The following is a 44519-nucleotide window of genomic DNA, read 5'->3' on the forward strand; positions in this document are numbered from 1 at the left end:
GCAGGACGGGCAGCCGCAAGTCCGTCTACCGCGGCCTGGCCGCGGTTGTCGCGGCCGGCGTAGTGGCGGGCGTCTTGCTGATCGCCCAGCCGTTCTCGCTGCAGTCGGATCAGCAAAAGGCGGCCCTGCAGCAGGAGTCGGCGGCCGGTTCCGCGACGGATGAGGCCCCGTCCAGCATGCTGCGCAAAAGCGTAATGAACGACAAAGCCGTGCCGGAAATGGCCGACGACGGCGCAAGCGCCTCCAGCGAACAGAGCCAAAGTTCGAACTCGGTCGAGGGCTCGGCGGACGATAGCAACGCGTCCGTCAGCGGCACGAATATGCACGGATCCGCCGGCGGCGGCGAGTCCGGTACTTCGGACGGTTCAGCCGGCGCCGTGCCGACGGCCAAGATCAAGACGCAGACGCCTGACGCGAATCAGGACGTCGCGCCGCCCGTTGCGAGCGGAGACGACGTGCCGATCGGAGACGAACAGCTAGGCCTTGCACCCTCGCCTTCGGCTTCGGCTGCCGCGTCGGCAGACGTAATGGACAAGTCGGATAAAATTACGCGCAATGCGGAAGGCGCAGCATCCGACGCGCCTCCCGCTACGGAAGCGCCCTCGCTTGCCGCCGTGCCGAACGTCACCTTTTCGGCAGCGGAACAGTCCCTGCCTTCATGGGCATCGCCCGAGGGCAAGCTGACGGCGGTTGCGTATCAGGGCGGCCTGCGGATCGTCAAGACCGACGGTTCCGGGACGATTTTCGAGAGCGACAAGCGCGACGGCACGGTGTCCGACGTCTCCTGGGGGCAGGACGGACAGGATTTGTATTATACCTGGACGGACGCCTCCGGCAAGGCGACGGACCTGTGGTGGAACGCCAAAGAAAATCGCGAGCAGGCGCGCTGAACGGTCGTCACCAATCGAGCCGCTGCCGCGTATAGTGGGATTATAAAAGCCGCCGCGCCCCCTGGAGGCGCAGTCACGATCGTTCGCGCAGGCACCATGGGCTTGCACGTCGAACGTTGACATAGATTCCAAGGACAAAGAGATCGCGCCTGCCGTTAACGGGTGCGGTCTCTTTGCTGTATAATGGGTGCGAGGTGGTCGGAATGGAATCGAGACAAGCTTTTAAGGAAATTCGGGACGGACAGATTCGTCCCGTGTACATATGCTACGGCACGGAGAGCTACCGCATGAACGAGTTCGCGGAGCGGCTCGCAGCCGCAGTCGCCGAGCCCGAGCATCGCGACATGGCGATCGTGCGCTTCGATACGGCGGAGCATTCGCTCGACGTCATTTTGGAAGAGGCGGAAACGATGCCGTTTCTCGTGCCGAGCAAGCTGGTGCTGGTGCGGGACAGCGTCGTATTCGGCTCGGCCAAGGAGTCCGCGAAGACGGAGCATCGGCCCGAGCGGCTGCTCTCGTATATGCGCCAGCCGTTCGAGACGACGGTGCTCGTCTTTTTCGTGCCGCACGACAAGCTCGACGAGCGCAAGAAGACGTCGAAGTCGGCCAAGCAGGAAGGCATCGCCGTTAATTTTGCGCCGCTCGGTCCGGACGAGCTGCTCCAGTGGATCTCGGGCCGCGCGGCCAAGCAGGGCCGTACGATGGATCGTGCCGCAGCGGAGGAGCTGATTCGCCGCGCGGGCACGGAGATGGGCGCGCTGTCCGCAGAGACGGACAAGCTGTGTCTGCATGCGGGCGGAGGCGGCACGGTGACGGCAGCCGCCGTCGCCGAGCTCGTGCCGGCCGGCGTCGAGCAGAGCGTGTTCAAGCTGACGGAGGAGATCGCGTCGCTGCGGACCGACAAAGCGATCGCGTTGTATCATGATCTGCTCAGGCGCCGCGAGGAGCCGATCAAGCTGACCGCGCTGCTCGTCAGGCAGTTCCGCAGCATGCTGTACGTGAAGGAGCTGGGCAAGCAAGGCTATTCGCCCCAGCAGATGGCGGGCCAGCTTGGCATGCACCCCTACGGGGTCAAGGTAACGGCGGATCAGGCCAAGGCGTTCACCATCGAGCGGCTGACCGCGCTCCTCGGCGGCCTCGCCGAGCTTGACTACGAGATGAAGACAGGTCGCGTGGATAAGACGCTCGGTCTGGAGCTTTGGCTGCTGCGGACAGGCTCCGGAGCGGGGATGAAGGTATAGCTCGCCCGCAAAATAAAAAGCGAACGCGCCGCGCCGACGACTTCGGCACGGCGCATCGCTTCATCCGGCGATCGCCTCGCGCAGCGCCTCCGTAAGCAGCGGCACGACTTCGAACAGATCGCCGACGATGCCGTAGTCCGCGACGCCAAAGATCGGCGCTTCCGGATCTTTGTTGATCGCTACGATGATGCGCGAGCCGCTCATGCCGGCCAGATGCTGGATCGCGCCGCTGATCCCGCAGGCGATGTAGATCTCGGGCGTGACGACTTTGCCCGTCTGGCCGATTTGCAGGCCGTAGTCGCAATAGCCGGCATCGCAGGCGCCGCGCGACGCCCCGACGGCGCCGCCCAGCAGCTCCGCCAGCTCTTCGAGCGGCCGGAAGCCTTCCGCGCTTTTTACGCCGCGCCCGCCCGCGACGACGATGGCCGCCTCCGTCAGATCGATCCTGCCCGCGGTTTTGCGGACGATATCCCTGACGACGGTGCGCAGATCCGCCGCGGGCGCCGCCGTCCGCTTAACGATAGTTGCGGCTTCGCCGCCCAATCGCGGCTCGGCCGCAGGCATATTGTTGGGCCGGATCGTCACCACCTGCGGATAAGCGGCAAACGTCCTGCGCTCGATCGCCTTCCCTGCATATATGGGACGCACGAACCGCGTCTCGTCGACGTCCCGTTCGATCGCGGTCACGTCCGAGATTTGACCCGCGGACAATTTGGCCGCAAGCGCAGGCGCCAGGTCGCGCCCCAGCGCCGTATGCCCGAGGAACAGGCCGTCCGGCCGCAGCGAGTCGAGCAGCGGAACGAGCGCCCGGACGTACGCTTCCGGATTATAGTGCCGCAGCGCCTCGCCCTCGATCGCATGCACCTGCGCGAGCGGGTAGACGGTCAGCTCCTCAGCCAGACCGTCCAAGCTTTCGCCCAGCAGTGCGGCATGGACGGCGTCTCCTGCGTCCGCGACGGCCGCAGCCGCCCGGAGCGCTTCCAGCGTCACGCGGCGAAGCTTGCCGTCCCGGTGCTCCGCCACGATCAAATACGTTTTGCTCATCCCGTTTTTCCTCCTTCATGGCGATGGCGGATCGAAAAGCGTCATCTCGTTTGGAGCCCGGCGCGCAGCAAACCGGCGAGCGCTTCCGCCTGTACCCGCGGGTCCCCCTGCAGCAGCTGCCCGGCTTGCCGACCTTGCGGCAGCGACAACGAGACGCGGGCGGTTCTCGCCGCATCGTGCCATCCCGCCATGCCCAGATCGTCCGCTGTCAGCGACTTGAAGGGCTTTTTTTTCGCCTTCATGATGCCGGGCAGCGACGGATAACGCGGCTCGTTTAACCCTTGCTGCGCCGTGAACAACGCCGGCAAGCGGACTTCGATCCGCTCGACGTCCCCCTCGGCATCCCGCTCGACGCTTGCCGTCCCGCCGTTCACCGTCAGCTTCGTGACCGAAGTGACGTACGGCAGACCGAGCGCGCACGCGACGCGGACGGCGACCTGGCCGCCGCCGGTGTCGACGGAGAAGCTGCCGCCGAGCACGAGATCGCAGCGTAGCTGCCGCAAGGCGGCGGCGATCGCCTCGGCGCATGCGAATTCGTCCTGCGGGATGCCGGCATCGTCGATCCAGATCGCCTCGTCCGCCCCCATCGCAAGCGCCGTGCGCAGCGCTTCGGCGACTCTGGCCGGACCGAGCGAGAGCGCCGTCACCTGCCCGCCATGGGTCTCTTTGAGCCGGATCGCCTCCTCGACTGCATATTCGTCGTATGGATTAATGACGAATTTCACGCCTTCCTCGACTACCAGACCGCCCTGCAAGACAATTTTTTCCTCGGTATCGAACGTTTGCTTCAGCAGTACCGCGATATGCATCGGACATGCTCCTCTCGAAAAGGGATGACCCTACTGATTGTCTAAAGCCCATTGCGCATCACCCGCTCAGGCCCTCAGCGCGCGCAGAAAAAAATCGACCGTGCCGTCGACCTGCGCCGCCAGCGAATACTTGCGATCCGACAGCAGCCAGGACGACACCGCCTCGTCCATCGCGCCGAAGATCAGCTGGCGCGTCAGCTTCACGTCGAGCTCCGGCCTGAACGCACCGGACGCAATGCCTTGGACGAGCACGCTCTCAATGAGGAGCAGGTAAGGCTTCAGTGTCTTGCCGATCTCTTTGCGCAGCTCGATCGCGCTCTGCCGCAGCTCGATCTGCGTGACATGCGCGAGCAGGGGGTGTCGCTCGAGCTCGGCGAAGTGAAGCTCGCACAAGATGCGCAGCGCCTCCTCGGCCGTCTTCGACGCGCGTACGGATGCTTCGAACTTGCCGATCAGTCCGCCGAGCCGTTCCCGGAACAACGAAACGAGGATATCCTCCTTGTTTTTGAAATATAAATAGATCGTACCGTCAGCGACCCCGGCTTCCTTCGCGATCCGCGAGATTTGCGATCCGCGATACCCGTGCTCGGCGAATACCTTCACGGCCGCGTCCAAAATCCCTTCAAACTTATGCAGCCTGCCGACCGTCATGCGCCCGCCTCCCGAACAAGTGCGTCTAAAAATGAAATGAATACTCATTCATTTCTAGATCTATATTTAAGAGCCGGCGAAAAATGAACCGGGATCTTCGCCGCCGCCCGACACTGGCGGGTACGCATGCAGGGAGCTACTCGGAAGGAGGAAGGAGGGAGGAGGCTTATGCTGCTGTCCTGGCTGCACTATACGCTGTTTCTGCTCGTCACGGGTTATGCCATTACTTTGTTCTGCCAGGCGGTCTCTCGCCGCTACGCCTACGTCGAGCTGGGAAAGCCTTCAGGCAAGCGGCCGGACTGGCGCGGCCGAATCCGCGAGGCGCTGTTGCAGGCGCTCGGACACTCGAAGCTGCTGAAGGATCGCCGAAGCGGGATCATGCATCTGGTCGTCTTTTACGGCTTCCTCGTGCTTCAATTCGGCGCGCTCGACCTGATCTACGCCGGGCTGTCGGGCGGCGAGCCGCTTCCGATCCCGGGTCGCCGCGTCTTCGGATTGACGCAGGAGATCGCCGCGCTGTTCGTCCTGATCGCAGCCGGATATGCGGCATACCGCCGATACGGCGAGAAGCTGGCGCGCCTCAAGCGTGGCGGGAAGCCCGCGATCGTGCTGCTCCTCATCGGCGCCCTGATGCTGACCGTGCTGCTGTCACTCGGCTTCCACCGCGCCTGGGAGGGACTCGGCGTTTCTGCGTACGCGCCGGCATCCTCGCTGATCGCCGAAGCCGCGTCCGGCCTGACGCCTGCCGCTGCCAAGGCCTCGTTTTACGTCTGCTGGTGGGCGCATCTCGTCGTTTTGCTGACGTTTCTCGTTTATGTGCCGCAGTCGAAGCATTTTCATCTGATTACCGCGCCGATCAATCTGTTCCTCGGCCGGGCCGAGCCCGTCGGCAAGCTGAGCAAGCTCGATCTCGAGGACGAGACGGCCGAGTCGTTCGGCGTCGGGCGGATCGAAGATTTTCGCAGCGGGCAAATGCTCGATTTTTACGCGTGCGTGGAGTGCGGCAGGTGTACGAACGTGTGTCCGGCCTCCGGCACCGGCAAGGCGCTGTCGCCGATGCATCTCATCACGAAGCTGCGGGATCATCTTACCGAAAAGGGAGCCGCGATCACGAGCAAGTCGCCGTGGGTGCCCGCTTTTGCGTTTTCTCATGTAAGCGCTCACAGCATGTCCGGGGCACCGGCGTCGGACTTTGGTCCGAATCCCCGTTGGAAGGAAAACGCAGCCGGCGGCGCGGTCACCGATATTCGGCCGACGCTGGACTGGCAGCGGGAAAGTTGGACCGCCGAAATGAATCGCATGCCGGAGGAGGTGTCGCTCATCGGCAACGTCATAAGCGAGTCGGAAATTTGGGCGTGCACGACCTGCCGCAACTGCGAGGATCAATGTCCCGTCGGCAACGAGCATGTCGACAAGATCGTCGACCTGAGGCGTTATCTCGTCCTGACGGAAGGCAGCGTGCCGCAGGAGGCGCAGCGCGCGATGCAAAACATCGAGCGCCAGGGCAATCCGTGGGGCATCAGCAGAAACGACCGGGCCGGATGGACCGGAGAGATCGGCGGCATCGCGGTGCCGACGGTCAAGGACAATCCGGGCTTCGACATCCTGTTTTTTGTCGGCTCGATGGGCTCGTACGACAGCCGCAGCCGCAAAATATCGCGCGCCTTCGTTCGGCTGCTGCACGAGGCGGGCGTTAACTTCGCGATTCTCGGCAACGAGGAAAAAAATTCGGGCGATACTCCGCGGCGGATGGGAAACGAGCTGCTGTTCCAGCAGCTGTGCGCGGACAACATCGACACCTTCCGCAAATATGGCGTTCGCCGGATCGTTACCGCCTGTCCGCACACGTTTAACACGCTGAAAAACGAATACCCCGAATTCGGCCTGGAAGGGGTGGAGGTGCTGCATCATACGCAGCTGCTCGACCGGCTGCTGCAGGAAGGGAGGCTTGCGCCTTCACATCCGGTCAAGGAACGCGTCGTCTATCACGACTCCTGCTATCTCGGCCGCTACAACGGCGTGTACGACCAGCCGCGGCATATTTTGCGCGCGATCGAAGGACTTGAGCTGCTGGAAATGGACCGTACGCGCGAAAACGCGATGTGCTGCGGGGCGGGCGGCGGCTTGATGTGGATGGAGGAAACGGCGGGCAAACGGGTTAATGTCGCGCGGACGGAGCAGGCGCTGAGGACGCAGCCGTCGATGATCGGGAGCGCGTGCCCGTACTGCTTGACGATGCTCGAGGACGGCACGAAGCAAAAGGAAGCGGAAGACCGGGTCAAGGCGAGGGACGTGGCGGAAATTTTGGAGCTGGCGGTATTCGGCGCGCCTTAAAGCTCAATGCTTGAACCCGGATAAGGAGGAATTGCCGCATGGCACTGAAGATCGGAAAAGCGGCGGTCGTCGGCTCGGGCGTCATGGGGGCGAGCATCGCCGCGCATCTGGCAAACGCAGGCATTCCGAGCTTGCTCCTCGACATCGTTCCCGATTCGCTCTCGCCGGAAGAGGAAGCCAGGGGGCTCACGCTCGCCGATCCCGCGGTTCGCAACCGGCTGGCGGCCGGCGCGCTCGCGAGGCTGCCTTCCGTTCATCCGGCGCCCTTTTACGACGACACTTTCGCAGGCTTGATCGAACCCGGCAATCTCGACGACGACCTGCATCGCATTCGGGATGTCGACTGGGTGATCGAGGTCGTCGTCGAAAAGCTGTCCGTGAAGCGCGACGTGCTCCAGCGAATCGAGCGTCATTGGCGACCGGGCGTCGTCGTCAGCTCCAACACGTCGGGCATCTCGATCCGGGAGATGGCCGAAGGGCGAAGCGAGGCGTTCAAAACGCATTTTCTCGGCACGCACTTCTTTAATCCGCCCCGTTACATGAAGCTGCTCGAACTCGTCCCCGGCGACCGCACCGACCCGGCGATCGTGAGCGGGATGGCCGCATTCGCCGAACGCGTCCTGGGCAAAGGCGTCGTCGTCGCCAAGGATACGCCCAACTTCGTCGCCAACCGGATCGGCACCTACGGACTGCTCGCGACGCTGCAGGCGATGGAGGCCGGCGGCTTTACGGTTGAGGAGGTGGATGCCGTCACCGGGCCGGCGATCGGCCGTCCGAAAAGCGCGACGCTGCACACGCTCGACCTGGTCGGCATCGACACGTTCCTTCACGTGGCAAACAATGTGTTCGAGAAGACGGACGATCCGGCGGAAAAGGCGGCGTTCGCGCCGCCGAAGCTGTTGCTGGAGCTGGCGGAGCGAGGCTGGATCGGCGAAAAGGCGGGCGCCGGTTTTTACAAAAAAGCGAAAGGCGCGGCGGGCAGCGAAATTTTGTCGCTCGATCCGTCCACGATGACGTACGTTCAAGCCGTCAAACCGCGCGGGGCTTCATTGGAGGCGGCTGCGGCCGCGAAAGGAGCGAAGGAAAAGACGAAGGCGCTGCTCGGCGGGAAGGACCGGTACGCGGCGCTGGCATGGCAAATTTTGAAGCAAACGCTCGTCTACTCGGCGGAAAAGGTCGGCGAGATCGCGGACACGGTAGACGACGTCGACAAAGCGATGCGGTGGGGCTTCAACTGGGAGCTCGGGCCGTTCGAGCTGTGGGACGCGATCGGGCTTGTCAAGACCGCGGCGCGGATGGAAGCGGAGGGCACGGCCTTGCCGGCCTGGGTGAAGGAATGGATCGCGGCGGGACACAAGTCGTTTTATCGCCGGGTGGAAGGCCGTAGCGCCTATGCGTACCGGGGCGCCTATCGCGAGCTCGAGGAGCGGCCGGAGGCGATCTCGCTGCGCGCGCTCAAGGAGCGGGGACGGGTCGTGCGGTCGAACGCCGGCGCGAGCCTGATCGACGTCGGCGACGGCGTGGCGGCGCTCGAATTCCATTCGCGAAGCAATGCGATCGGCGGCGACATTCTGACGATGATCGGGGAGAGCGTCGAGGAGGTGCGGCGCAACTATGACGCGCTCGTCATCGCGAACGAAGGTCGCAACTTCTGCGTCGGCGCCAACCTGATGCTGCTTCTGATGGAGGCGCAGGACGAGGAATGGGATGAAGTGGACGCGATCATCCGCCTGTTCCAGGACACGATGACGAAGCTGAAGCGGTTCGAAAAGCCGGTCGTGGCGGCCCCGCACCGGATGGCGCTCGGCGGCGGCGTGGAGGTGTGCCTGCCTGCGGACGAGATCGCGATGCTGGCCGAGACATACTTCGGCCTCGTCGAAGCCGGCGGCGGCCTGATCCCGGCGGGCGGCGGCTGCAAGGAGCTCACGCTGCGGATCAGCCAGGCGAATGCGGATCCGGAGATCGACCTGCAGCCGCACGTCAACCGGCTATTCCTCAACATCGGCACGGCCAAGGTGTCGACGAGCGCGCACGACGCGAGAAAGCTCGGCTACCTTAGGCCGGGGGACCGGATCGTGATGAGCCAGGAGCGATTGATCTACGAAGCGAAAAAAAGCGCGCTACGGCTCGCCCAGGCAGGTATTCCTGCGCCTGTGCCGGAGCGAATCCGCGTCGTCGGCGCGGAGGGGAAGGCGGTCATGAAGCTCGGGGCGCGCGGCATGCATACGAGCGGGTACATCAGCGATCACGACCTGCTCATCGCCGGCAAGCTCGCGCATGTGCTGGCAGGCGGCGACGTGCCGGCCGGCACTTACGTGACCGAGCAATACATGCTGGATCTGGAACGCGAGGCGTTCCTCAGCCTGTGCGGCGAGCCGAAAACGCAGCAGCGAATGCAGCATATGCTCGCCAAGGGCAAGGCGCTGCGCAACTAACGAGGAGCGAAGGGGGCCGAATGTCCCATGAGAGAGGCAGTCATCGTGTCGGCCGCACGCACGCCCGTCGGCCGCGCCAAAAAGGGAAGCTTCGTCCATACGCGCGCCGAAGACCTGGGCCGGACCGTGCTGGAGGCGGTCATCGCGCGGGCGCCCGGCGTCGCAAAGAGCGACGTCGAGGACATCATCGTCGGCTGCGCGATGCCGGAGGGCGAGCAGGGGCTTAACTTTGCGCGCATCATGTCACTGTACGCGGGGTTTCCGTCCGCCGTGCCCGCGATCACGGTCAACCGGTTTTGCGCGTCCGGGCTGCAAGCGATTGCCTACGCGGTCGAACGCATCGCGACAGGCGGCGCCGACGTCATCGTCGCGGGCGGCGTCGAGAGCATGAGCCATGTGCCGATGGCCGGGTTCAAGCCTTCGCGGCATCCGGCGATCGCCGTCGAACGCCCGGACATTTCCATCGCGATGGGCCATAGGGCGGAGAACGGCGGCGAGCGCTTCGGCAACTCCCGCGAGGACCAGGGCCGGTTCGCCGCGGACAGCCACCGCAAGGCCGCGCAAGCGCAGGCATGCGGCGCCTTTCGGGAGGAGACGGTGCCCGTGGCGACGTCGGTCCGCGGCTTCGGCGCGGACGGCAGGCCTTGGGAGCGCCGGCTCGTGCTCGAGGCGGACGAAGGCGTCCGTCCGGACACGACGCCGGAGGCGCTCGCGAAGCTGAAGCCGGCCTTCAAGGCGGGCGGCACGGTCACGGCGGGCAACGCCTCCCAGATGAGCGACGGCGCCGCCGCTTTGCTCGTCATGAGCCGCGAGCGCGCGGAGGCGTTCGGGCTCGCGCCGCTCGCCGCGTTCAAGTCGTTCGCCCTGGCCGGCGTCGATCCGGACGTCATGGGCGTCGGCCCCGTCGAAGCGATTCCGAAGGCGGTGCGAATGGCCGGCTGGTCGATGGCCGACGTCGATCTGTTCGAGATCAACGAGGCGTTCGCCTCGCAATGCCTGCACATCGTTCGCGCGCTGGCGCTAGACGAAGGCAAGGTGAACGTGAACGGCGGCGCGATCGCGCTAGGCCATCCGCTCGGCTGCACGGGAGCGAAGCTGGCCGCGAGCCTGATCTACGAGCTGCGCCGCCGCGGAGGCGGGCGCGGGATCGTGTCGATGTGCATCGGCGGCGGCATGGGCGCGGCGGGCGCGTTCGAGGTGTATCCCGCATAGCGCGGAGCCGGACCGCGACGATTGACGTCATCTAAGCGTTCAAAGGAGGTTCCTCGCAAATGAGCGGAAATTCGTTCGTAACAACGGCGGGCGGCGGCTTCGTCGTCGCGGACGCCGACTACGCGTCGGTCGCGACGCCCGAGGACTTGACCGAGGAGCAGCGCATGATCGCCGAGACGACGGAGGCGTTCGTCGAACGCGACGTGCTGCCGCACGACGAGCGGCTGGAGAAGCTCGACTACGAGCTGACCGTCAAGCTTATGCGCCAGGCCGGGGAGCTCGGCCTGCTCGGCGCGGACGTCCCCGAGGCTTATGGGGGTCTCGGCCTCGACAAGATCAGTTCGGCGCTCATCAGCGAGCGGCTGTCCCGCGCGGCTTCCTTCGCCCTGTCGATCGGCGCGCATGTCGGCATCGGCACGCTGCCGATCGTGTACTTCGGCTCGCAGGCGCAGAAGCAAAAGTACTTGCCCGATCTCGCGCGCGGGCGGCTCCTCGCGGCGTATTGCCTGACCGAGCCGTCGTCGGGCTCGGACGCGCTTGGGGCCAGGACGACGGCCCGGCTGTCCGAGGACGGCAGCCATTTCGTGCTCAGCGGCACGAAGCAGTTCATTACGAACGCGGGCTTCGCGGACATCTTCATCGTGTATGCGAAGGTCGACGGCCAGCATTTCAGCACTTTTATCGTAGAGAGAACGATGGCGGGGGTGAGCGTCGGACCTGAGGAGAAAAAAATGGGCATCAAAGGGAGCTCGACGCGTCCGCTCGTGCTCGAAGACGTGAAGGTGCCGGCCGAAAACTTGCTGTGGGACGTCGGCAAAGGCCACCTGATCGCCTTCAACATATTGAATATCGGCCGCTTCAAGCTTGCCGTCGGCTGTCTGGGCGGCGCCAAAGAGGCGATCGCATTAAGCGCGAAATACGCCAACGAGCGCATCCAGTTCGGCAAGCCGATCTCCGCTTTTCCGCTTGTGGGGAAGAAGCTGGCCGAGATGAACGTGCGCGCCTACGTGCTCGAGAGCGTCATCTACCGTACCGCCGGGCTCATCGACGCAGGTTTGGCCGGTATCGATCTCGCCTCGCCGGATGCCGGCGTCGAGTCGGCCAGGGCGATCGCGGAGTACGCGATCGAATGCTCGATCAACAAGGTGTTCGGCTCGGAGACGCTGGATTTCGTCGCAGACGAGGGCGTTCAAATTCACGGCGGCTACGGCTACATCCAGGAATACAAAATCGAGCGGATTTACCGCGATTCCCGCATCAACCGCATTTTTGAAGGCACGAACGAGATCAATCGGCTGCTCATCCCGGGCACGCTCGTGAAGCGGGCGCTTAAGGGTCAGCTGCCGCTGTTGCAGACGGCGCAGGCGCTTCAAGGCGAACTGCTCCAGCTCGTGCCGGGACGTACGTTCGAGGGGACGCTGGAAGAAGAGACGCACTTGACGGCGATGGCCAAAAAAATATTTCTGATGGCGGGCGCGGCCGCCGTTCAGCGTTACGGTCCTAGGCTTGAGGAGGAGCAAGAAGCGCTCGCGGCGCTGGCCGACATACTGATTCAGCTGTACGCGATGGAGAGCGCGCTCCTCCGGGCCAAAAAGCTGCTCGCTCGCCAGGGCGATGAACGCGCTGCGCTCGCCGTCGCCATGACACGCGCATTCGCGCACGACGCATTCGGGCAGATCGAAGCGCTCGCCAAAGAGACGCTGTCGGCCGTGGATAGCGGCGACTCGCTGCGGACGCAGCTGTCGGCGCTCAAAAAGCTGACCCGCCGAAGCCCGGTCGATACGATCGCGCTGAAGCGGCAGATCGCGGCGGCCGTCATCCGGGAGGAAGGCTACGTCTGCTAGGACCGCGATAGACTCCGTTCCGTGAGGTGATGGGTTTGCCGCAAGCGCCTTGGTATGCACACTATCCTGGCGAAGTGCCCCGGACCTGCCCGTACCCGAAGCACAATCTGGCCGAATTCCTCGTCGCGTCCGCCGAACGTTATCCCGATCGGACCGCGCTCAGCTTCCTGGGCAAAAAAATAACCTATGCACAGCTGCTGGACTCGGCGTACCGGTTCGCAGGCGTCTTGGGGAAGCTTGACGTCGGACGCGGCGAGCGGGTCGCGATTATGCTCCCCAATTGTCCGCAGCTCGTCGCCGCTTATTTTGGCACGCTGCTCGCCGGAGGCGTCGTCGTCATGACGAACCCGCTGTACGTGCAGCGGGAAATCGCGCACCAGCTCAAGGACTCGGGCGCCGTAGCCGTTTTGACGCTCGATCTGCTGTTCCGGAGAGTGAAGGAATCGGCGCAAGAGCTGCCCGATTTGCACATCATCGTGACTTCCATCAAAGACGGGCTTCCTTTTCCGAAAAGCTGGCTGTACCCGATCAAGGCGAGACGGGATGGGCTTGACCGGAAGGTGTCCTACGGACCGCGCATTCACCGGTACGCCAGGCTTCTGCGCGATACGCCGCCGCTGCCGATCCATGCGGAGGTGGACGCCGAGCGCGAGCTCGCGCTCCTGCAATATACCGGGGGCACGACCGGCATCGCCAAAGGCGTCATGCTTACGCACGCCAATCTTGTCGCCAACACGATTCAAACGAGCCTGTGGTTTTACAAAAGCGAGCCAGGGCGGGAACGTTATTTGGCGGCGCTTCCCTTTTTCCACGTCTTCGGCCTTACCGTGCTCATGAATCAGGCGATCATGCTCGGCGGAGAGCTGATCCTCGTGCCGAGATTTGAGGCGGGCGACATCCTGCGGATTATCGACAAGCAGAAGCCGACCGTATTTCCCGGCGCCCCGACGATGTATATCGCGCTCATCAACCATCCGAAGGTTCGGGATTACGACCTGTCCTCGATCAACGTCTGCATCAGCGGCGCCGCCCCGCTGCCTCACGAGGTGCAGGAGCGGTTCGAGGCGATCACCGGCGGCAGGCTTATCGAAGGCTACGGGCTGACGGAAGCTTCGCCGGTCACCCATGCGAACAACATCTGGGAATACCGCAAAAAAGGGTCGATCGGCCTGCCCTTTACGGATACGCTTGCGAAAATCGTGGACCCCGAAACCGGGGAGGACTTGCCGATCGGGTCGACGGGCGAGCTTGCAATCAAAGGGCCGCAGGTTATGAAGGGCTACTGGAACCGGCCGGAGGAGACGGCGCGGGCGCTGCGGGACGGCTGGCTGCGCACAGGCGACATGGCGCGCATGGACGAGGACGGCTTTTTTTACATCATGGACCGGATGAAGGATATGATCATCGCGGGCGGCTACAATATATTTCCCCGGGAGATCGAGGAGGTGCTGTTCGGGCATCCGGCGATCGAGGAGGTCGCCGCGCTCGGCGTGCCCGATCCGTATCGCGGGGAGACGGTGAAGGTGTACGCGGTGCTGAAGCCCGGGGCGGAGCTGACCGAAGCGGACCTTAAAGCCTGGTGCAAGGAGCGCCTCGCCGCCTATAAGGTTCCGCGCATTTACGAATTCAGGAGCAGCCTGCCGAAAACGATGGCGGGCAAGGTGCTGCGGCGCAAGCTGCTCGAAGAGGAGTCGGCCGGACGCGATCAAGGCGACGGTTGATGGCAACGGGCGCCGCTTGCTCGGCTGGTCCGAGAGGAGGGACCGTCATGGAAGGACAGAACCCGGCATCCGGGTCCGATGCGGAGTTGGCGGAGCGGGCCCGCAGCACGTTCTGGGGATACCTGGGCTGCGAGCTCATCCGGCGGGACGTGCGCGAGACCGTCGTGGAGCTGGATGTCGAGGAGAGGCATATGAATTTGATCGGCATGATGCACGGCGGCGTGCATACGGCGCTGCTCGACTCGGCGATGGGGCTGGCCGCGATGGCGGCGCGTCCGGACGAGGATATCGTGACGTCCAGCCTGAACATTCATTTTACGGCGCCGGCGCGAGCGGGCAGAGTGCGGGCGACCGCGACCGTCGTGCATATGTCGGGCCGTATGGTTACCGCAGAGGGGAGGCTGTATACGGCGGACGGCAAGCTGTCGTCGATGGCGACCGCGTCTTTCCGCGTGCTCGAGCGGAAAAGCTAATCGGCGTCGGACGCGGGCAGCGAGTAAAGTCAAAAAAGCCGTACCCTCTCGGGTACGGCTTTTAAACGCCATTATAGATTCAGGCACCGTCTTACGCTTGCGCGGACAGCGCGTTCAACTTCTTGGCGAGGCGGGACTTCTTGCGGGAAGCCGCGTTCTTGTGGATGAGGCCCTTGGTTACTGCCTTGTCCAGCTTCTTCTGTGCCACTTGAAGCGCGTTCTTCGCTGCTTCGACGTCCGTGCCCACTACGGCGACGTCCGCTTGCTTGACGGCGGTACGAAGAGCGGACTTCTGGGAAGCGTTGCGCAGGCGGCGCTTCTCGTTCGTCTTGGTGCGCTTGATCGCGGATTTGATGTTCGGCATTGATTTCACCTCCTGCAAAAACTGCAAGTATTTCTCCACACAACTTGTAACATTCTATCATGCAAGGGGGCAAAACGCAAGACAATCGCGAAGCCGGCACGGTTGCGCTCAAGAAGCGCCGCGGTACGCTCGGCACGCGGCTGGATCGCGTTGCCCCGTCCAGCAGTCGGAGAGGAGCGAACATGCGTTGAGCGAGCTTGATCTAAGCATGTACGAAGTCAGAACGGACCTGGCGCTTGAGGCCAAGGAGAGGGCGGAATCGCTGTCGGGCGGTACGATTCCCGGCGTTTGGACCGAGACAGAGCGCGAGGGCGGTATCACCGTCACGCGGATGCAGATTCAGACGGAGCAGGGCGCGCAGGCGATCGGCAAAATGCAGGGTAATTACGTCACGTTGGAGGTACCTGAGCTTCGGCGCGGCGACACCGAGCTTCAGAATCGCGTAGCGACGACTTTTGCGAGAGAATTCGAGGCATTTCTCGCCCGCATCGGCGTCGGACCAAAAACGTCCATCATGGTCGTCGGTCTCGGCAACGGCAAGGTGACCCCGGACGCGCTCGGACCGATCGTCGTCGACAATCTGATGGTGACCCGCCAGTTTTTTGAGCTGATGCCCGACCAGGTCGGCGAAGGCTACCGTTCGGTCAGCGCGATCGCGCCGGGCGTGCTCGGCACGACGGGCATCGAGTCGAGCGATATCGTGCTCGGCGCCGTGCAGCAGGCGAAGCCGGAGCTGGTTATCGCGATCGACGCCTTGGCGGCGAGGTCGCTCGAGCGCGTGAACACAACGATCCAGATTGCGGATACGGGCATCCATCCGGGCTCCGGCATCGGCAACAAGCGCAAAGGACTGACGCGCGCGACGCTGGGCGTGCCGGTGCTCGCAATCGGCGTGCCGACCGTACTGTACGCGTCGACGATCGTCAACGACGCGATGGACATGGTGCTGACGCATATGAAGCAGCATACGCCCGACACCGATCCGCTGTTCGGCGTGTTCGGTACGATGGCGGGACAGGAGCGGCTGCAGCTGGTCAAAGAGGTGCTGCAGCCGATCGGCCACGATCTGCTGGTCACGCCCAAGGAGATCGACGACTTCATCGAGGACCTCGGCAACATCGTCGCGAGCGGCCTCAACGCGGCGATGCACCAGGCGATCGACACGGACAACGTGGCCGCCTACACGCACTGATCCGAGCGCAGATGCCGGCAGACCGGTAGAGCCGCCTTTTCGTACAGCGCGCAGCTGGCGGGAGGCGGCTTTGTTTTGCGCGCGTCATGGGACAACGAGCACCCGCAGCACCATCCCGCCAAACAATTCCCACCTAGGAACAACGAGCAACCGCCCGCACCTCACCCCCGCCAAAAAGTCCCACCTGGGAACAACTGGCACGTGTCCGCATCCTGCCGCGCCACACAAGTCTTACCTAAGAACAACGAGCAGCCATCCGCATTCCACCGCACCAAACAAGTCTCACCTGGGAACAATGAGCACCCACCCGCATCCCACTTCACAAAACAAGTCCCACATAGGAACAACGCGCGCCGTCGGTCATTCGACCGTCCCGTATTCACCGTTCCGCACCCGCCCGCCCCAATTTCCGGCTATGGCTGAAGGAGTTTTCCCGCATCTCTCCCGCATCTTCCCTTCTTTCCTCGCATTCGCTTACTTCGTTAGGATTTGTTATGTATAATGAGTATCGCAAACGATAACCGGACCTAACGCGCCGCCGGATCAAGGTGCGTTGTTCTGCGAGGAGAGTCTCATGAGAAAAGGGAACCGGCGGCTCGACCGCCCGCGGAGATGGTGGCCCGAACGAATGGAGAGCAAGCTCATAATCGTGTTCCTGTTCCTGATCATCCTGCCGATCGGGGTGCTCACCTACGTCGCCGCGCAGCGCTATTCGAATTCGATCGAGCGCAATACGGTCACGTTCGTCTCCCAGCTGTCCGATCAAATGATGGGGAAGATGGACGATTATATTGAAGACATGAAAAAAATATCGATCATCCCGTCGTATCAGGCGGATATTATGGAAGGCCTGAAAATGTCGAACCGTTTCTACGACGGGCAGCCGGGCGGCGATGCCGAAGACAGCGGCGTGCTGACCGAGCAGGAGCGGACGCGGCTGGCCATCGATCGCAAGATCGGCAGCAGCATTTATTTTATCAACAACATTAAGCGAAGCACGAACGTGGTATATTTGTTCGACATCTACGGCCACCCGTACTTCGCCATTAAAAATACGGCCATCCGCTCCGACCTGCAAGATGTGCTGCCCAAATGGACGCAGCTTGCCGAAGACGCCCACGGCACACCGGTGCTCGTCAGCACCCAGGACGTCGCGGGCAGGGCGACGAGCAGCCGCTACGTGTTCACGGTCGTGCGCCATATCATCGATCCGCGAACGTTCGAATCGATCGGGATGATCGCGATCGATGCGAACATCGGTGTCATCGACAACATTATCAAGGATCTGGACAAGTCCACGCACGGGAAGACGCTTGTCGTCGACGAGAGCGGCAGCGTCGTTTACGACAGCGACAAGTCGCTGATCGGACAAAATTTGAAAAACAGCGAACTGATGCCGGGCGCGTTGACACAGCAGGGCAGCTTCCATACGAAGGTGGAGGGCAAGGCCGTGCTGGCGATTTTCAAGGAATCGTCGGTCACCGGCTGGAAGGTGCTGATCACGATCCCCGAGGACGAGCTGATGGCCGACGCTTTAAAAACCCGCACTTATACGATCGCCGCGGCGCTCGCCATTATGGCGTTCGCCCTGTTGATCTCGCTTGTGCTGGTGTTCGCGATCACCCGGCCGCTTCGCGGACTCGTTCGCATGATGAAGGAGGTGCAGACGGGCAATCTCGACGTCGCGTTCCCCGTCGTCAGCCGCGATGAGGCGGGACTCGTCGGCAGCGCGTTCAACCGGATGATCGACCGGATCAAGACGCTGATCCAGGACATCTATGCGGTCGAGGAGCGGAAGAAGGAAGCCGAGCTGCAGTCGCTGCAGCACCAGATCAATCCGCACTTCATTTATAATACGCTCGAATCGATCCGCATGACGGCCGTGCTGAGCGACAACAAGGAAGTGGCGACGATGTCCCAGCTCCTCGGCAAGCTGCTGCGGTACAGCATCCATGGCGGGCTCGAGAGCGTGCCGATCGCCAAGGAATGGGAGCATCTCGGCATTTACGTGCAGCTGCTGAATTACCGGTACGGCAGCCGGTTCGAGCTGGAGCTGCCCGATCCGCGCGAGACGGAGAGCTTATGCGTGATCAAGCTGCTCTTCCAGCCGATCGTGGAGAACGCCGTGTACCACGGGCTTCACGAGTCCCGCAGCGGGATGCGCATCCGTGTTCAGTGCAAGCGGGAGGGCAAGGATCTGCTGTTCGAGGTGGCGGACGACGGACAGGGCATGGATGAGGAGACGCTGCGCAAGTTGCAGGCGTCGCTGCTTCGGGCGCCGGAAGATGACAACACCGGCATCGGGCTTCGCAACGTTAACGAGCGAATCAAGCTGAAGTACGGGGAAGCGTATGGGCTGTCGATCCGCAGCCGGTCCGGCCAGGGCACGATCGTGACTGTCCGCCTGCCGGATACGCCGGCAGCGCGACAAGGGGGAGAAGCGAGATGATCGTCAACATCGCCGTCGTCGACGACGAAGAAAAAATCAGGCAGGGGCTCGCCAAATTAATCGAAATGACGGGCGACGAATATAGGATCGTCGGCGTTTATTCCGGAGGGTTGGAGCTGCTCGGCGAGCTGGGCAGACTCGAGGTCGACCTCATTTTCACCGATATCAAAATGCCGCAGATGAACGGGCTGCAGCTCATCGAGCAGGTGCAGCGACGGCGTCCGAAGGTGAAGTTCGCGGTGCTTAGCGGCTTCAGCGACTTCGAGTTCGCCAGAGGGGCCATTCGACAGGGCGTCGAGGATTATTTGCTCAAGCCCGTCGACCAGGACGAGCTGGAGGAGCTGCTTCGTCGCGTCAAAAACAATCTTGAGCTGGAAAGCTACCGCAAAGCCGTCGCGGCGGAGGAGCATATTCGACTGCTGCTCGGAAGCGACGTCAGGCATCTGCCCGGCCATATGACGGAGGGGGCAGGGCGCGAGCTGTCGCAGATCGGATTGTTCAGGGATTACTTCGCGGTCGTCCTGCTGCGGACGGACCCGGAGCTGACGGGCGAACGGCTCGCTTTTTACATGGAAGCCTGGAATCGGGAACACCGCAGCTTCGTATGGGAGCCCCGGCAATCGGTCATCGTCGTGGCGATCGGCCAAGGCGACCATGACGATACCGCCCGCGGCATCGCCTCGACGCTGCTTCAGCGCATCCCTCACGCGGTTCATGCGCGAATCGGCGTGAGCGCGGTTCACCAAGGACCGCTTAAGCTGCGGGACGCCTATCTGGAGGCGGAGGCCGCCATGCAGCAGGTTTGGTACGAGGACGGCATCAAGGCGATGATCGACTACCTCCATTTGTCTAGGCGACCGTCGGACGTATCGGGTCTGCTTCGGCTGCTCGACAAAGACTTCCGGCCGGCCTTGCAGCTGCTCGATCTGCCGCGGGCGGAGCAGGCGCTGCGCGATTGGCTCAGAGAGACCGGCAATCAGCGTCCGGCCTGGCCGGCGCTGAGCGAGGCCGCGTCAGCCGTGTTCGGTCTGCTCCGCACCGAGCTGAGCGGAAGGCAGACCCGGCTGCCGGCGGGTGAGAGCGAGGACGAGCAGCTGATGCTGTCGCCGGTCCGATTCGTGAGCTGGCATACATTTACATCGGAATTTATGGAGTCGGCAACCGCTCTGCTTCACATACTTAAGGAAGCCAAACAGGAAAATCGCGTCGTCGAAACCGTCAAAACCTACATTCAGGCGCATTTTACGGAGGAGCTCGAGCTGCAGCGGCTCGCGGACCGCGTCTACTTGACGCCCAGCTATTTGAGCAAGCTGTTCAAGACGGAGACCGGCGAGACGATTACCGACTACATCATCTCCGTGCGCATCGCCCATGCCAAAGAGCATTTGATCCGCAGTCCCGCGCTCAAAACGTACGAGGTGGGCGAGAAGGTCGGATACGGAGACCCGGCGTACTTCAACAAGGTTTTCAAGAAAGTCGTTGGACTGACGCCAAAAGAGTACCGCGAACGTGTTAGGTTGTAGTTATCCAAATAGAAGACAAGGAAAACAAACGTAGAACCTTAAAACGCATAACCGAATCGGATATAATCATTGTAAGCGATTTCCATACGGTGACTTGACCGACGACGAAAGCAGGGGTGTCTATGTTTAACCTGAGCTACAAAACGCAGCGCATACTCATTCTATTCGGATTTCTTACGATTCCGGTCCTCTTATCGTTGACCTTTTCGTACTATCCGGCGCTGTCGTTGCTTTACTACAGCTTCACCGACTGGAGCGGCCTCGGTTGGGAAATGAATTGGGTCGGATTCGACAACTACAAAGAGATATTCTCCCGTCCGGAAATTTTCGGTGTCTTTAAAAACAACGCGTATTACTTCGTGGGCGGCTTGCTGCAGACTGCCGTGGCGCTTTACTTTGCGATCGTGCTGACCAGCAGGCTGAAAGGACGGAACATTTTCCGTTCGATGCTGTTCATCCCTTACGTGCTGCACAGCGTCGCCATCGTCATCATGTTCCGCAACGTGTATCATGTCGAATACGGCTCGCTGAACCTTTTCCTCGAAGCGATCGGCCTTGGCTCCTGGCAGCAGCAATGGCTGGGCAATCCGCACCTGGTCAACTTCTCGCTGGCCTTCATCTCCATCTGGAAATACTTCGGCCTCACGATGGTCATCTTCATCGGCGCGCTGCAGTCCATCCCGGCCGACAACTACGAAGCCGCCAAGATCGACGGTGCTTCGGGCTGGCAGACGCTCCGTTTTATCACGCTCCCGAGTATCCGCAGCGTCCTCGAGCTGATGCTCATACTGACGTTGACCGGCGCCCTCGAGGCATTCGATATTCCGTACATCATGATGCTCGGCGCGAACGATACGCACACCTTCGTCTCGAAGACGGTGGACATGGCCTTCAAGTTCCAGCAAGCCGGGCTCGCGTCCGCGATGGCCGTCGTCCTGGTGCTGATCGTCATCGCCTTCATCATCCTGCAGCGCAAGCTGCTGTTCAGGGAGGAGAAGTAAGCGATGGAGCGCCAAAATAAAGCGTGGACGATATTCCGTTACGTGACGATCGCGATCGGACTGTTCATCGTGTTTTTCCCGATCTACTCGGTGTTGATCTCCGCCTTCAAGACGCAGACCGAATATTACAACTCGGGTTTGCAGCTGCCGCACGACTGGTTCAACTTCGACAACTTCAGGAAGGTGTTCAACGTCGGGCGTCTGGGCCTAGGGTTCAAAAACATCTTCATCATCCTCGTCGTATCGCTCGCCGGCAACGTGCTGATCGGCACGATGGTCGCCTACGCGCTCGGCCGCTTCGACTTCAAGCTGAAAAAGCCGATCATGGGCATGTACCTCGTCGCGCAGGTCATTCCGATGATTACGACGCAGGTTGCGACGTTTCAGGTCATCAAGTTCCTGGGCGCATACAACGAGATTTATGCGCCGATGCTGCTGTACCTGGGCGCCGACGTCCTGCAGATCGTCATCTACCTGCAATTTGTGAACAATATCCCGAGGGATCTCGACGAGAGCGCGATGGTCGAAGGCGCATCCCTATTCAAGATTTACCGGTCGATCATCTTCCCGCTGCTCGCACCGGCGACGGCAACGCTGATAATCATGAAGACGATCTCGATCTACAACGACTTCTACACGCCGTATTTGTACATGCCAAGCCGCAAGCTTCAGGTCGTCTCGACTGCCATCTATTCGTTCGTCGGGCCGAACGCCGCGCAGATCAACGTCATTTCGGCGGGCATTCTCATCATCTTTATTCCGACGCTCGTGATCTATTTGTTCCTGCAGCGTTATATTTTTGCGGGCGTTACGAACGGCGCGGTCAAATAACGGGCGAATTCCGGCCATGACGCTAACGATTCGAATGTGTTATGATAACAATTAATCTTGTTATTAACGCATACGGAGTTTGGATAAGCGGAAAGGGTCGTACCGATGTCAAAGAAAGTAACGATGCAGCAGATCGCCGATCACGTCGGCGTCTCCAAGTTTGCCGTGTCCAAGGCGCTCGCCGGCAAATCCGGCGTAAGCGCGGAGACCCGGGAGAAAATCATCAGCTCGGCGACGCAGCTCGGATACTTCGCGGGGAAGAAGATCAAGAGTTCTGCGTCCCGCGCCTCGGCCGATCCGGCAGGCCATGCGCAGCGGGATACGATCATCGTGCTGATCCCGAACGTCCGCGAGCAGAATCGCCATTCCTTTTACTGGGGACGCATCATCGACGGCATCACGACGGGGCTTGAGCAGCACCGCCTCGGAATGATGATCGTGACCGAGCATATTACGGACAACTTTATCAAGCTGATCAATCCCGACGGCGTGCTCGGCATCGTCTGCGTCGGCCATATCTCGAACCAACTGCTGCTCGAAATCCGCAATTTGTCGATTCCGTTCGTCATGGTGGACCACGAAGACCCGCTTATTCCGTCGGACGCCCTGTTCATGAACAACTACGAATGCATGCGCCGCGTGACCGACTACCTGCTCGGCAACGGCCATCGCAAGCTTCAATTCGTCGGCAATACGCGTTATTCGCGCAGCTTCTACGACCGCTGGCTCGGCTACCGGTCCTTGCTCGAGGAGCAGGCGGTGCCGCTTGCGCAGGAGCAGGGACTCGTCTCGCTCGAGGGGGAAAATCGCTCGGAGCACACGGAAGCGCTCACTGCAATCTTGGGCGACATGAAGGCGCGGGAAGCGCTGCCGACCGCGTTCGTGTGCGCGAACGACTCGCTCGCGCTGTGCGTCGTCACGGCACTGATGAAGCACGGCATCCGCGTGCCCGAAGACGTCTCCGTCACCGGCTTCGACAACATCGATGACGCCGCGCTGTCCACGCCGACGCTCAGCACGGTCAACGTCAACAAGGAGGCGCTCGGCCGGCGGGCGGTGGAGACGCTGCTGTGGCGTATCGGCCATCCGGACAGTCCCAAGGAGCGGATTTTGCTGTCGGGAGACTTGGTGTTCAGGCAGTCGACGGGGCTGGCGAACGAGGGCTGAGCATTTAACGGTTCATCAAAAAGCGGAATGTCGGTTTGAACCGACATTCCGCTTTTTGATGTCTTTTTAATGAAAGGGATCTACTCAATGATCAGTATCGCTTTGCCGTCTACAAAGGCGACCGTATCGAAGTTCCGATACACCCAAGTCTCGATGACCTGTCCCGCGGAAGTTTTCGTCGTGCTTTTACCGGACGGAGAACCCCAGGAAAGCCGAACTTGATCCTTCGTCATGCCCATCGTCACGTTTCCGGCTTTAATCGCTTGCCAGGTCGCGTTCGACCACTTGTATTTTTTGTAAGGATCAAACGTCAGGAAATAATAATCGTCGCTAAAAATCGTGGGAATAAAGCCCGTGGGCATCGAGTAGGAGGTCCAAGTTTGCCCGGAGGCCGTCTTGAAGCTGATCTTGAAATAACCGCTACCGTCCGGAACGACATCGGTTACCGTAACTTTTGCAAACCGGGACCATTCGTTGTAGTGATTGACCCAGTACGTTTTGCCGATATACTTGGCCAAGCTGCCCTGCGCGGCTTTTTTGACGAGTGCAGCCGTCTGCTTGGAGACGACGGTCAATTTGGCTTTGCCGAAGCTAAGATCGGCTTGCTGCCACGTTGCGTTCCATTGCGTCAACACGCCGAATGCCAAGCTTAACAGGTCGGACGGAACGTATACGACGCCTGCCGACATGAACGGCGCGGCTTTGAGATTGATCGAGACGCCGTCGATTTGGGCGGACTTGCTCCCAACCTTGAACTGCACGGATTTGGCGCCGACATCGCCTTCGTATCCGCCCTCTCTCGCCGTGAAGACCCCTCCGAGCGCTTGCAGGACGGATTTGGCCGGCAAATAAACGGTACCGTTGGTCAATTGCGCGTATGTTAAGCTGCCGGGATAGCCAATAACGACCTGCAGCGTCTTGGTTGCGCTGCCCGATGAGACGGTGATGGCGGTCTCCCCCACGCCGGCGGCTACAAAGCTCCCATCGGGCTGAGGCTTCAGCAGATAGGGCTTCTCTACGACGATAGCGGCTTCACCGGGAGCTGCCTTGAGCAGCGAGCCGTTGGTGTAGCCCAGTTGCACGCTGACGGTCAACTTGTCGCCTTTGGCAGGCGCCGCATTGGATATTGCTGCCGACAGGCGGGAGACGACAGGGGCCTGGAAGGCGGACGGCTCCCCGTCGAACACTTTAAACCAGTCGCCGCTCCGATTCATCGCGAAAAAGTTGTCCGCATCCGTCGCCCCGGCCGTTTTCACGATATCCGACAGCCCTTGGACCTGCGTCGTCAATTTGAAGCGATCGCTATAAGGACCGGTCGTCCAAACCGTGCCGTCTTGGCGTACGACGAGTAAGACCGACTTCGGTCCCGCATACTGAATAGACGTCGCATCGTCCGTCACCCGCACAGGGATGATCTTGCCGTTGTCGTCGAAGTTGGCGCCTTCGTAGACGACGACTTCGCCCGACCGGTATAGAAGGGCGACACGGTCGTCGGTCGTTTGAATCGATACGACCGATTCGGCGTCATCGATCTGACCGAGCTTTTTAAGGACGCCATAGTTTGCGCTGATGAACAGCACCTGCCCGTCTTTTGTCAACGCAGCAAAGTGCTTGTCTTTGGCTGCGATGCGAAGTACGTCTTGCAGGCCTTTCATCTTGCCTTTTTCCGTCCAGACCGTACCGTCTTTTTTCAGCCAGAAGCCTTCCGCAATCTGCGCCACCCCGGTTTGGCCTTCGACGAGGCCGGGCGCGCCGATGGCATACTTTGCCAGCGCGCCGTCCCTGGTGAGCGCGAAGCCGGAGTACGCGGAGCCTGCGACATCGGTCAAGTCAAGGTCCTTCGCAAGAACGTACCGATCGCCGATCAGAACCCACATCGAACCGTCGTTAAGCAGAAGCGTCTTGCTGTCGATGACCGTTCGGATTCCCGCCGGCTCTGCTGCGTCGGTCCTGTCGTCGGCGAAGACGAGGGCGAAGCTTGCGAACGCCATAAAAAGAACAGTCCAAGTCCATTTCCATCTCTTTAAACCCATTTTTTACTCTCCCTTTGTTATTCAATATTAATCGTCGCTCCCATTATTCGACATTTTTTGAAGGGTTCCTTTTTTATGAAGCTTTGTTTACTTGGAATAGGGGATGCTGTTGACTTCTCTCCCCCAGGTGATACAATCAGTTTAAATGATTTTTTATCTAATTTAGCTAACAAAATAGATAACAAATAGGAAATATACAATTACAAGCATTCTCGCAAAAGGAGCTGCAGCATGAGCAAACAGGCTTGGAACGAGACGGTCAACGGCATGACTTGGGGCTGGGTCGGGACGCGCGGCACGTGGACGGGAAGCGGGACGGACTTCTCGATGGAGGAGATGGCGAAGCTCGGCGTGAACTGGACGGCGATCGCGCTGTCGGCGCTTCAGGAGACGCCGCAATCGACGGAGATTCCATATTGGGACGAGCCGACGGTCACCGACGACGAGGTGCGCGCGGCCATTCGCAAGGCAAAGTCGCTGGGCATGAAGGTATGCCTCAAGCCGGTCGTCAACGTGAATAACGGAACGTGGCGCGCGCACATCGGCTTTTTCGACGAAGAGGTGCCAGGAGAGCCAAGCTGGGCCGAGTGGTTCGCGAGCTACGGCAAGTTCATCGCCCACTACGCGACGATCGCGGAGGAAGAGGGCTGCGAGATGCTGTGCGTCGGCTGTGAGATGGTTCAGACCGACAAGCGCGAAGCGGAATGGCGCGCGCTCATCGCCGAAATTCGTCCGATCTACTCGGGCCTGATTACGTATAATTGCGATAAATATCAAGAAGGCCGGGTCAAATGGTGGGACGCGGTCGATATTATTTCTTCGAGCGGCTACTACCCGATTCACGAGTGGGAGGCGCATCTGGACCGCATCGAGGGCGTGCTCGCCCGGTGGAACAAGCCGTTTTTCTTTATGGAAGCCGGCTGCCCGAGCCGCGAAGGCTCATCGCTGCGCCCGAACGACTGGTCGTTGCCCGGCGGTCCTTCGGAGGAGGAGCAGAAGCGCTACTACGAGGCGATGTTCGGCGCCTGCGTCAAGCGCGACTGGATGCGCGGCTTCATGCTGTGGGATTGGCCGGCCAAGCTGTACGACGCGAAGGACGCGGCGGCCAACGACGATTATTGCATGTACGGCAAGTCGGCGGCCAAGACGGTCGGCGACTACTACAGGTCGGGACAGAAGCCGGAAGGCTTGAACGCCTGAACATCCGAGAGGTCCGCTGACGATCCGATGAGAGGGGAAATTTGGCATGACGCAGCAATTGACGGGCGCGCGTTGGCGGGAAGAGCTGACCGCGGAGCTTAAAGACAACATACTCGGCTACTGGCTGAACCGTACGGTCGACGAAAAATACTTCGGCTATATCGGCGAGATTGCGAGCAACGGCGAGACGCGGCCGGAAGCCGATAAAGGATTGGTGCTGCATGCGCGCATCATGTGGACGTTCGCGTCAGCCTATCGCTTGTACAAGGACGACACATACTTGTCCGCATCAAAGCGCGCGTACGAGGCGCTAAAAACGCATTTTCGTGATCCGCAGCATGGCGGCTTGTACTGGCTGATCGACGTGAACGGAGCGGCGGTATCGGACAAAAAGCAAGTGTACGGCCAGGCATTCGTGATTTACGCCCTGTCCGAATACGTTCGCGTGACCGGCGATCGGGAAGCGCTCGCCTGGGCGGAGGAGATTTATCGCCTCCTCGAAAAGCACGCTTACGATCCCGTGCATCTCGGCTATATCGAGGCGCTGGCGCGGGACTGGACGGAGACGGACGAGCTTAGCCTCTCCGGCAAGGACTTGAACGAGCGCAAATCGATGAACACGCATCTGCACGTGCTCGAAGCCTACACGAATTTGTACCGGGTGTGGAAGCCGGAGGGACTGAAGGCAAAGCTCAAGGAGCTGATCGAGGTTCACCTGGACAAGATCATCGATGCGCAAACCGATCACTTCCTGCTATTTTTCGACGACGAGTGGCATTCCAAGGCGCCGCACGTCTCGTACGGCCACGACATCGAGGGCAGCTGGCTCCTGTGGGAAGCGGCCGAGGTGCTCGGCGATGAGTCGCTGCTCCCGCGCGTCAAGGAAGCGGCCGTCCGGATGGCGGAGGCGACGCTCGAGCAGGGCGTGGACGAGGACGGCGGCTTGTTTAACGAGTACGACGGGCACCACCTCGACGATAGCAAGGACTGGTGGCCGCAGGCCGAAGCGATGGTCGGCTTTCTGAACGCTTACCAGTTGTCGGGCGATGAGAAGTATTTAGCGGCGGCTAAAAAGAGCTGGGGCTTCATCTCGAGCTTCGTCAGCGACCGCGAGGGCGGCGATTGGCATTGGCAGGTGACGCGCGCCGGCGAGCCTGTCGTCCATGCGAACCAGCCGAAGGTCGGCCAGTGGAAATGCCCGTACCACAACAGCCGGGCTTGCATTGAAGTGCTGGAAAGACTCGAACATTTGACGGCGGAGGTATAATCCATGAGCGATTTTCTGAACCAGATAAAGCGGCTGAACGAGCAATACGAAAAGCTGATCGCGCAGCCGAACCCAAAGGTAGAGCCGGGCAACGGCGTCTACTGGCGCCACGAACATCCCGTCGTCACGCACGCGCATGCGCCGCTCTACTGGCGCTACGATCTGAACCCGGAGACGAATCCGTACCTGATGGAGCGGATCGGCGTCAACGCCGCCTTTAATGCGGGCGCCATCAAGCTGAACGGCAAGTACTACCTTATGGTCCGCGTCGAGGGCGTCGACCGCAAATCGTTTTTTGCGGTCGCCGAGAGCGACAAACCGACGGAGGGCTTCCGCTTCCGGGACTATCCGGTGCTGCTTCCCGAGACCGAGGATCCGGACATCAATGTCTACGACATGCGCCTCGTGCAGCACGAGGACGGCTGGATCTACGGCCTGTTCTGCAGCGAACGCAAGGACCCGGACGCGCCGAAGGGAGACACGTCCAGCGCCAACGCCAAAGGCGGCATCGCCCGCACGAAAGATCTGATCACCTGGGAGCGTCTGCCGGATCTGAAGACGCCGTCGCCGCAGCAGCGCAACGTCGTGCTGCATCCCGAATTCGTCGACGGCAAATATGCCTTCTACACGCGTCCGCAGGACGGCTTCATCGATACGGGCGCGGGCGGCGGCATCGGCTGGGGGCTCTCCGAGAGCATGAATCCGGCCGTCGTCGACCATGAGTCGATCGTAGACGAGAAGGTATATCACACGATCAAAGAAGTGAAAAACGGACAAGGCGCCGCGCCGATCAAGACCGACAAGGGCTGGCTGCATATCGCGCACGGCGTGCGCAACACGGCTGCCGGCTTGCGATATGTGATCTACGCGTTCATGACCTCGCTTCAAGACCCGAGCCGCGTCATTCACGCACCGGCCGGACATTTGATCGCACCTGAGGGCGTAGAGCGCGTCGGCGACGTGTCCAACGTCGTCTTCACGAACGGCCTGATCGCCGAGGCGTCGGGAGAATTGTACATTTATTATGCGTCGTCCGATACGCGGCTGCACGTCGCTTCGACGACGATCGACCGCATGATCGATTACGTGACGAACACGCCCGAAGACGGCCTTCGCTCGCGCGCCAGCGTCGAGACGCGCAACGCGCTTATCGCACGCAACCTCGAGCTGCTGGACCGTCCCGAATACGCCTTTATCAAGCGCGGCTAACCGCTTCCCAAGCTAATTGAATCGGATGGGTAAAAATCCCCTGACCGGCGCATACTAATGCCTGGTTAGGGGGTTTTTAGCTAAAATTATTTATTTGTTATCATAATAGATGACAATAAAAACAAAACGAATGCCTACTTTTGCAAATTGAACGGCGTATAATTAGTGCTTGTAAGCGATGCCAAATAGCGCTTGCAAGGTTGGGTCTTAAGTTTAAAACATCGATCTGGGGGTAACCACAAATGAAGAAAAGCACGCTTGCCATCTTGTCGTTGCTGACTGCATCCGCCGTGTTGTCTGCCTGCGGCAGCAAAGACAACAATAACGCATCTCCATCCGCCTCGCCGTCTTCGTCGGCAAGCGGCACGGCATCGGCTTCCGCATCCGCGTCGAGCGGCGGAGCGAACGCCGACCTGTCCGGCAAAATTCTCGTGCTGACCCACCGTACCGACTATATCAGCGACGGCACGTTCGACAAGTACGTTGCGAAGTTCAAGGAGAAGTATCCGAAAGCGGAAGTCGAGTTCGAGGGCCTGACCAACTACGCGACCGACATCAATACGCGTCTGACGACCGGCGAAGCCGGCGACGTCAACATGATCCCTTCGGCGCTCGCCACCAGCGAATTCCCCAAGTACTACGAGCCGCTGCCGGATTCGATGTTCGACAATGTCTACTTCGCGGACTACGACGCGTATGAAGGCAAACGTTACGGCATCACCTCGGGCGTTAACACGCAAGGCATCGTGTACAACAAGAAGGCGTTCGAGAAAGCGGGCATCACGTCCACGCCGAAGACGCTCGACGAGCTGTACGCGGACGCGCAAAAGCTGAAGGATGCCGGCATCGTGCCGCTGTACATGAACTTCGGCGCGCAATGGCCGATGGGCAACTGGGGCGAAAACTCCTACACCTACGTAGCGGGCGACGCCAAGTGGACCGATACCCGCATTTCCACCGACACGCCGTTTACGGTTGACGGACCATGGGGCCAACTGATCACGATCGCGCGCAAGTTCGTCGAGAACAAATGGGTCGAGTCCGACCTGTCCACGAACAACTGGGAAATGTCCAAGGGCGAAGTCGCATCCGGCAAAGCCGCCATGTACTTCCTCGGCAACTGGGTCATCCCGCAAGTCATCGGCGCTGGCGCCGCTTCCGAAGACATCGGGTTTTTCCCGTTCCCTTACGACAACAGCGGCAAGTACAATGCCCCGCTCGGCGGCGACTACTTCGTCGGCGTAAGCAAGGACAGCAAAAACAAGGATCTGGCTATCGCCTGGGTTAACTTCTTCGTCAAGGAATCCGGCTACGACACCGACTCCGGCTTCCTGCCGGTCGACAAGACGAAGACGCCTGAAGTACCGCAGCTGGCAGAATTCAACGCCGCTAACCCGACCTACATCGAAAGCGTCGCCGTCGACCCTCGCTACAACGAGATCGCCAAGAAGGCTGAGATCGCGCTGGGCACCGGCTCCGTCGACCAGGACCTGATCGTGGCGAAGGATCTGAAAAAAGCGTTCGACGACCTGAACGCCAAGTGGGCGAAGGCTCGCAAGGAACTCGGCTATTAAGCCGTAGTGTAATCGGGCAGGAAGACTAATTCAGTAGCCAAAATCGCATAACGACGGCGCAGGACGCCGTCATCCCAAGCCTCCCGGCAGCCGCCGGGAGGTTTTTCGTCGCGTGGGGATGTCTCTGTTAGGACGAACCGGCTTCTGTCACGCTTCGCGCCATCACTTCGCGTCGCTAGAAGTCTTAACTGAGAACACCCCGCGCCTGATCGCCGTTCCCCAGCGTCAAGAAGTCTCAACCAGGACCAAAGGGTCTCCTTTCGCTATCACTCCTCCGCTAGAAGTCTTGACCGAGAACACCCCGCGCCCAATCGCAGTCCTCCAGCATGTAGAAGTCTCAACCAGGACTAACTAGCCCTCTGTCGCCGTCACTTTGTCGCTAGAGGTCCTAACTGAGAACACCCCGCGACCAATCACCTCTTCGCCATATGAGTTGCCCATCGCGCCAAGTTCCGGTTCCCCGTTTTTTTGCCTATGTACCGTTCTAGCATCTCTTAATCTCTCATAGACTTCACTATCGCTTTCGCAAGCCGGAAGAATAGAACGTTTAAGAGACCCCCGGGAGGGGAGACGGAGGTGCGGAATGTTCCGTGCGGCGCTATCGCATTATTTGCCGGCCTGGCGCAGGCAGTTCCGTAGGTTTTTGGCGTCCGGGCGCGCGTTTTTGCTACTCAGTTTTTGTTCGATGGTCATGTTCGTCCTCCTTGGTCTCGGCGGAATTGTGCAGATCAAGCTGGCAGCCTCGCCCGCACAGTCGATGAAAGGCTTCGCGGCATCCGTATCGGATACGTTTTTCTCTTCGATGCTCGGGCTCGAGCTCCCGCAGATGGCCGGGAAGGAAGGCGGCGGCCATATGGACGGGGAGCGGATCGCGGCATTTCTGCTGCGCTTCCTGACCGACGTCAATCCCGGCGATCCGAAAAGCCTGCTCGCCGCCGAAATGCCGGGCGCCGGCGGGGACGAGCCGATCTTGTTCCGGACGGGCTCGGGCGGCTCCGACAGCGCGCCGGAGGACTACAGCCCGCCTGCCGCAGGCGCGGCTGACGATCGGGACGATCATGGCGTGGAACCGGACAAGCAGCCGGACGAAGGCGCCGGCAAGCCGGATCCGACCGCTACGCCGGAGCCCGAACCGAGAGGCGAGGCTCCGACGCCGACGCCGGCCGGCGAGGACTCGCCTCCGAATCAGTCGAAGACAACGGACGGACGCAAAGTCGTGTTCATCTATCATTCTCATAACCGCGAATCTTATTATCCCGAGCTGCCGCCTACCACCAAGGATCCGAACTCCGGCAAGGTCAACGTCACCCTGGTCGGCAAGCGACTTGCGGACCAGCTCGAGAAGCGGGGGATCGGCGCGCTCCACTCGTCCAAGGATTATGCGGGCACGGTTAAAGACTACGATTGGAACCAATCCTACAAGTATTCCAAGCAGACCGTCATGCAGGCGATGGCAGACGACAAAGACCTGACCTTTTTCTTCGACATTCATAGAGACTCGCTGCGGCGCAAGGAGTCGACCGTCACGATCGGCGGCAAGGACTATGCGCAGGTGTTTTTCATCATCGGGCAGCGCAATCCGAACTGGAAACAAAACGAGAGCTTCGCCAACGAGATTCACGAAAAGCTGGAGGCCACGTATCCCGGCTTGTCGCGCGGCATCTGGGGCAAGACGGCGGCGACGGGCAACGGCGAATACAACCAGTCGCTGGCGCCGGACAGCGTGCTTATCGAGATCGGCGGCGTCGACAATACGCTTGAAGAATGCTACCGCACGGCCGACGCGCTCGCGAAGACGATCTCGGATCTGTACTGGCGGAGTCAAAATGCAGAGGCTGCGGGAGCAGACGCGCAAAAGGCCGCGACGGCCCAATAAAGGAGGATGCGGGTCATGGGACGATCGATGGGGAGACTTGCGCTTCTCGCGGCGCTGATTGCGCTAGCCGTGCTGTTCGGCATGGAGATGGCGGATGACGGCATCCGGACCGTATACGGTCCGGTAAGCGGCGACGGTGCGACGATCGCGAGCGATGGAAATGCGGCAGGCAGCCGGGCGGAACAGCGGAGCCGTTATTATGCGGAGGAACCGCAGGGCATCGCGTACGACAGCGGGGCGGACGCTGCCGATGCGTCTGCGTCCGATAGCGGCAGGGGGCGTAAAACGCCCGACGCCTCGCGCGTTGGGCAAACGGGCGATAAGACGCAGGACCCGTATGCGATTCCTCGACCGGACGGAGAGCCGCTGGTCGACAGCCTGGCGGACAAGACGGCGTCAACGCTGCAGAAGTTGTCGCAGAGCGGCGTAAGAGCCGTCGTTTCGCTGTTCGACAAGCTATCCGGTTCATAAGGACTATATTCCGGATTTAAGTCCTGCGACTTTTTGCCTTTTTGTGTGATCTGAGTTACAGAACCGTACCAGGTATCAATAGTAATATCGAATCACGACAGAGAGACATTCAAGGATCGGGAGTGAGAGACTGTGCGGTTAGTTCGTGCAGACCAGCTGGCTGAAGGCGATAAGCTGGGAAAAAGCTTGTATACGTCCGATGGACGTCTTATATTGAGGCAGGGCGTCGTATTGGACCGGCGCCTGATCGAGGGCCTGAAAAAGCGCAGTCTCCGTTATTTGATGATCGAGACGACGGAGGCGTTCGGCACCGACCCTAAGGCGCTGAAGGAAAATCTGCGGGAACAAATGAAGGATCTGCTGAGTCACGTCATGGATACCGTCTTGCGCGGCGGCGCGGTACCCGTCGAGCCGGTGCTCGAATGGTCCGAGCACATGTCCCGGATCGTCATGGAAGAGCGGGATCTGCTGTACCATTTCGAGGATTTGCTGCGCTCGGATGCCAATCTGATCGCGCACAGCGTCAACGTATGCTTTTTGTCGATGCTGACGGCCAAAGCGCTCGGATACACCAGGCAGCAGATCCAGAATGTCGCCGTCGGCAGCCTGCTGCACGACATCGGGCTGTTCAGGCCGCACGACGGCACGATGGTCATCAACCATCCGCAGGTCGGATACGATCTGCTTCGTCAGTCTCCGGGCTTAGCGCAGCCTGCTCTGCGAATCGTGATGCAGCATCACGAGCAGATGGACGGCAGAGGCTTCCCGCATGGCACAAAAGGCGCGGAGCTGTCCGAGGAAGCGCAAATTTGCGGGTTGTGCAGCGATTTCGACTATTTTATGAACGATCGGCTTGCGGACAAGCTGCCTTGTGGAGGAATTGAGTACGTAATGTCGAAAATAGATACTTCATACAGCTATGCCGTCGTCCGCGGCTTCCTGAAGGCATTCGTCCCTTACCCGGTCGGAACTGAGCTCAGGCTGACCGGGGGGCTTCATGCGACTGTCGTCGAGCTGAACAAAGGACATCTGGCCAGGCCGATCGTCCGGCTGAGCCAGTTCGGCACGAAGTTCAACCTGATGGAGCATCCAAGCTTTATGGTGGAGGCTGTCGTCTGAAGGGGGGACGTTCGGTGCAGCTGCACATTCGCGCAAGGGGGCCATTATGCCGATTACAGCCACCAAGCTGAGGACGATTCCGTTTTTTAAGGGCATCGATCCTGCATTGTTCGACCGCGTCCTCCCGTACGTCCAGGAAAAAGTGTACCGCAAAGGCGCGATTATATTCCTCGAGGGCAGCGAAGGCGACGAGATTTACTTTATCCTCTCCGGCTCGGTCAGCATCCACACGATCAACAAATCCAAAAAAGTCGTTCTCGCGTTTTTCCACGAAGGGGACTACTTCGGCGAAATGGCGCTCATCAAGCCCGGTCTTGTGCGCTCGGCGACGGCGGAGACCGCGTCGCAGACCCGGCTGCTCTCGCTGCGGCGCTCGCATTTCCAGCTTCTGTTCGAGAACGACCGCAACTTGCTGCACTACCTCGTCGAAGATACGATGAACCGGCTTCGCAAGGCGAACCAGCAGATTTACGATCTTACCTTTCTCAGCGTCCGTTCGCGGATCATCAAGCGGCTCGCGACCTGGTGCGAGGAGTACGGCGGCGCTTCGGATCCGGCTGCGCCCGTCCGCATCCCGATCAAGCTTACGCATCAGCAGCTCGCAGACATGGTCGGCGCCGTGCGGGAGACGGTGTCCAAGGTGCTGCAGGACATGCAGGACGAGGACTTAATCCAGATTCAGCAGAAGATGATTCAGGTCAACGACCGGACCCGGCTGGAAAAACTGCTTGATCACGACATATAGTTTGTGATAAATTAATCTCAACTTTGTTTAACTAAAGGGGAACACCTTAATGTCTGCGATGGTTCTGAACTGATCAATTGGATAGCCCGCTAGAACGAGCGTGTCCGCGAGGGATCGATTTTTCGGTCTTTTGTTTCGTTGCGTCGTTCTGCGGCTCTGATTGCCAGGGAGGAACTGTCCGACATTCCGTCCATCGCTGCGGCGAGGAGCGGGAATGCGAACCGTGCCCATCAGGCACGGTTTTTTTTGCGCATTTTTCGCCGTGTTCGAACGTTCGTTCATTCCCCTAAACAAAGGAGCATCTCCCTAATCATGAGACAAACTTCCCTCGATAAATTAGAATACGCACGCGCCATTGAGGCCGTCGTCTCCCGGACTTCCACTTATTTGGGCCGCCGACTTGCCGAGCGCCTCGCCCCGCTCACGGACGCCCGCGTCATCGCCGCGCGCCTCGCGGAGACCGAGGAGGCTCGCGCGATGATCGACAAGGGCATGCATGTCCCGCTGCCGTCCATGGACGGCATGGAGGAACTGCTGGGTCTGCTCGGCACCGGCTACGTCCCGGACGAGCGGCAGTTCGGCCAGCTGGCGCAATTCGTCCGGAGCTGCGGCCAATTGCGGCGGTTTATGGCTTCCAAAGCGGCCCTCGCGCCGACGGTAGCCGCTTATGCTTCGTCCATGCACGAGCTGGGCGGATTGCTCGCCGAGATCGAGGGTTGCATCGATCGGGGCCGCATTGTGGACGGCGCGAGCCAGGAGCTCGGGCGCGTCCGGCGCAAGCTGCGGCAGGCGGAGGAAAAGCTGCAGAAGCGGCTGGACAGCCTGCTGTCGAAGCATGCCGAGCATTTGCAGGACCGGATCGTGAGCACGCGTGGCGGACGTTATGTGCTGTCGGTCAAAAAAGAGCATCGGCGCAAGGTATCCGGCAGCGTGCTCGACGAATCGGCGAGCGGACAGACGGTGTTCGGGGAGCCGTCGGAGGCGGCGGGCCTGCAGATGGAGCTGTCCGCGCTCCGCGCCGTGGGGCAGCGCGAGGAGCTGCAGGTGCTCGCACGGCTGACGGGCGAAGCGGAGCTTGCGCTGCCCCAGCTGTCCGTGAACGCGGAGTCGGTGGCGCACTACGACTTCCTGCTGGCGAAGGCGAAGTGGGCGCTCGCGATCGGCGCGCTGCCGCCGTCGCTCACGGACGACGGCACGTTTGAGCTGCGCGCGGCGCGGCATCCTTTTCTAAGCGCCACGCCGGTGCCGCTCGATATCGCCATGGACGCGAGCTACCGGTCGCTGCTCATCACCGGGCCCAATACGGGTGGCAAGACCGTCGCGCTCAAGACCGTCGGACTGCTCACGCTGATGGCGCAGACCGGCTTGCTGATACCGGCCGCCGCGGGCAGCCGTGTCGGCGTATTTAACGCGATCGAAGCGGATATCGGCGACGGACAGAGTCTGGACCGCTCGCTCAGCACCTTTTCCTCGCATATCCGCAACGTCACCGATATTCTGGCCGTCTCGGACGGCGCGACGCTCGTGCTGCTCGACGAGCTCGCGACAGGGACCGATCCCGGCGAAGGCGTCGGCCTGTCGATCGCCGTGCACGAGGAGCTGTACCGGCGCGGCGCCGCCGTGCTCGCGACGACGCATTTTAACGAGATCAAGGAATACGCCCGCGTCGCGCCTGGCTTCCGCAATGCCCGCATGGCTTTCGCCGAAGAGACGCTGCAGCCGCTCTATCGTCTCGATATGGGCGAGGCCGGCGACAGCTATGCGTTCGTCATCGCGCGGAAGTTCGGCATCGACGACAGCATCATCGCCAGAGCTAAAGAGATCGCCCGGGGGTTGAAGGGCGGCGAAGGGGTCGTCGGAAGCGGGAACGTGCCGCGGGAAGGCGTGCAAGGTATACTGCCCCCGGCTGCGATCGAAGCGGATGGAGCCGATGCATCCGCGAGGCAGATGGCGCGTCCGGCCAGAGGCTCCGGCGCAGGCGAGGCGAAGGCTGAAGGCCGGGAAGCTCCCGCCTCCCCGCCGCCGCCCGAGTTCGGCATGGGGGACGTCGTCTGGATCCCGTCGCTCGGCCAGCGCGGCGTCGTCTACCGGCTCGCCGACGAGCGAGGCAACCTCATCGTTCAAGTCCGCGGCGTCAAGCAGCTCATCAACCGCAAACGGGTGCAGCTTCAAATCGAGAGCAAGCACCTGTACCCGGACGATTACGACATGGATATCGTCTTCGACTCGGTCGAGAACCGCAAGAAACGCAGCCTGATGGCCAAGCGGCACGTCGAGGGGCTGAAAATCGAGCGCGAGGAACTGGAGTGAAAAAGCAGCCGCATCAGTGAGCGCGGCTGCGCATACAGGACATGAGTTCGTCAACCGCATCTTTAAGGGATGCGGTTTTTTTATAAAGCGAGACGATCGCCCGGATGCGCGAGCCAAACCGCCGCGAGCCTCTTTTAGAGAAGGCGATTACTCCTATGCACGGTCCAAACCGCTGATCGCCTCTTCTAGAGTAGGCGATATCCCCAATTCGCGGCCCGAAGCGCCCATCGCCCCTCCTAGAGAAGGCGAACGCGCCGATGTGCGGCCCAAACCGCCGAACGCCTCTTCTAGAGTAGGCTATATTCCCGATATGCGGCAAGCCACCGAGAGACAACGTGGATTCAGTCATAGTGTCGTCGAGCAGGCGTTAGTCCGTGGTTCGCACGCGTTGGAGTTGGCGGCTAGCTAAGCCCAGCCGGCGATACGTCATCCATCCCGAGCAGGAGCGCAGCGATTTCCCTGATTTTCTCCGTCGGTCCCGTAAAATGGAATACTTGCGATTCATCCGTCGTCCACCCGGGTCTGTCGATCGCCAGGCCGGGCGATTGGTATTCGAGCTCGGCGAAGCCGCCCAGTTGACCGCCGTCGTTGTAAATCTGCATGCAGGAGCCTAAATAATCGGGCCGATCCGGCGGATAGTCGGGATAGACGCCGGCGGGATTTACGCTGAACTGGCGGACCAGAAGGCTGCTCTCGGATGCGTCAAGCCTGCGGATATAGCCGTAGCGGCCGGTCGAAGCGATGGCGTCGAACGAGAGCTTGTAGCTGTAGCTGCCGCGGCATGGAATGCGGACGCCGCCGGCCGTCGTCGCGATGCCTGCCGGCTCCCGCTGCGCGAACATCGTCATCGGCGCCACAGGACCGCGCGTCGGCACCAGCGCTACGCCGCCGGCCGGCACCTGCATGATGCTCCAGAGGCTGCAGCAGCCTGACTTTGCGGCATCGTCGCTTCTCTTCTGCGCGACAGGCGTCAATTCCAGATCCGTTTGGACCTCGTATCCGACATAGCGGACGCCGTCCCATTCTCGCGCTGCCAGGGACGCATTCATGCGAAGCGGATTCGGCAGCGTCGCAAACCGTTTTTCCAGGTCCAAGCGGATTCGGGCGCCCGAGGTGCGGTGGGACAGCTCGCTAGTCATCCGGACAACCGCCTCGCGTCCGGTGGCCGCCTTTAATGCCCACTGACCTGGATCGAGCTGCGGCGGAATCGCGTAGCTGCCTGCGCTGTCCGTAAAAAATTCGATCTCAGGGCTGATCCAGGTGCGGTCGCCGCCCGTATTCCAGCCGCCGGCATCGAGCGCCGCCGCATTCGTCCAAAATGACGCGCCGGCTTGCCCGCCCGGCACAGTCATATCGTGCACGCGCCCTCCACGCACGAGGGCAAGCAGCGTTCCGCCGTCTTCGCCGGTCAGTTTAACGTAAGGCTCGCCCAGTTGCTTCAGATGCGCTTCCCGCGTTTCGGACATCCGTATCTCCCCTAATCCGTCTCTTCGTCGAAGCACAGCAGGCAGTCTTCGTCCCGGATATGCCGGGTCCACAGTTCTTCGATCCGTTCGTCGCTCTCGCTGCGCAGCGCCGACACCAGCGCCGCATGTTCCGCCGGCACCCGTCCGAGGTCGCCGAACGCGCCGGTGTTTTTAATGAAGTGCAGCCGCAGCCGGTTCACGATGCCAAGCCAGATCTGCTGCGTGTGAGTCGACTCGTCGAGCGACAGCACCTGCTCGTGGAAACGAATATCCGCCTCTGCCAGCGCGAACAAGTCATTCTCGGTCGCTGCGCGCTTCATCTCCTCCACAATTGCCTCGAGCGCCGCAAAAAACGCTTCGTCCCGCTTGCCGCGGCTCTGCTTCAGCACGAACAGCTCCAGTTGCAGCCGTACCGGAATCAGCAGTCCGACGACCTCATCCTTGCGCACGTCGGCGACCGCCGTCTCCCTGTAAGGAGCGCTCACGACGAGGCCGAGCGCCTCCAAATCCCGAAGCGCCTCGCGGAGCGGACCGCGGCTGACGTTCATTTGCTTCGAGATATCAAGCTCCCGAAGTTTGTCACCCGGCTTCAGGTGTCCGCGCACGATCGCGTCGCGGATATCGGCGAACACGCGTTGCCGCAATGACAGGTTTTCCTGGCTTTTGAATTGATAGGGGTTCATATCTAAGACTCCCAGCTTGGTATAGTTCGAACGTTTGATAGGCGATGCCCCCAGTATAGTGCAGCGCAACATTAAATTCAACGATCAATTGACGATAATCGATTGTTGACAATCTACCAAAACGGCATTTAAGATGGGCTCATAACCTTTAGCGCCTGTGAGGAGGAAAGTGGAGATGAACATTTTGGCCATTTGCGCGCATCCGGACGACGCCGAGATTTTGTGCGGCGGTACGCTGGCGAAGTATGCGGCGCGCGGCGACAAGGTTACGATCGCGATCTCGACTAACGGCGAGGTCGGGTCGCCGACGCTGTCCAAGCCGGAGATCGCCGAGCTTCGCCGGCAGGAAGCGAAGGCCGCCGCGGATCTGATCGGCGCGGACCTGATCTGGATGGGATACCCGGACGAGTTCCTCTTCGATACCGAGAAGACGCGCCTCGATTTTATCGAGGCGATGCGGGCGAGCGGGGCCGAAGTCGTGCTGACGCACTGGCCGGACGATCTGTACAATCCGGACCATACGCTGACCGGCCGGATCGCCAACGATGTTGCCATCATGACGACCGTGCCGAATATCGTGACCGCCAGTCCCGCGCTGAAGAAGATCCCGATCGTTTATTTCGTCGACAGCATGGCCGGCATCGGCTTCCAGCCTGACGAGTACGTGGATATTACGGACTATATCGATACGAAAAAACGAATGCTGGCCGCGCACGAGAGTCAGGTCGGGGATTGGCTGCAGGATCAGTACGGCTCCAACGCAATGGAGATGGTTGAGGTGATCTCGCGCTTTCGTGGCATTCAATGCGGCGTCCGGTACGCGGAAGGGTTTATCCGGGCCAAGGCGTATCCGCGTAACATCGTCGGCACGCTGCTGCCGTGGTGACGCGAGAGCGGGGATGAAAGGGGAGGCGAAAATGAGTCGATTCGAAGGAAAGAAGGCGATCGTCACCGGCGGCGCGACCGGCATCGGACTCGCGACGGCCAAGCTATTGGCGACCGAAGGGGCGAACATCGTCATCGCGGGCCGGGATGAGGGGCGCGGGGCGACAGCTCTGGCAGAGCTTAAGGCAATCGGCGGGAACCCGCTGTTCGTGAAGACTGATATCAGCAGCGAGGACGCCGTACGGCACTTGATCGGTCGTACGATGGCGCATGCGGGACGGATCGACGTGCTGGTTAACAACGCCGCGATGTTTTACGAGAGCGATTTCCTGCAGGAGACGACGGACCGCTGGCGCGCGGTGTTCGACACGATCGTGAACGGCGCCTACTGGTGCACGCGCGAAGCAGCGTTCGCGATGAAGGAGCAGGGCGGCGGCGTCATCGTCAACGTCTCCTCGATCAACGGGGTCCGCGCCTTGAATCGGTCCAGTCACTACAATTCGGCCAAGGGCGCGCTCGATCAACTGACCCGATGCACGGCGGCCGAGCTGTCGCCTCACGGCATCCGGGTGAACGGCGTAGCGCCGGGCTTTATCGATACGGGATTGTCCGTCGTCGGCGGCGAGAACGAATTGGAGACAGAGTGGTTCAAACGTTATTACGTAGGGGAGCGCAAAATTCCGCTGGCACGCCCCGGCCAGTCCGAAGAAGTGGCGGCGGTGATCGCTTTCCTTGCCTCGGAAGCGGCTTCGTACATACAGGGCGCGATCGTGCCCGTCGACGGGGGATTATCGATTACGTTTTAGAAAGGGAGAGTTGCGATGCCGATTGACGAGTGGCAGCAGATCAATCCGCTTATTCGCCGCAAAATATTTCCTCCTGGAGATCGGCTGATGAGCATGGCGATTGAATTTAAAAAGGGCGGGATCGGCCCGGAGCACGCGCATCCGCACGAGCAGCTGGGCTATGTCGTGTCCGGGAAAATCCGGATGCTGCTGGACGGAGTCGAGATCGTCGCTTCGGCGGGGGAGCAGGTCGTCGTTCCGGGCGGCGTCTCTCATGCGGTCGAAGCGCTGGAAGATTCGCTGGTGCTGGAAGTTTTCACTCCTTTGCGGGAGGATTTGCTCGGAAGCTAACGATAAATAGAGGAGCTGGTCTTATGAAAATTACCGAGGTCGAAGCGATTTATTTGAGCATTCCCGACCTGGACGCCGAGCAATGCGACGGCACGCAGGATACGCTCGTCATACGCATCCATACGGACGAAGGCATCGTGGGCGTCGGCGAGGTCGACTCGTCGCCGCTGGTCGCCAAGGCCGTCGTGGAGGCGCCCGCCTCGCATTCGATCGCGACGGGTCTTCGAAGCTTGTTGATCGGGGAAAATCCGATCGAGATCGAGCGGCTGTGGGACAAAATGTACCGCGGTACGATCTACTTCGGCCGCACCGGTCCCGCGTTGCACGCGATCAGCGGCGTGGATATCGCGCTGTGGGACATTTTGGGCAAGACGATGAACCGGCCGGTGTGCGAAATGATGGGCGGCGTATTCAATCGAAAGCTTAAAGCTTATGCGAGCGCCCTGATGCCCGAGACGATCGACGAAGCGGCGGCCATGGCCGAGCGGTACGCCAAGCTGGGCTATAAAGCGATGAAGTTCGGCTGGGGACCGATCGGCCGGGACGCCAAGTTCGACGAAGCGCAGATCAAGGCGATCCGCGATGCCGTCGGAGACGAGGTCGACGTCATGATCGACGCGGGGCTCGCCTGGGATCTGAAGGGCGCGCTGCGCATGGCGGAGGTGTATGAGCGGTACGGCGTCTACTGGCTGGAGGAACCCGTTCACTCGAACGATATCGCCGGTTATCGCGCGCTCGCGGACCGCAGCCGCATCTCCATCGCGGGCGGGGAGCAGGAGAGCGGACGGATGGCATTCCAGCGGCTTTTGGACGAGGGGCATCTTGATATCATTCAGCCGGATCTCGCCCGCGTCGGCGGCTTGACCGAAGGCAAGCGCATCGCTTACCTGGCTTACGACCGGCATAAGAAGGTCGTGCCCCATGCCTTCAAGACGGGGATCCTCGTCGCGGCGAGCACGCATTTTGCGGCGGCCATTCCGAACGGCTTTATGATCGAATACACCGTATCCGACTCGCCGCTCGCGCGTGATCTGGTGAGTCGGGAGATCGAATTCAAGGACGGCTATGTCACCGTGCCGACGGACCGGCCGGGACTCGGCATCGAGATCGACGAGCAAGTGCTGAGCCGCTACAGAGTCCAATAGGAGGAAAACGCGCATGACGCAAACGATGCGGGCGCTGGTCTACGAAGGACCGCGGCTGATGAACATGAGGACGCTGCCGGTGCCGGAACCGGCGTCGGGTGAAGTGCTGGTGAAGATCGAGCGGGTTGGCATTTGCGGCTCCGAGCTGAGCGGCTATCTGGGGCACAACTCGCTGCGCAAGCCTCCGCTCGTGATGGGCCATGAATTCGCAGGCACGGTCGCGGCGACGGGCGAGGGCGCGTCGCGCTTCAAGCCCGGCGATCGGGTGGCGGTCAATCCGCTGCAAACCTGCGGCCGTTGCAGGGATTGTCTCAGCGGCGAAGCGCAGCTGTGCCCGGATCGCAAGCTGCTCGGTGCGCATCTGCCCGGCGCGTTCGCCGAATACGCCGTCGTAGCGGAATCCAACGTTTATGCCATGCCGGACGGATTGTCCTTCGACCTGGCCGCCATGGCCGAGCCGCTGGCATGCGCCGTCCATCTGTGCCGGCTTATCTCGCTGCGGCCGGATGACCGGCTGCTCGTGATGGGCGCCGGACCGATCGGCTTGTTCGCGGTCGCGGCGGCGAGGCTGATCGGCGTGCGCGAAGTCGTCGTCGCCGATCTGAATGCCGACCGGCTGCGGATCGCAGCCGAGCTTGGCGGCATCCCCGCGAACGGCGACGCCGAGATCGAACGGTTAAAGCCCGCCGAAGGCTTCGAGGCGGCGGTCGACGCCGTCGGCTTGCAAGCGACGCGGCTGCGCTGCATCGCCTCGGCGCGCAGGGGGGCGCGTATCGGCTTTACCGGACTGCACGAAGCGGACAGTACGCTGCCCGTCAATACAGTCATCCGCGAAGAACTGAAGCTGCTGGGCGCCTTCGCCTACGATCCGCAGGACTTCAAGCAAGCGCTTCGGTGGATCGCGGAGGGCAAGGTCGATCTGCTGCCGTGGACGATACACCGGCCGCTCGAGCAGGGCGGCGAATGCTTCGAGATGTTGATTGGCGGCCCGGGCTCGATCGCGAAGATTTTGCTGCAGCCTTAAATATGGAGAAAGAAGGAATGGACTTTGAAGCTGGTCAACTATTGGGGCGACAACGGCGAGCTGAGGCTGGGCGTCGTCCGTAACGATCGCTTGCTGGACATAGGCCGTCTGACTGCGGGCGCTCAGATGGAGCGGCCCGTACGATCGACCGACGATCTGATCGCTTTGGGCAACGCAGGACTCGCGGCGCTCGCCGCTTGCATCGAAGAAGCGCTTCGCGACGAATCGAAGGTACAAGCGTACTCGCGAGACCTCGAGAAAGCGAGCTTGGCGCCTTGCGTTGCCAAGCCGGGGAAGATCCTTTGCGTCGGCTTAAACTATAGGAAGCACGCTGAAGAAACCAACTCCCCGATCCCGGCCTATCCGATTCTTTTCAATAAATTCGCCAACGCGCTGACCGCCCACGATACGCCTGTCCGCGTCCCGAACGTCACCTCCAAAATGGACTACGAAGCAGAGCTCGCCATCGTTATTGGCAAAACCGCCTTTAACGTGAATGAGGACGAGGCGCTGGACTACGTATTTGGGTATTGCGCGGCGAATGATTTTTCCGCACGGGATTTGCAGCTGCGCACCTCCCAATGGCTGCTCGGCAAAAGCCTGGACGGCTTTTGTCCGCTCGGGCCCTGGCTCGTCACTGCGGACGAGGTGGGCGACCCGAACCGGCTGGAAATCCAGAGCTTCGTGAACGGAGACCTGAGGCAAAACTCCAACACGAGCGACATGATCTTCGATTGCAAGACGATCGTCAGCTACGCGAGCCGGCATATGACGCTGCAGCCGGGCGACGTCATCCTGACCGGGACGCCCGAAGGCGTAGTGATGGGCTATCCGGAAGAACGCCAGGTTTACTTGAAGGCCGGCGATCGGGTCGAGATCCGGATTGAGAAGCTCGGTTCGTTGAGCAACGTTCTGGTCGGATCGGCAGAATAGAAGCGCTTAAGCGAGAGAAGTTTCAAATAAGTTAAGTATGCGGCGCATGTTGACCTTCGCTGGGAGGAGGGGCATGCGTCGTTTTTCGTCTCGTTTCAGATCGACGGTACGCCGCGATTGCCGCTCCACTGCCCTGCTGATATAATAGATGGGATAGCCGGACAACGGCATGTATCGGTGGAGGTAAGGACAAAGAACATGGCAGACATCCAACACAAGCAGAGCCATATTCGCAATTTTTGCATCATTGCGCATATCGACC

Annotated in this window: 37 protein-coding genes (1 of these 37 only partly in view); 29 read left to right on the top strand and 8 right to left on the bottom strand. The window is 60.9% G+C overall.

All coding sequences use genetic code 11. The features are described 5' to 3' along the window. Both KVT38_RS16670 and holA read left to right on the top strand, forming a co-directional pair. Positions 1 to 890, top strand: the 3' portion of a protein-coding gene (locus tag KVT38_RS16670; RefSeq protein ID WP_217594860.1) for an anti-sigma factor family protein. 286 nt of this gene lie to the left of the window's left edge; only the last 890 of its 1176 coding nucleotides appear in the window; its start codon lies off the left edge, out of view; it ends in the stop codon at positions 888 to 890. Positions 891 to 1093: 203 nt separating this feature from the next. Further along, entirely contained in the window at positions 1094 to 2131 is a 1038-nt protein-coding gene (gene holA, locus KVT38_RS16675; protein WP_217594861.1) for a DNA polymerase III subunit delta, read from the top strand. Between the two features lie 60 nt (positions 2132 to 2191). On the opposite strand, the gene KVT38_RS16680 is transcribed toward holA, so the two are convergent. From KVT38_RS16680 to KVT38_RS16690, 3 genes are all read right to left on the bottom strand, one after another. Continuing rightward, positions 2192 to 3175: an electron transfer flavoprotein subunit alpha/FixB family protein gene (locus KVT38_RS16680; protein WP_217594862.1), complete on the bottom strand. Its 984-nt coding sequence runs from the start codon at positions 3173 to 3175 to the stop codon at positions 2192 to 2194. Positions 3176 to 3216: 41 nt separating this feature from the next. Then, on the bottom strand, positions 3217 to 3984 hold the full coding sequence (locus KVT38_RS16685) for an electron transfer flavoprotein subunit beta/FixA family protein (protein ID WP_217594863.1): 768 nt from the start codon (positions 3982 to 3984) through the stop codon (positions 3217 to 3219). 66 nt (positions 3985 to 4050) lie between these two features. Continuing rightward, positions 4051 to 4635 (bottom strand): fatty acid metabolism transcriptional regulator FadR, encoded by a 585-nt coding sequence (locus KVT38_RS16690; RefSeq protein ID WP_217594864.1) that lies wholly within the window; start codon positions 4633 to 4635, stop codon positions 4051 to 4053. A 168-nt stretch (positions 4636 to 4803) separates the two neighbouring features. On the opposite strand from KVT38_RS16690, the gene KVT38_RS16695 reads away from it, so the two are divergent. The 6 genes from KVT38_RS16695 to KVT38_RS16720 are packed head-to-tail and all read left to right on the top strand — an operon-like array spanning position 4804 to position 14654. Further along, entirely contained in the window at positions 4804 to 6969 is a 2166-nt protein-coding gene (locus KVT38_RS16695) for a heterodisulfide reductase-related iron-sulfur binding cluster (protein WP_217594865.1), read from the top strand. A 38-nt stretch (positions 6970 to 7007) separates the two neighbouring features. Beyond that, positions 7008 to 9404 (top strand): 3-hydroxyacyl-CoA dehydrogenase/enoyl-CoA hydratase family protein, encoded by a 2397-nt coding sequence (locus KVT38_RS16700; protein WP_217594866.1) that lies wholly within the window; start codon positions 7008 to 7010, stop codon positions 9402 to 9404. 27 nt (positions 9405 to 9431) lie between these two features. Beyond that, positions 9432 to 10616, top strand: a complete 1185-nt coding sequence (locus KVT38_RS16705) for an acetyl-CoA C-acyltransferase (RefSeq protein ID WP_217594867.1) — start codon at positions 9432 to 9434, stop codon at positions 10614 to 10616. A 59-nt stretch (positions 10617 to 10675) separates the two neighbouring features. Continuing rightward, positions 10676 to 12460, top strand: a complete 1785-nt coding sequence (locus KVT38_RS16710) for an acyl-CoA dehydrogenase family protein (RefSeq protein ID WP_217594868.1) — start codon at positions 10676 to 10678, stop codon at positions 12458 to 12460. Positions 12461 to 12489: 29 nt separating this feature from the next. Next, on the top strand, positions 12490 to 14181 hold the full coding sequence (locus KVT38_RS16715) for a long-chain-fatty-acid--CoA ligase (RefSeq protein WP_217594869.1): 1692 nt from the start codon (positions 12490 to 12492) through the stop codon (positions 14179 to 14181). A 47-nt stretch (positions 14182 to 14228) separates the two neighbouring features. Continuing rightward, complete coding sequence (locus KVT38_RS16720) at positions 14229 to 14654, top strand: PaaI family thioesterase (protein ID WP_217594870.1); 426 nt, start codon at positions 14229 to 14231, stop codon at positions 14652 to 14654. Between the two features lie 91 nt (positions 14655 to 14745). Here KVT38_RS16720 and rpsT read toward each other — a convergent pair whose 3' ends face one another. Next, on the bottom strand, positions 14746 to 15018 hold the full coding sequence (gene rpsT, locus KVT38_RS16725) for a 30S ribosomal protein S20 (RefSeq protein ID WP_090114936.1): 273 nt from the start codon (positions 15016 to 15018) through the stop codon (positions 14746 to 14748). A 208-nt stretch (positions 15019 to 15226) separates the two neighbouring features. On the opposite strand from rpsT, the gene gpr reads away from it, so the two are divergent. The 6 genes from gpr (at position 15227) to KVT38_RS16755 (ending at position 23181) form a co-directional block, all read left to right on the top strand. Continuing rightward, positions 15227 to 16210 carry a GPR endopeptidase gene (gene gpr, locus KVT38_RS16730; RefSeq protein WP_217594900.1) on the top strand — a complete coding sequence of 328 codons (984 nt, stop codon included), beginning with the start codon at positions 15227 to 15229 and terminating at the stop codon, positions 16208 to 16210. Positions 16211 to 16784: 574 nt separating this feature from the next. Next, the gene (locus tag KVT38_RS16735; protein WP_217594871.1) at positions 16785 to 18659 is read left to right on the top strand and encodes a cache domain-containing sensor histidine kinase; all 1875 of its coding nucleotides are present in this window, start codon (positions 16785 to 16787) and stop codon (positions 18657 to 18659) included. Beyond that, complete coding sequence (locus KVT38_RS16740; protein WP_217594872.1) at positions 18656 to 20182, top strand: response regulator; 1527 nt, start codon at positions 18656 to 18658, stop codon at positions 20180 to 20182. Before KVT38_RS16735 ends, KVT38_RS16740 begins: the two co-directional genes overlap by 4 nt. Positions 20183 to 20304: 122 nt before the next feature. Next, positions 20305 to 21183, top strand: coding sequence for a carbohydrate ABC transporter permease (locus tag KVT38_RS16745; protein WP_217594873.1), 879 nt, complete (start codon positions 20305 to 20307; stop codon positions 21181 to 21183). 3 nt (positions 21184 to 21186) lie between these two features. Then, on the top strand, positions 21187 to 22014 hold the full coding sequence (locus KVT38_RS16750; protein WP_217594874.1) for a carbohydrate ABC transporter permease: 828 nt from the start codon (positions 21187 to 21189) through the stop codon (positions 22012 to 22014). 105 nt (positions 22015 to 22119) lie between these two features. Next, a complete protein-coding gene (locus KVT38_RS16755) occupies positions 22120 to 23181 on the top strand; it encodes a LacI family DNA-binding transcriptional regulator (protein WP_217594875.1) in 1062 nt (353 codons plus the stop codon). Positions 23182 to 23261: 80 nt separating this feature from the next. On the opposite strand, the gene KVT38_RS16760 is transcribed toward KVT38_RS16755, so the two are convergent. Then, positions 23262 to 25214, bottom strand: coding sequence for a stalk domain-containing protein (locus KVT38_RS16760; RefSeq protein ID WP_217594876.1), 1953 nt, complete (start codon positions 25212 to 25214; stop codon positions 23262 to 23264). Positions 25215 to 25445: 231 nt separating this feature from the next. Here KVT38_RS16760 and KVT38_RS16765 point away from each other — a divergent pair, with 231 nt between their 5' ends. The 9 genes from KVT38_RS16765 to KVT38_RS16805 all read left to right on the top strand — a co-directional run bounded on the left by KVT38_RS16765 (position 25446) and on the right by KVT38_RS16805 (position 36985). Then, complete coding sequence (locus KVT38_RS16765) at positions 25446 to 26414, top strand: glycoside hydrolase family 113 (RefSeq protein ID WP_217594877.1); 969 nt, start codon at positions 25446 to 25448, stop codon at positions 26412 to 26414. Positions 26415 to 26460: 46 nt separating this feature from the next. Continuing rightward, positions 26461 to 27681, top strand: a complete 1221-nt coding sequence (locus tag KVT38_RS16770) for an AGE family epimerase/isomerase (protein WP_217594878.1) — start codon at positions 26461 to 26463, stop codon at positions 27679 to 27681. 3 nt (positions 27682 to 27684) lie between these two features. Then, positions 27685 to 28890, top strand: coding sequence for a glycoside hydrolase family 130 protein (locus KVT38_RS16775; RefSeq protein WP_217594879.1), 1206 nt, complete (start codon positions 27685 to 27687; stop codon positions 28888 to 28890). Positions 28891 to 29132: 242 nt separating this feature from the next. After that, complete coding sequence (locus KVT38_RS16780) at positions 29133 to 30464, top strand: extracellular solute-binding protein (RefSeq protein WP_217594880.1); 1332 nt, start codon at positions 29133 to 29135, stop codon at positions 30462 to 30464. 583 nt (positions 30465 to 31047) lie between these two features. Beyond that, the gene (locus KVT38_RS16785) at positions 31048 to 32340 is read left to right on the top strand and encodes a stage II sporulation protein P (RefSeq protein WP_217594881.1); all 1293 of its coding nucleotides are present in this window, start codon (positions 31048 to 31050) and stop codon (positions 32338 to 32340) included. A gap of 15 nt (positions 32341 to 32355) precedes the next feature. Then, positions 32356 to 32811 (top strand): hypothetical protein, encoded by a 456-nt coding sequence (locus KVT38_RS16790; RefSeq protein ID WP_217594882.1) that lies wholly within the window; start codon positions 32356 to 32358, stop codon positions 32809 to 32811. 132 nt (positions 32812 to 32943) lie between these two features. Further along, positions 32944 to 33930, top strand: a complete 987-nt coding sequence (locus tag KVT38_RS34820) for an HD-GYP domain-containing protein (protein ID WP_217594883.1) — start codon at positions 32944 to 32946, stop codon at positions 33928 to 33930. A 46-nt stretch (positions 33931 to 33976) separates the two neighbouring features. Next, complete coding sequence (locus KVT38_RS16800) at positions 33977 to 34675, top strand: Crp/Fnr family transcriptional regulator (protein ID WP_217594884.1); 699 nt, start codon at positions 33977 to 33979, stop codon at positions 34673 to 34675. A 312-nt stretch (positions 34676 to 34987) separates the two neighbouring features. Beyond that, positions 34988 to 36985: an endonuclease MutS2 gene (locus KVT38_RS16805; RefSeq protein ID WP_217594885.1), complete on the top strand. Its 1998-nt coding sequence runs from the start codon at positions 34988 to 34990 to the stop codon at positions 36983 to 36985. Between the two features lie 401 nt (positions 36986 to 37386). On the opposite strand, the gene KVT38_RS16810 is transcribed toward KVT38_RS16805, so the two are convergent. Together KVT38_RS16810 and KVT38_RS16815 are read right to left on the bottom strand one after the other, a co-directional pair. Next, positions 37387 to 38451 (bottom strand): DUF6786 family protein, encoded by a 1065-nt coding sequence (locus KVT38_RS16810; RefSeq protein WP_217594886.1) that lies wholly within the window; start codon positions 38449 to 38451, stop codon positions 37387 to 37389. 11 nt (positions 38452 to 38462) lie between these two features. Beyond that, positions 38463 to 39134 carry a GntR family transcriptional regulator gene (locus tag KVT38_RS16815; protein WP_217594887.1) on the bottom strand — a complete coding sequence of 224 codons (672 nt, stop codon included), beginning with the start codon at positions 39132 to 39134 and terminating at the stop codon, positions 38463 to 38465. A gap of 175 nt (positions 39135 to 39309) precedes the next feature. On the opposite strand from KVT38_RS16815, the gene KVT38_RS16820 reads away from it, so the two are divergent. Genes KVT38_RS16820 through KVT38_RS16845 form a run of 6 tightly spaced genes read left to right on the top strand, consistent with a single transcriptional unit; the run spans position 39310 to position 44257 of the window. Continuing rightward, on the top strand, positions 39310 to 40020 hold the full coding sequence (locus KVT38_RS16820) for a PIG-L deacetylase family protein (RefSeq protein ID WP_217594888.1): 711 nt from the start codon (positions 39310 to 39312) through the stop codon (positions 40018 to 40020). A 31-nt stretch (positions 40021 to 40051) separates the two neighbouring features. Then, entirely contained in the window at positions 40052 to 40825 is a 774-nt protein-coding gene (locus KVT38_RS16825) for an SDR family NAD(P)-dependent oxidoreductase (protein ID WP_217594889.1), read from the top strand. A gap of 15 nt (positions 40826 to 40840) precedes the next feature. Beyond that, the gene (locus tag KVT38_RS16830; protein WP_217594890.1) at positions 40841 to 41155 is read left to right on the top strand and encodes a cupin domain-containing protein; all 315 of its coding nucleotides are present in this window, start codon (positions 40841 to 40843) and stop codon (positions 41153 to 41155) included. Positions 41156 to 41178: 23 nt separating this feature from the next. Next, positions 41179 to 42300, top strand: a complete 1122-nt coding sequence (locus KVT38_RS16835) for a mandelate racemase/muconate lactonizing enzyme family protein (protein WP_217594891.1) — start codon at positions 41179 to 41181, stop codon at positions 42298 to 42300. A 13-nt stretch (positions 42301 to 42313) separates the two neighbouring features. After that, a complete protein-coding gene (locus KVT38_RS16840; protein ID WP_254639289.1) occupies positions 42314 to 43324 on the top strand; it encodes a zinc-dependent alcohol dehydrogenase in 1011 nt (336 codons plus the stop codon). A gap of 24 nt (positions 43325 to 43348) precedes the next feature. Further along, positions 43349 to 44257 (top strand): fumarylacetoacetate hydrolase family protein, encoded by a 909-nt coding sequence (locus KVT38_RS16845; protein WP_217594892.1) that lies wholly within the window; start codon positions 43349 to 43351, stop codon positions 44255 to 44257. A 6-nt stretch (positions 44258 to 44263) separates the two neighbouring features. Here the strand turns inward: KVT38_RS16845 and KVT38_RS16850 are convergent. After that, positions 44264 to 44519, bottom strand: a 256-nt coding sequence (locus KVT38_RS16850; protein WP_217594893.1) for a hypothetical protein, incomplete at its 5' end; no start/stop codon positions are given.

The organism is Cohnella sp. GbtcB17 (genome assembly GCF_019091135.1).
In the GTDB taxonomy this organism is placed as follows: Bacteria; Bacillota; Bacilli; order Paenibacillales; family Paenibacillaceae; genus Cohnella.

Coding starts and splice junctions, on each gene's coding strand:
- KVT38_RS16740 (WP_217594872.1), top strand. CDS start 18,656: ATGATCGTCAACATCGCCGTCGTCGACGACGAAGAAAAAATCAGGCAG.
- KVT38_RS16760 (WP_217594876.1), bottom strand. CDS start 25,214: ATGGGTTTAAAGAGATGGAAATGGACTTGGACTGTTCTTTTTATGGCG.
- rpsT (WP_090114936.1), bottom strand. CDS start 15,018: ATGCCGAACATCAAATCCGCGATCAAGCGCACCAAGACGAACGAGAAG.
- KVT38_RS16815 (WP_217594887.1), bottom strand. CDS start 39,134: ATGAACCCCTATCAATTCAAAAGCCAGGAAAACCTGTCATTGCGGCAA.
- KVT38_RS16720 (WP_217594870.1), top strand. CDS start 14,229: ATGGAAGGACAGAACCCGGCATCCGGGTCCGATGCGGAGTTGGCGGAG.
- KVT38_RS16700 (WP_217594866.1), top strand. CDS start 7,008: ATGGCACTGAAGATCGGAAAAGCGGCGGTCGTCGGCTCGGGCGTCATG.
- KVT38_RS16825 (WP_217594889.1), top strand. CDS start 40,052: ATGAGTCGATTCGAAGGAAAGAAGGCGATCGTCACCGGCGGCGCGACC.
- KVT38_RS16780 (WP_217594880.1), top strand. CDS start 29,133: ATGAAGAAAAGCACGCTTGCCATCTTGTCGTTGCTGACTGCATCCGCC.
- KVT38_RS16810 (WP_217594886.1), bottom strand. CDS start 38,451: ATGTCCGAAACGCGGGAAGCGCATCTGAAGCAACTGGGCGAGCCTTAC.
- KVT38_RS16715 (WP_217594869.1), top strand. CDS start 12,490: ATGGGTTTGCCGCAAGCGCCTTGGTATGCACACTATCCTGGCGAAGTG.
- gpr (WP_217594900.1), top strand. CDS start 15,227: ATGTACGAAGTCAGAACGGACCTGGCGCTTGAGGCCAAGGAGAGGGCG.
- KVT38_RS16690 (WP_217594864.1), bottom strand. CDS start 4,635: ATGACGGTCGGCAGGCTGCATAAGTTTGAAGGGATTTTGGACGCGGCC.
- KVT38_RS16685 (WP_217594863.1), bottom strand. CDS start 3,984: ATGCATATCGCGGTACTGCTGAAGCAAACGTTCGATACCGAGGAAAAA.
- KVT38_RS16805 (WP_217594885.1), top strand. CDS start 34,988: ATGAGACAAACTTCCCTCGATAAATTAGAATACGCACGCGCCATTGAG.
- holA (WP_217594861.1), top strand. CDS start 1,094: ATGGAATCGAGACAAGCTTTTAAGGAAATTCGGGACGGACAGATTCGT.
- KVT38_RS16705 (WP_217594867.1), top strand. CDS start 9,432: ATGAGAGAGGCAGTCATCGTGTCGGCCGCACGCACGCCCGTCGGCCGC.
- KVT38_RS16835 (WP_217594891.1), top strand. CDS start 41,179: ATGAAAATTACCGAGGTCGAAGCGATTTATTTGAGCATTCCCGACCTG.
- KVT38_RS16745 (WP_217594873.1), top strand. CDS start 20,305: ATGTTTAACCTGAGCTACAAAACGCAGCGCATACTCATTCTATTCGGA.
- KVT38_RS16750 (WP_217594874.1), top strand. CDS start 21,187: ATGGAGCGCCAAAATAAAGCGTGGACGATATTCCGTTACGTGACGATC.
- KVT38_RS16840 (WP_254639289.1), top strand. CDS start 42,314: ATGACGCAAACGATGCGGGCGCTGGTCTACGAAGGACCGCGGCTGATG.
- KVT38_RS16775 (WP_217594879.1), top strand. CDS start 27,685: ATGAGCGATTTTCTGAACCAGATAAAGCGGCTGAACGAGCAATACGAA.
- KVT38_RS16695 (WP_217594865.1), top strand. CDS start 4,804: ATGCTGCTGTCCTGGCTGCACTATACGCTGTTTCTGCTCGTCACGGGT.
- KVT38_RS16735 (WP_217594871.1), top strand. CDS start 16,785: ATGAGAAAAGGGAACCGGCGGCTCGACCGCCCGCGGAGATGGTGGCCC.
- KVT38_RS16790 (WP_217594882.1), top strand. CDS start 32,356: ATGGGACGATCGATGGGGAGACTTGCGCTTCTCGCGGCGCTGATTGCG.
- KVT38_RS16765 (WP_217594877.1), top strand. CDS start 25,446: ATGAGCAAACAGGCTTGGAACGAGACGGTCAACGGCATGACTTGGGGC.
- KVT38_RS16680 (WP_217594862.1), bottom strand. CDS start 3,175: ATGAGCAAAACGTATTTGATCGTGGCGGAGCACCGGGACGGCAAGCTT.
- KVT38_RS16770 (WP_217594878.1), top strand. CDS start 26,461: ATGACGCAGCAATTGACGGGCGCGCGTTGGCGGGAAGAGCTGACCGCG.
- KVT38_RS16820 (WP_217594888.1), top strand. CDS start 39,310: ATGAACATTTTGGCCATTTGCGCGCATCCGGACGACGCCGAGATTTTG.
- KVT38_RS16710 (WP_217594868.1), top strand. CDS start 10,676: ATGAGCGGAAATTCGTTCGTAACAACGGCGGGCGGCGGCTTCGTCGTC.
- KVT38_RS16785 (WP_217594881.1), top strand. CDS start 31,048: ATGTTCCGTGCGGCGCTATCGCATTATTTGCCGGCCTGGCGCAGGCAG.
- KVT38_RS16755 (WP_217594875.1), top strand. CDS start 22,120: ATGTCAAAGAAAGTAACGATGCAGCAGATCGCCGATCACGTCGGCGTC.
- KVT38_RS16830 (WP_217594890.1), top strand. CDS start 40,841: ATGCCGATTGACGAGTGGCAGCAGATCAATCCGCTTATTCGCCGCAAA.
- KVT38_RS16800 (WP_217594884.1), top strand. CDS start 33,977: ATGCCGATTACAGCCACCAAGCTGAGGACGATTCCGTTTTTTAAGGGC.